Origin of the sequence: Microbispora sp. H10885, from assembly GCF_014161415.1 — a bacterium.
Taxonomy (GTDB): Bacteria; Actinomycetota; Actinomycetes; order Streptosporangiales; family Streptosporangiaceae; genus Microbispora; species Microbispora triticiradicis.
Window position 1 is genome coordinate 1 of record NZ_JABBWY010000018.1, and the last position, 54,319, is coordinate 54,319.

The following is a 54,319-nucleotide window of genomic DNA, read 5'->3' on the forward strand; positions in this document are numbered from 1 at the left end:
TCCTACCGCACCCGCCAACGCCGCGAGCTGCTGGCCAAGGAGAACCGCGCCAACCGCGACTGAGCCAACCCCGGGGGGTTAAAGTTCCCGGAACCGCTGGGGGTCACTATCGGGAGTCCGTTGACACCTGGAGCGGCACGAGCATGATCACTTTCCGGTCCCGAAGTCGGCGGGCGGTACGAGAGTTGTAGCGACATGCCTCGACTGCCACGACTATAAGGATCGCATCCCCGTCTACAAGTGGGACCTGGCCGCTTTGTGGGTCGCGCACATGGAGCTGTTCAAGGGGTTGGACCCGTCTCGATACAAGGGCCTGTACGGGGATGATCTGATAGATGCCTTGTGGGAAGACTCGTTACTGAGCGAGACGGAAGTCATGGCCCGGTGGAAGTCGCTCACTCCCATGGCCAGGGTTCTCTATGCGAGAATCCGGGCGCTGCGTGAGATAGACATGCGATAAGATCGCTGTGCGTTCCGGAGTTTCGGGAACGCCGGAACGTCGCGCAGTTTGGCAGCGCACTTGACTGGGGGTCAAGGGGTCGTGTGTGCCACTATGCCCTGCGCCATCCGTTGCGCGATCCCGCACGCTCGCCTTGTCCTGATCTCTCGTCTGCCGTCGACCCATCGCGAAGCGACAGCGGGCCGGGGACGGAAGGTCAAGCCCTGCCTCGCGTGTACCTGCTCCCGGTGACCTTCCTCGCGCGCTGGTTGTCCTGCCGGCGCGGCTGGGCTTGACCTGGAGGAGCCGGGCTGCTGGGCTTGCCTGGATCGATGGCAGACGAGAGATCAGGACTTCCAGTCCAGCCAGCTACGGCGCCAGCTCGCGGCCCCCTCTCGGAGTCGGAGGCCCCGGGGTTTGGGGCAGCGCCCCAAGGTCCTGTCTCTCGCACCTTCCGCCCCGTCCCCTCTCCGCTCCTTCTTCTCTCCCCTCGTCTGCCAGCGTCGCCCCTCTTGGTCTCCGGGTTCTTCGGCTCTGGTGGTGCCGCTCGTGGCCAACGGCCCGTTCACCACTTGGGGAGAGAGATCACTTCTCGCACATTGCCGCTTGCCGCCACCGGTTGAACACCCGCGCCGCTTGTCGGCGCGGGGTGCGCGCCGCCTGCCGGCGGGACCGGCCGGAGAGCCGCAGCCCGCCGGCAGGGCGGGCGCGCGGCCCAGCGGTAGACACAACCTGTGTCCGCGTGCCTTCCCCTCTGGGAGTGCGGGCCGTGATGGCTTCTGGCCGCGCTGTGCCTCCCACCGGCGTTCGACCCCCTCACGGTGTCACTGGAAGACAGCTCAGGAAACAGCCCCCTCCTCTGCCGATCCCTTCCCCGGCGGGTCCTCCTCCTTGGTGGCCCGCCTTCTGTCTCGGATCGTCGAGCCTGCCACCCCCTCGCGCATCCTCCCCGCGGCGCCTTCGCTCCCCCTCCCACCGCGCCCCCGCCGAAGGCGGCTTGATAGCGAGAAGAAAAGTAGCTTCCTGCAGCGAGACCGATCAGCGAAACGGTTGGGCGACGGCCCAGATACGTTCGAGGCTGGTGTGGTAGACGGCTGTGCTGTCTTCGTCCTTGGCGGCTGTCAGGTACAGCACTGGGGCCTGAGCTGCCGGGGTGCCGTAGGCGTGGACATTCACGAGTAGTTCGGCATCGGCCCTGTAGATAGAGTTGTAGAGGGTCGTGTGGTGGAGGCGGATCTCCACACCGTCGACCTCCTGGAGCGGCCGGTACAGCATGAGAGCGTTGCGTACTCGGGCGGCAATGACGTCGGCTCCGATGCCTTCTTCGACGCCCCGGGTGGCTACCTGCGGGCTGTCGGGATCGCCAAGGAGGATGCGGATTTTGACGCCTGTGCGGGCTCGGCTGGCTAGGAGGCTGATCATGCCGGTGTCCTCGGCGAGGAAGAGGCTGCTGTAGGTCAGGATGTCGATCTCGCTGCTCGCACCTTGGAACAACCGGCGCCAGATGTTCTGCGGTACGGCCCAGCGGTGAGGGTACGCGGCTCGCTCGACACGTCACCGGCTTAAAGGTCCGGGACGGTGGTCCTAACTCTCGGATCGCTGAGACAAGGTCGCTTCGACCCGTGCCAGGCGTTCGGCCAGGTCCTGTACGGCGGTGCGTAGCGCGATGACCTCGCTCGCCAAGTCGCCCGCCGGCCCCGGGTCGGTGTCCGGGACGTCTTCCCGGACGAACACGCCCTTGCCCTGCTGGCCGATGACCAGGCCCTCGGTCCGCAAGATCCCGACCGCGAGTTTCACGACGCTGAGTGAGGCGTCGTACTGCTCGGCGAGCTGGGTGGTCGACGGCAACGGGGAGCCGGGCGGCAGAGATCCGCCGCGGATCTGCTCGCGCAGATCGTCGGCGATCTGGAGGTAACCGGGCCGTCCCGTCTTCTTGACCATCCCTCTCCTGTCCTGAGGACCCAGGTGTCATCTCAGCACAGGAACACGACCAAGCCAACCGAGAGAACATTGACAACCAGGCCAACCTAGTTAACTATGTTGGCTGCGAGCTTAAGGAGGTCCACCCATGCGCACCATTCCGATCCCGGTCGACGTGACCAAACTGCAGTTCGTCTGCGTCCGCGCACCCCGCCCGCGCGTCCTCAACCAGGACACCGGCGAAATCAAGACCGACAAGAACGGCAACACCGTCTACGAGATCGTCCTGTCCGTGGAGGACGAGTTCGGCCGGATCGAACTCGTCAAGGTCGGCACCTCCGGCGAGCCCCAGGTCACCGCCGGACAGGACGTCACCCCCATCGGCCTGGTCGGCTACGTCTGGGAAATGTCCCGGGGCGGCGAGGCCCGCTGGGGCATCAGCTACCGGGCCAGCTCGATCGTCCCCGCCGAGGTGAGCGCCCGTGCGTGACGCCCTCCCACTGCTGCTCGCGGGCCTGGCCGCTGCGGCGGCCGGCCTGTGGGCCTGGCACCGCTACCACTTCCGCTCCTTCTGGCTGATCATCGGCTTCCCCCTCGTCGCCCTCACCGTCCGGACAACCTGGCGGAAGGTCGCCCTCGGCTGCGGGCTGACCAAGAAGCGCCAACGCTGGTGGTTCACCACCGTCCCCGGCGCGATCGCCTCCACAGGCATCGTCAAGGTACGGCGGCGCTTCCAGCGGGTCGCGGTCGACACCAAGCCCTTCATGTGGCTACCGCTGCCGACCCGGCACGGCTGGCGCGTCACCGTCCACACCCTCGAAGGGCAGATCCCCGCCGACTACTCCCAGGCCGCCGAACGGCTCGCGCACTCCTGGGGCGTCCACGCCGTACGGGTCTCGTCCCCTCGGCCCGGCCGTGTGGTCCTGGCCGCCACCGTGCGGGACCCGCTCGTCCGGCTCGACCACCTCCCGGCCTCGGGCGACCTCCTCACCGTCCATGTCGGGCGGCTGGAGACCGGCGGGCTGTGGACGATCGACTTCCGCACGGTGCCGCACTGGATCAACGCCGGGGCCACCCAATCCGGTAAGTCCAACCTCGCCAACGCACTGCTCGTGGGGCTGGCCCCGCAACCGGTCGCCCTTGTCGGCATCGACCTCAAAGGCGGGGTCGAGTTCACCCCGTACGCGCCCCGGCTGTCGGCCCTGGCGACCACGCGGGCCGAGAGCGTGGGCCTGCTGGATGACCTGATGGCCGTGATGGTCGACCGGATGGGGCTGTGCCGTACGGCGGGGGCACGTAACATCTGGCAACTTCCGCCCGGCGTGCGGCCGCTCCCGGTCGTGGTGCTGGTCGACGAGCTGGCCGAGCTGTACCTGATGGCCGACAAGTCCGAGAAAGATGAGATCGCCCGCACGTCGACTGCGCTGCTGCGCATCGCACAACTCGGGCGGGCGTTCGGCATCTACCTGTTCTGCTCCGGCCAGCGGATCGGCTCTGACCTCGGCCCCGGCGTCACCGCCTTACGGGCCCAGTGCTCGGGGCGGATCTGCCACCGGGTAAACGACCCGGAGACCGCGACCATGACCCTCGGCGACCTCGACCCCGCCGCCCTGGTTTCCGCCCGCGCCATACCCGCCGAGACCCCCGGTGTCGCGATCGTCGCCCATCAGGACGGCCAGTGGTACCGCGCCCGCTCCTTCCACGTCTCCGAGCAGACCGCAGAACACACCGCCCGGCACTGGTCCCGGCTCACTCCCACGTGGGCCGAGATCGCTCAGCCCGGCCGCGTCACCGGCCTTGATGAGGCCGCGCTCTCCGAGTTGTTGTCCGCCTGATCACGAAAGGGGTAACGATGCGACGCCTTGCCTCATGGCTGCTCGACACCGGGCCGGTTCTCGTCCTGGCCGCCATCGCGGGTGCCGGATCGTTCACCCACATCCGCGACACCGCCACCGGCCACGGACAGACCGGCTGGATGTCGTGGGCTGTGGCCGTCTGCGTCGACCTCACCTGCGTCATGGCCGCCCGGGAACGGCAGCGCGACAAGAAGACCGGACGCCAACGGACCGGCCTCGTGTCCTGGCCGACGCTGGTTCTGGCCGGTGGAATCGTGTTGTCCCTGGCCGCCAATCTGCATCAGGCCGAACCGACCGTGTGGGGCTGGTTGACGGCGGCCACCCCCGCCGGGGCGTTCCTTATCGCCGTCTCGATGCTCGAACGCCGCGCCGCCGCCCCTCGTCCTGAACCGTCCGCACCCGTCCTGACCGTCGATACCGTCCCGTCCTCACCGTCCCCGGCCCCGGCGCTCGTCCCCGTAGTACAGGACGGGCAGGACAGCGAGGCAGGACCGTCCCCGGCCCTGGTCGATTACGCCCGCCGCGTCGCCGACGAGCACCAGGCCAAGCACGGCAGACCGATCACCCGCGATTTGCTGCGCGCCCGCCTCGGTGTGTCCAACCAGCTCGCCTCGGACCTGCTGCGCACCCTGCGCACCGCACCCGAACCCATCGCATGAGAGGAGATCACCACATGAACGACGACTACCGTTCCGCCCTCATCTCCGGGCTCCGCGCCCTGGCCGACTTCCTGGACGCCAACCCGGCCGTCCCCGTCCCGTACTCGGTCAACGTGCTGCACTTCCCGCACCGCGCCACGGACGCCGAGATGTGCGCCGAGGTCGACCACATCGCCGAAATGCTCGGCACGTCGATCGACCCGCGCGAGCGCGAGTCCGGCCACTACGCCGCCTCGATCCGCTTCGGACCGGTGGAGTACCGGGCCGTGGCCATCCTGGCCGCCCGCCGTGCCCAGTACGAGGCCGACCGCAGCTACGAGGGCTGCATCCAGCCCGACCCCATCCCGGACCAGAACGCGGCGCAGGCCGCCTGATCACGAAAGGAGGTGACGCCCATGCCCGACACCGAGCAGGCCCCGCCCGCGACTCCCGTGCCGATCACGCCTCAGCGGTGGCAGTGCTGCCACTGCGGCGGAGGCGGCCTGGACTCCTACGGCGAGACCTGCCGCCACTGTGACGGGCTCGGCTTCTGCTGAACCCCGTCAGCGCCCCCGGCCTGGCCGTACATCCGCCAAGACGCCTGCCAGGTCGGGGGCCATCCCTCCACCCCATCGAGTGAAAGGAGGTCTCCATCTTGCCCGTAACATCCGCCAACGCGCACGCCATCCGCGGCGCCATCGCCCGACTCAACGACCCCAACTGCGCCCGCTTCGCCTCCCAAATCCGCCACACGGGCGGCTGCCGACAGCCGATCCACCTGCGCGGCAAGGTCGAACACTGGGACAAAGCCACCGGCACCCTGCTACACCGCTACAGCACCCGCCTCGAACCCGACGGCGTCCTGCGCGTCCCGTGCAAGACCCGCCGCGCCTCCCGCTGCCCAGCCTGCGCCGAGACCTACCGGGCCGACACCTACCACCTCATCCGCGCCGGCCTCGTCGGCGGCAAAGGCGTCCCCGCGTCTGTGACCGCGCACCCGTGCCTGTTCGTCACGCTCACCGCGCCATCATTCGGCCCGGTCCACACCCGCAGGCAGCACAACGGGAGCGTCCTGCCCTGCCACCCCCGACGCGACGCGAAGCCCTGTCCGCACGGGCGCGTTCTGTCCTGCACCGCGCGACACGGCGCAGAGGATGACTGCCTCGGCGAGCCGCTGTGCCCTGACTGCTACGACTACACCGGCTCGGTGCTGTTCAACGCGGTCGCGCCGCTGCTGTGGAAACGCTTCGCCGACGCCCTTCGCCGGCACCTGGCCAAGCTCGGCGGCCTGACCCTGCGCGACATGCGTGACCAGCTCGTCGTCTCCTTCGCCAAGGTGGCTGAGTACCAGCGGCGCGGCGTCGTCCACCTGCACGCCGTGATCTGCCTCGACGGATCGGCCGGACCCATCTCCCCGCCCCCGGCCTGGGCCACCCTCGACCTCCTCAGCCAAGCCGTAGAGCACGGAGCCTCCGTGGTCACGGCCAAAGTCCCCGCCTACGACGACCAACCGGAATGGGTCCTGCGCTGGGGCACCCAACTCGACGCCCGCCCGATCACCCTGAACGGCGAGCTGACCGACCAGGCCGTAGCCGGGTACGTGGCCAAGTACGCCACCAAGGCCGCCGAATGCGTCGGCACCATCGACCGGCGCATCGTCCCCGGCGAGGACCTGACCGCCCTGCCCGTCCGCGACCACGCCCGGCGGCTCATCGCCGAATGCCTCCGCCTCGGCACCTTCGAGGAGCTGGCCGAACTTCGGCTGATCCAGTGGGCGCACATGCTCGGCTTCCGCGGCCACTTCTCCACCCGATCCCGCCGCTACTCCACCACCCTTGGCGACATCCGCGCCGACCGTCAAAACCACGCCCGCGACGAGGACATCACCACCGGCCGCCTGCCCCTCCTCGACGAGGACACCGTCCTCGTGATCAGCGAATGGGAGTACGCCGGAAAGGGCTACTCCCCGGGTGACTCGCTCGTCGCTGCGCTGGACTGTGCTCAGCTCCACGGCTCTGGGGGTCCTCATGACCTCTGAGCTGCTGACCGTGCCTGAGGCGATGTCCCTGCTCAAGGTCAGCCGGTGGACGCTCTACTGCCTCATCCGCTCGGGTGAGTTGCCTTCGGTGGTCGTGAACGTCCGCTGTCGGCGCATCCCGGCCGCCGCGCTCGACTCCTACGTGTCCCGTCTCTGCGAGGAGGCCGCCTGATGGGCAAGCGCGCCAACGGCGAGGGCTCCGTCTTCCCCTACAAGGACGGATGGGCGGGTTACGTCTGGGTCACCACGCCGGAAGGCAAGAGGACCCGCAAGTGGGCGTACGGCAAGACACGTGAGGAGACCCACGAGAAGTGGCTCAAGCTCCACGAGCTGGCGAGCAAGGGGCCGGTGCCGACGAAGCACCCCACCCTGGCCGCGTACCTGACCCAGTGGCTCGCCGAGGTCGTGAAGCCCAACCGCGAGCCAACGACCTACGTCGCCTATGAGCCGCTCGTCCGGCTCTACATCATCCCCGGCCTCGGGAAGAAGCGGCTCGACAAGCTCACCGTCCGCGACGTACAGACGTGGCTCAACAGCCTGACGGCGCTCTGTACCTGCTGCGATCAGAAGAAGGATCACCAGCGACCGGAGTCCAAGCGGCGGTGCTGTTCCAAGGGGCAGTGCTGCGAGAGCTACCCGTCCCGAAGCACGATCATCGGAATTCGCAGCGTTCTGCGCGCCGCACTCGGCAACGCCATACGCGAAGAATTGATCTCGAAGAACGTCGCAGCGCTGGCCACTCTCCCGACGAAAGCCAAGAGCAAGCGGAAGAAGCGCCAAACGCTGTGGAGCGTCGACGAGGCCCGACGGTTCCTGGAGTACGTGAAGGGCAAGGACGATCCGCTTTACGCCGCGTACGTGCTCATCCTCGGCCTCGGCCTTCGACGTGGCGAGGTGCTGGGGCTGGTCTGGGACAGCGTCGATTTCGAGAACTCCGAGCTGTGGATCAATCATCAGCTCACTCGGGTCAGCGGTCAACTGCTGCACCGCGACACCACAAAGACGGAGGACTCCGAGAACTCCCTTCCCCTCATCGGCCTCTGCGTCTCCGCGCTGAAGCACCGGCAACGGGTACAGGAGGACGCGCGGAAAGAGGCCGGCAAGAAGTGGAAGGACTCGCACCTCGTCTTCACCACGAGATTCGGCACGCCCATCGAACCGCAGAACTTCAACCGCTCGTTCGACCTCCACTGCGCGGGTGCCGACGTGCCTCGAATCCGCGTCCACGACACCCGGCACACCTGCGCCTCGCTCCTGGCCGCGCTCGACGTTCACCCTCGCGTTGCGATGCGCATCCTGCGCCACTCGCAGATCTCGCTGACCATGAACGTCTACACACAGATCCCGTCGCCTGCCACGCGGAATGCGCTTGACCGCCTGAGCCAAAGCCTCGACGGCGGCGGCTGAGAACGATGTAGCACCCTCGTCTCGTTCTCGCCTTCGATAGAGGCGATCAGACCGGGCACGACGTAGAAGGACGTCCGGGCCCCCGACGTCTTCGTCGGGGGCATACTTGCCATTTTTGGTCCGCAGCTGGAGCGACGACGCGCAGGTGTCCACGAGATCTACGCCGGACAAAGGTGGTACCGCCCGACGACAACTACCGGCTTGCAGACTGGCGAGTCCTGCTCCGCCGCAGCTTTTGGGCACCACTCATGTTGAGGCGGTACTGGAGCATCTCGGGGCTAATGCCATACCTGCGCTGAGCGGCGTCCGCTGGGACGTTCCGCATGACGAGACCTCGTGCGGCTTGGTCTGTAAGCAGTAGCTTTCCACCCAGGCAGTCCGCCTCGTCCTCCATTTCCTGGTTCCAGTGGCGGCAACCGCTGGCGTTGAATGCAACGACGGGGGTGTGCAGAAGCAGGCCATGCGCGAGCTCATGGCAGATGCTGGAACACTGCCGAGGAAGCCCGTGCGCGTCGTTCACCACGATGCGCCGCTCTGAGCCGTTGAACACAGTCGCGGCACTGAGCGCCTTGTCGTCCTCCTCCAGCAGGCACAAGACCGCTGGCTCTACTCGGGCGATGTCGCTGAGCTTCTGGATCTCAATCTCCAGGAACGCAGCCAGCTTCCAAGGATCCAGCGGGTCGAAGTTTCCGAGCTGAAGCTCGGCTCGGACGGATGTGACGATAGCGTTTGCCTCGCTGTGGAATCCTGTACGCAGTTTTCCCACAGTCGGCTCAGCCTTCCGTCATCTGGCGATACATGACCTCGATGACCTTCTCGATCGCCTCAGCCTTGCGATCGTCGAGGTCCTTGTCGGCGCGCAAGTAAGTCGAGACGCCAGCGAGTGTGCTTTGTGCTTCCTGCCTCGGCTGCGTCCGACGAACGAAGTCGTCGGCACTCAGCCCGGCCCAGTCCACCAGCGCGGCCAGACTGTCGACATCGGGTCGACGGCCTTGGGCCAGCCGGGTCAGCGTCGAGGGACTCACCTTGGCCTCATCCCCTACCTGCTTCCAGCGCAGCCCACGTTCCGCTCGGGTCCGGTCCAACGCCGCATAGAACGCTGCGGCATCAAAGCGGCCCTTCTCCGGCTCATCGCTCATCTCGTCTCCCTCCGCTCGTCGAGCCACCCCATCATTGCATGAGTGAAACGACTTGCACTACCGGCATCTCTATGGCAAGGTCAATTTCTAGATCGGCACTCGTTGCGATGTAGAAACTGCAGCACGCCGAGGGGTTCCCAGGCGAAGTCCGCCCACCCTCCGGCGCCAAGATTTCCCTCTACGAAAGAGAGCAGCTATGCCCAACAAGCCCCACCACCTCGAAGTCAAGGTCACGTTCGCGACCGCCGACGAGCCGTACCGCGGCGAGTACACCGGCTCGGCCACTATCGGCACTGTGCTTGGAGACTCTCTGGCGGCCTTTGGGGTTGCCGCTGACGGCACCACCCGGTACTACCTCAAGCACGACGGTGACGAAGTCCCCGTCGACAAGACCGTCGGGGAGATCGCGGGCAACGCCCACGCTCTACACCTCAAGCTGCGCACCGAGACGATCCAGGGCGCGAGCTGAGCCGGTAATGGATACCGAGAGCGCGATCACTCTCGCGCGGGACGTCCCGCAGGTGGAGGAGTTTCTGTCCTCCACCGGCGGGCGGCTGGTGCACCGAGAAGAAGACCCTGCAGGTCTTTACTGGGCGGTCGTTCAACCCACCGCTCTCGTCAACACCCCGTTCGTCGCACGGATTTCCTGGACGGTCTATCCTCACCGTCCACCATCGTTGCTGTTCGCTCCTGCGATCGGCCTGCCGACCAGCGATCCGCGCGCCTGGCCTGCGGCGAGTGGATACCGCGCTCCGAACGACATCTGCAAGCCTTTTACCGCCGAGGGGCAGGCCCTCCACCCGGAATGGGCAACCGGCCCGCATGCCTGGCGCAACACAGGCAATCCGTTCCTATTCGTCGTCGAAAACCTCGTCGAGGACATTGACCGGGTCGGGGGCGCACGAGCCGCATGAGCCAGCCCAACCTCGTCGTACCGGCTCCAGCCGCCATCCGCCTCTGCACCGACATCCGCCGATATGGCCAAGCTGGCGTCGAGACCGGCGGCCTTTTCCTCACAAAACTCGGCGACTCAACGGTGAGTGTCGTCGCGGTCGCCGGCACAACCGGAATCGTTCGCAAGTACGGGTTGTTCATCATCACCAAGCCCGCGTTCGACGCAATCTTCACCTGGGCCGAAGACAACGAGTTGCAGGTCCGCGCGATGGTGCACTCGCACGCCACAGCAGCGTTCCTGTCTCGAACCGACCGGGAGGGTGGCCTGCGGGTGAAGGGCTTCCGCAGCGCGGTTGTCCCCACGTTCGACAACCCGCCCGAGGATCCCGCCTTGTGGCGTTGGTGGACCTTCATATCGGACTGGACACCCTCTGAAGCGCCACCATGTGACCCAACGGTTGCCTCGACTGACAGTGTTGTCTTCGACGGAGATGGTGTACGTGCCGACTGACTACAGCCGCAGCATCCTGCTCGCCAAGACCGCCGGGGGCGATGAACCGGACAGCCTTCGCGCTCGAATCGAAGCGTCCCAGGTCCATATTTCCGTAGACACCACTGTGCCCGGCAGCAGCACGTGCCTTCGTGTCCTAATCGCAGACCTGAGGCGCTTACCCATCCAGCTCAGTCTTGACCCCGGTCGCGGATCTAGGCGCCTGAATGACGACCTCGTAAACCAGGTCGTACACATCGCCGCCAGTATTGACCCGGAGCGCCCGATCACAGTTGGTGCTGCACCACCGGACGCGCTTCATGTACAGGTCGGTGTCGACCATGCTGCCGCACACCTCAATGGCGCCCCCGACGGACACGGCATCCACCTCCGTCGGCCCGGACACCCGTTTCCGAAGTTGCGGTACGCGGGCAGTGGTCTCGGCGCCGTCCTCACCGCTGCCATGCTCACCGGCGAGATCTTCAAGACGGTCACCGCTCTCCGACCAGGATCATATCGACAGATCGATTCGCTCGACTTCTGCCCAGTCTCACTCTTCTCACCGCATGAGCAGGCGCCCCAGCACCTCCATGTCGTGCGGCTCGCGCTTATCGGCGCAGGTGCGATCGGCACCGCCATCGCGCTCATCCTCGATGCGCTCGAAGCAACTGGAGAAATGACCGTCGTCGACCGCCAGATCTTCGAACCGCCCAACGTGATCACCTATAGCCTCGGAACCTATCAAGACGCTGCCGCCCGACTCCCCAAGGTCGACATCGTCGAAGCAGCACTTCAACTTATGGACATTCGCCGTGTTCACGGAACGGTTGACGACTTCATCGCCCAGATCGACGGGGGCACCACGCCAATGCCGCAGACGGTGCTCGGCGCCGTCGACAACATCGCGGCACGCCACGACCTCCAACGCGTCTACGCCGACCTTGTCCTTGACGGCGGTACGGGCGGACGCGCCGGCACCACGGTCAGCCTGCACGAAGGTCTTCCCACAGGCCCATGTATGCGCTGTTATTTCCCCACCAGCATCACGACGTTGACCGCCGAGCAGCGCCTCCACCAAGCTACAGGCCTACCGCTGGCGCGCATCGCCCGAGGTGAGGAGGTCCTCACTGAGAAGGACCTGTGCGGCCTACCCCTCCAGGGTCGTCGGTTGCTCGAACAACACCTCGGAAAACCCGTGTGCGGTCTCGGCCGTGTCATGGAGCTGACCACTGTCAACGGCGACAACAGCTATCAGCCGTCAGCAGCGTTCGTCGCACAACAAGCCGCGAGCCTCATGGTCGGCGCACTAATCGCCCGCACCCGCCCCGGAGGCGGCCGTATCCCGACCCGCCAAATCGAGTACGACACGTTGTACGGCCCTCGGCCCGACATGATCGACGATCGTCGACCACGCTCAGACTGTTACTGCCAGACCAACGCGGACATCGTCCGAGTGGTGCGCGATCAACGGCGGTAATCGAGGACGTTGCTGTACATCGCTGCTGTATGGAGATCCAAAGGCCCCTCGCGGAGATCGCAAGGGGCCTCTGAGCTGGAGCCGCCTTGGGGAATCGAACCCCAGACCTTCTGTTTACAAGACAGATGCTCTGCCGATTGAGCTAAGGCGGCCTGCTACCAGACGAGTTTAGTGGGCCGGGGGCCGTACCGTCACGGCGGAATCACCGGCGGCGGTGGCGGGCGACCTCGTAGAGGGCGATCCCGGCGGCCACGCCCGCGTTCAGCGACTCGGCGGCGGCGTTCATGGGGATGCGGGCGATCTGGTCGCACGACTCCCTGACCAGGCGCGACAGGCCCTTCCCCTCCGACCCGACGACCACGACGAGCGGTTCGGAGGCCAGCTCGACGTCGGCGATGTCCACCGTGGCGGTGCCGTCGAGGCCGACCACGAAAAGGCCCTCCTCCCGGTACGTCTGGAGCGTCTGGGTGAGGTTCGAGGCACGGGCGACGGGTAGGGTGGCGAGGGTCCCCGCCGAGGTCTTCCAGGCGCCCGCGCTGACGCCCGCGGAGCGGCGTGACGGGACGAGCAGCCCGTGCGCGCCGAAGGCGGTCGCGGAGCGGGCGATGGCGCCGAGGTTGCGGGGGTCGGTCACGCCGTCCAGCGCGACGATCAGCGGCACCTCCGCCGCGTCCCTGGCCAGCTCCACGAGCTGCTCGGGATGCGCGTACTCGTACGGCGGGATCTGCAGCCCGACACCCTGGTGGACGGTGCTCTCGGTCAGCCGGTCGAGCCTGTCGCGGCCGACTTCCAGCAGCGCGATCCCGCGGTCGGCCGCGATCTTGATGGCCTCGCGGACCCGGTCGTCGCTGTCGATCCGCTGCGCCACGTACAGCGCGCTCGCGGGGACGCCGGCCCGCAGCGCCTCGACCACCGGGTTACGCCCGCCGATGACCTCGGGCGCGTCGTCCCTGCGCGTACGGCTCGGCGTGCGCGAGGACGAGGCGCCGCCCCGGGACTCCCGCTCGATCCGCTCGGCGCGCGCCTTGTCCTTGTACCAGTGCCGCATCTCCGCCGGCGGCGTCGCTCCCCTGCCTTCCAGGGAGCGACGAACCTTGCCACCCGAGCCCTTCGCAGGCCCCTGCTTCTTCGACGGCTTCCCTGAAGCCCTACCCGCCATGGTCTCTAGCGTAGGGCCACGTTCAGCGTGCCAATTCCCACCGCGGGCCCTGCGGGGTGTCCTCGACCACGATGCCCGCGGCGGCGAGCTGGTCGCGGATCGCGTCGGCCGCCGCGTAGTCCTTGCGGGCACGGGCCGCCTGCCGCTGCTCCAGCGCCACCGCCACGAGCGCGTCCACGACCTCCCGCAGCCCGGAGTCGCCGGTCGTACGCCACTGCTCCGACCTCGGGTCGAGGCCGATCACGTCGAGCATGTTCTGCGTCTCGGCGAGCAGCCGGGCGACCTGCTCCTTGTTGCCCTGGGCCAGGGCGACGTTGCCCTCGCGGACGACCTCGTGGACCACGGCGAGCGCCTGGGAGACGTTCAGGTCGTCGTCCAGTGCGTCCACGAAGGCCTGCGGCAGCGGCGCGGCGGCGTCCACGTCGTGGATCACCTCGGCCGCCCGGGTGACGAACCCCTCGATCCGGCGGTAACCGGCCGCCGCCTCCTGGAGCGCCTCGTCGGAGTAGTCGATGGCGGAGCGGTAGTGGGCCGCGACCAGGTAGTAGCGGAGCTCCACGGCGCGCACCTTGCGCAGCATGTCCGGGATCAGCAGCGAGTTGCCGAGCGACTTGCTCATCTTCTCGCCGCCGAGCTTGAGCATGCCGTTGTGCAGCCAGTAGCGCGCGAAGCCGTCGCCCGCCGCCTGCGACTGGGCGATCTCGTTCTCGTGGTGCGGGAAGATCAGGTCGACGCCGCCGCCGTGGATGTCGAACGTGCCGCCGAGATACTTGGTCGCCATGGCCGAGCACTCCAGGTGCCACCCCGGGCGGCCCCGGCCCCACGGCGTCGGCCACGTCGGCTCGCCGGGCTTGGCGCCCTTCCACAGCGCGAAGTCGCGCGGGTCGCGCTTGAGCGAGTCGGTGTCGGTGTCGCCCGCCGCCCGCATGTTCTCCAGCTTCTGGTTGGAGAGCTTGCCGTAGCGGTCGGCGTAGGAGACCACGTCGAAGTAGACGTCGCCGCCCGACGCGTACGCGTGCCCCTTGTCCATCAGGCGCCGCATCAGCTCGACCATCTCGGGCACGTGGCCCATCGCGCGCGGCTCGACGGTCGGCGGCAGGCAGCCGAGCTGGTCGTACGCCCAGGTGAAGGCGCGCTGGTTGCGTTCGGAGACGACGAACCAGGGCACGCCCTCCGAGGCGGCCACCCTGATGATCTTGTCGTCGAGGTCGGTCACGTTGCGGCAGAAGATCACGTCGTAGCCCTGCCGCAGCAGCCATCGCCGCAGGACGTCGAAGTTCACGCCGGACCTGATGTGACCGATGTGCGGCGGAGCCTGAACGGTCGCACCACACAGATACATCGAGACCCGGCCGGGCTCGACCGGTACGAATTCACGGACCGTACGCGTGCTGGTGTCGTAGAGGTGCAGGCTCACGAAGGCTAGGCTAACGCCTGACGCCACAGCACAGGGCTACTTGGGCGTCCGTGAATGCCTCGGCCTGGCGGAGCAGTGAAACATACGTCACATAAGTCCCGATTTAAGCCGCAGCAAAACCGGTATTGATCTCGCGGCCCCGCCGAATCTCTCACGGTCTGTCCCGGACACGCGCCGCGGGACACGCGGGCGAAGCCAGGACGATCTCCGCCGCGACACGCCGCTCACGACACGAAGCGGGCCGTCACCCCGGTGCGATCAACCCGCCGGTCCGATTCTGTAGGCTCGAAACGCCATGGACGTCACTCCCCCCGGCGCGGCAGGCAGGGCCTCCCGCCCGTCCCGAAACACTTATTCCGGTATCCCGCTGGTGCTGCGCCGCCTTGCCGTCGGCCTCGCGGGCGCCGCCCTCGCGATGCTCGCCGGAGCTGCCTGCGCGCTCTCCTTCGAGGATCTGCGGACGCTGGCCGTCTCCGGACGCGCCGAGCCCCGCCTCGCCTACCTCTATCCCGCCGCGTTCGACATCCTGCTGGTCGTCGCCCTGGTCAGCGTGCCCCTGCTGCGGGGCGCGCGTCTCCTGGTCCGGGTGCAGGCGGGCTTCGTCCTGCTGGTCCTCCTCGCGTCCGCCGCCGCCGCGAACGCCTCGACCGCCATGGGCGTCTCCTTCGATCCCGAGGCCGCGGCGCTCGTCGTCGCGCTGCTGCCCTGGGTGATGCTCACCGCCGGCCTGTGGCTGCTGCTGATCCTGCTGAAGCACGTGCGGACCAACCGGGCCGACCTGGACCTGGACGGCGACTCCGACGAGGGCCTCCTGCCGTTCGACGGCGAGCCCATGAGCCGGCGCACCCCCCTGCCGGCCGCCACCGCCCCCTATCCCGTCGTCCGCGAGGAACGGCGCACTCCCCCGCCGCCTCCCGCCGAGGAGCACGCCGCTCCGCTGAATCCCGTGCCCGAGGCCGTGGCGCCACCCGGCTACGTCCCCCCGCTGCCGGTCAGCCCGGTCTCCGAGACGGTCGCACCACCCGAGTACGCCCCGCCCCTGCCGGCCACCGCTCCAGCCGACGGTGAAGCGACCGGCGTCGTCACCCCTGACACCGACGAGGACGGCGTACGGCTGCCCGCCGACGCGGTCCCCGGCACTGTCACCGAGACGGGATCCGAAACGGCGTACGAGACCGACGAGGAGCGGGACGACCCCGAGGCCCTGGCCGTTGTGCCCCCGACGGCGGCGCCCCCGACGCCCCCCGTGACGGAGCTTCCCGTGGAGGAGCCCGCCGAGGCGGCTTCGCCCACGCCGGAGCCCCCGGCCGACGACACGCCTGGGAACCCCGGCCCGGCCGGCACCGGCTCCGCCGAGATCCCCACGAGCACCGAGACCCCCGCGAGCACCGCCGGCCCTTCGATCGCCGTGAGCCCCGAGGCCCCTGTGGCCCCTGTGGATCCCGAGGACTCGGGGAGCCCGGACCCGGGCGTCGTCACTGACGCCCCCGCGAGCACCGAGAGCCCCCGCCCGGCCGAGCAGGCGGCCCCGCCACGGCGGAACCGGCCGGTGCGCTGGGGCGATCTCGTCCGGCCCCACACCGGCGACGTCCTCGTGCATCCCCGGCCGAAGCCGGCCGAGGAGACTCCCGGGACGGACGACATCGTGGACGGCTCACAGGGGGAAGACCCGCAGGACGAGGCGGGCATCGACACCCAGCCGCTCCGCACCATCCGCGACGTCCCCGACCCCGCTCACGCGGCGGACTGCGCCGAGCCGGACGAGCAGGCGAGACGGCACGACCCGTACGTCGCCGAGGGCGGCGAGCGGTCCTCGCAGGAGACAGCACAGGACGTGGAGACCTCACACGACACCGGGCAGGAGGACGGCGAGGAGTCCGTGCCCACTGCACCGCCGTCGGGCCGGATGCGCAGCACCCCTCGCCCGCCTGCCTGACCGGCAGACGCGCGGCGGCCCGAACGCGGTGCAGGCCCGCCCGGCTGGGGAGCCGGACGGGCCTGCGCCGTTGATTGGGGCGGGAGCCGCCCTACCAGGCGAGTGCCTTACACTCGCGACCCTCGCTTCAGGCCGGCGACGATGCCGACACCGACGACGGCCAGTACGACCTGCATGACCAGTTCGATCCAGTCGATGCCATCAGTCGTGGCGACACCCATGACCTGCGCGATCGCGGTACCGATGAGGGCCGCGACGATGCCGACGACGATCGTCAGCAGCCAGCCGATCGGCTGCCGCCCGGGCAGGATCAGACGGCCCACGGCGCCGACGATCGCGCCGATGATGATAGCGCCGAGAATGGACTCGATTGTCATATCGACCTCCCGTTGAGGGTGACCCTTTCATCCTCGAACTGTGGGCTACCCCATGGGACGGGAATATGCATCCCACGAAAGAAAAAAGAGGGCGGCGGCTCGATTCCGCGCCTGGTTCGTGCCGCCGCCCACGTGTTAGTGAGACGCGCCGGGCCTCAATCAGGTTGGCATGTCCGATTGGAACGGGACATTCACGCCGGCACGATCAGGGCGGTCGCGATGGCCGCGATCCCTTCACCCCGGCCCGTGAGCCCGAGACCGTCGGTCGTGGTGGCGCTGACGCTCACCGGCGCCCCCGCGGCGGCCCCGAGGGCCTTCTCCGCCTCCGCGCGGCGGGGTGCCACCTTCGGGCGGTTCCCGATGATCTGAACCGCCAGGTTGCCGATCTCGAAGCCGGCCGCCCGCACCTGACGGGCCGCCTCCTCCAGGAGTGTGACACCCGCGGCACCGGCCCAGCGGGGGTCGGCGGTACCGAAGAGCGCGCCGACGTCTCCGAGCCCGGCCGCCGACAGCAGCGCGTCGCAGCACGCGTGGGCCGCCGCGTCACCGTCCGAGTGGCCGGCCAGCCCGGTCTCACCCGGCCAGAGCAGCCCGGCGAGATGAAGATCTCTCCCAGATGCGAAAGGGTGGACGTCGACTCCGACGCCCACCCTTGGCAATGTCGTGTTCAGGAGTTGAGCACCTCGTCGAGCAGGGCCTCGGCCTTGTCCTCGTTGGTCTTCTCGGCCAGCGCGAGCTCGCTGACGAGGATCTGGCGCGCCTTGGCGAGCATGCGCTTCTCACCCGCGGACAGGCCGCGCTCCTTGTCGCGCCGCCACAGGTCGCGCACCACCTCGGCCACCTTGTTGACGTCTCCCGACGCCAGCTTCTCAAGGTTGGCCTTGTAGCGGCGGGACCAGTTGGTGGGCTCCTCCGTGTGCGGCATGCGCAGCACGTCGAAGACCCGCTCGAGTCCTTCTTGGCCGACGACGTCGCGCACACCGACGAGCTCGGCATTCTCTGCTGGTACCTGTACGGTCAGGTCGCCCTTGTCGACCTTGAGCACCAGGTAGGTCTTTTCCTCACCCTTGATGGTTCGGGTCGTGATGGCCTCGATCCGAGCAGCCCCATGGTGGGGGTAGACGACAGTGTCGCCGACCTGGAAAGTCATGTGACGAGTACCCCTTCCGCTGTACTCCAGAGTACCACGCGGTTCCCGCCTCCCGGAACAGTGAAAGAAACATAACTGCAGGTCAAAGCCCCGTTTTGGGGCTTGACAAGCAATCCACTCTGTGAATGGGCCGGTGCGACACAAGGGGTGACCTGCGGTGCTACGGGCCACGGGCGGGAGCCGACGCCGGACCGGGGACCGGCGCGGATAAGGTGATTGCTGCCCATACACGTGCGTACCAAGGAGACCTCGAACCGTGACCAGCAGCAGCCGTCGCAGGGCGATCGCCGTTGCCGCGCTCCTCGCCGCCGCCATCCCTGCGCTGGCCGCGTGTGGCGCCGGTTTCGACGCCAACACCAACGTGCCTTACGCCCCCGGCGAGGCCGGGGTCCTCATCTCCGATGACGGTTCCGGCCAGACCTACGGCATGAACGGCGTCAAGATCCCGCAGGCGTTCATCCTCGGGCCGGACTCCGGCGAGCAGATCGCCGCCGGCGGGTCGGCGCCGATCCACCTCACCCTCCTGAACGGCACGGGGGCCGCGGACCAGCTCGTCGGCATCGTGCCGGAGGAGCAGAAGGCCACCTCGGTGAAGGTGCCGAGCCCCATCACGCTGGAGCCCGGCACGCTCGCCAAGACCCCCGGCGTCACGATCGAGGGGCTGAAGACGGCCCTGCGCGGCGGCGAGACCGTCCAGCTCACGCTGCGGTTCCAGAAGGCCGGCGACATCCCGGTCATCGCGCCCGTCGTCACCCGCAGCCGGGAGTACGCCACGCTGCCCCCGGCCGCCCAGGCGACGCCCACACCGGCGGCCTCGGCCCCGGCCGGCGCGAGCCCGGCGCCGACGGACACCGCGCTGCCCGGGGCCGGCCAGGCCGCGCCCTCCGGCTCCCCGAGCGCCCCTGCCGGGTGAGCCGGCGCGAGAGAGCGCAGGCCACCCAGCAGGCCACCCGGAGGAACACGAGAGCCCCTGTCCGCGACCGGACAGGGGCTCATGCCGTACGGGTCACTCCTCGGCGGGGTCGAACTTGTAGCCCAGGCCGCGTACGGTCAGGATGCAGCGCGGGTTGGACGGGTCGGCCTCGACCTTCGCGCGCAGCCGCTTGACGTGCACGTCGAGTGTCTTGGTATCGCCCACGTAGTCGGCGCCCCAGACCCGGTCGATGAGCTGGCCGCGGGTGAGCACCCGCCCGGCGTTGCGCAGCAGCACCTCCAGCAGCTCGAACTCCTTGAGCGGAAGCTGCACCTGGCGGCCGCGCACCGCCACGATGTGCCGGTCGACGTCCATGCGGACCGGCCCGCCGGTCAGCACCGCCGACTCCATCTCCTCGACGTCGCCCTGGCGGCGCAGCACCGCGCGGATGCGCGCCACCAGTTCGCGGGACGAGAACGGCTTGGTCACGTAGTCGTCGGCGCCCAGCTCCAGGCCCACGACCTTGTCGATCTCACTGTCCTTGGCGGTCAGCATGATGACGGGCACCTTGGACCGCTGCCGGAGCGACCGGCAGACCTCGGTTCCGGGCAGTCCAGGGAGCATCAGGTCGAGCAGGACGAGATCGGCTCCGTTGCGGTCGAAGGTCTCCAGGGCCTCGGGGCCGGTGGCCGCCACGGCGACCTCGAACCCTTCCTTCCTGAGCATGTACGACAGGGCGTCCGAGAACGACTCCTCGTCCTCGACGACGAGTACCCGAGTCACTTAGCGGCCTCCTGGGGGATGATCGTGCTTGGTACGGGGACCGCCTGACCGCCGAACGCGGGAAGGCGAAGCGTGAAGGTGGATCCGGAGCCTTCCTTGCTCCACACGGTGACCTCGCCCCCGTGGGCGCCGGCCACGTGTTTGACTATCGCGAGCCCCAGCCCGGTGCCGCCGGTGGCCCGCGACCTCGCCGCGTCGACGCGGAAGAACCGCTCGAAGATGCGTTCCTGGGCGCTCTCGGGGATGCCGATGCCCTGGTCGCTGACGCTCACCTCGACGGCGTTCCCGGCCGGTCGGGCGCTGATGACGACCCGGGTGTGGTCCGGGCTGTAGGCGACGGCGTTGTCGATGAGGTTGCGCAGGGCGGTGACGAGAAGCTCCTCGTCGCCCCAGACCTTGAGCCCCTCGGTGCCGCCCGCCACCAGCGTGATGTCCTTCGCCGCCGCCTTGGTGTTGCACCGGTCGATGGCCTCGTGGACGGTCTCGTCCACCGGCACCTGCCCCGGCGCGGGGATGGGCTCGCCGCCCTGGATCCGCGACAGCGTGATCAGGTCCTGCACCAGGTACGTCAGCCGGGCGGCCTCGTGCTGCATCCGTCCGGAGAACCTCTTGACGGCCTCGGGGTCGTCGGCGGCGTCCTCGATGGTCTCGGCGAGCAGGCTCAGCGCGCCGACCGGCGTCTTCAGCTCGTGGCTGACGTTGGCGACGAAGTCCCGGCGTACGGCCTCGACCCGCTGGCGCTCGGTCTGGTCCTCGGCGAGCACGAGCACCTGCCCGTGGGAGCCCAGCGGGGCCACCCGGACCGCGAACGACGTGGACTCCTGCCCGAACTTGCGCCCGGCGGTCTCTATCTCGCTCTCGCGGATCTCGCCGTCCCGGCGGACCTTTCGGGCCAGCGCGAGCAGTTCGGCGGCCATCAGCGACTCTCCGCGTACGAGGCCGAAGGCACGCGCCGCCGAACTCGCGCGCAGCACCCGGTCCTCGCGGTCGAGCACGACCGCCGAGGACGGGAGCACGGCCAGCACCGACGCCACGCCCGGAGGCAGGGTGTCGTCCACCGGATCGGGCTCTGGGGGCTTGTACGTCTGCCGTCGGATCGCGAGCATGACGAAGGAGCCGAGGACGAATCCGCCCATCGCCGCCAGGCTCGCCAGCAACTCGTTCACATTCAGCAGCCTAGGCGGCATTTCGGGTTCCTCCACCTGTCCGACCAGGCACGACCCTCCTCTTTCCGGAAAAGTTCATCCGTCGGTCGGAATTCGTTCATCGGCGCGCGCGTAGCGTGGCGGCCATGCGCGACGCCTATCACGAAGAGCTGGCCGGTCTGACCGACCGCCTGGTGGAGATGACACGCCTGGTGCGGTCGGCCATGTCGAGGGGGACGACCGCCCTGCTCGACGCCGACCTGCAGCTGGCGGAGAGCGTCATCGCCCAGGACGCCGAGGTCGACCGGCTGCACATGGAGCTGGAAACCTCGATCTACGAACTCATGGCCACCCAGCAGCCGGTGGCGGTCGACCTGCGCACCGTCATCACGGCGCTGCGGATGGCCGCCGACCTGGAGCGGATGGGCGACCTCGCCGAGCACATCGCCAAGCTGGCGCGGATGCGCCACCCCGAGTCGGCCATCCCGGCCGAGCTGCGCGAGACGTTCGTGGAGATGGGAGCCATCGCCGAGAACCTGATCACCAAGGCGGGCAGCTGCATCGCCTCCCGGGACATCGACCTCGCCAAGGAGCTGGAGGAGGACGACGACGCCATGGACCGTCGTCACCGCCGCCTGTTCCGCGTCCTGCTCTCCAAGGACTGGGAGCACGGCATCGAGGCCGCGATCGACATCACGCTGGCCGGCCGCTACTACGAGCGGTACGCCGACCACGCCGTACGGGTCGCCCGTGACGTGGTGTACCTCGTCACCGGCACCCGCGACGCGGACGCCCTCACCGGCTGACGCGCCACGGCGTACGGGAGACCGCGTACGGGGGACGGCGAACGAAAGCCGCGAAAGCCCCGGTCCTCGGGGGGCCGGGGCTCTCGCATCGGTTCTGTCGCACGGGTCGCGTAGTCTGCGCCCCGTGCCGAGACGATCATGGGTGCTCTGGGCGGCGGCGGCGCTGACCTCCGCGGCGGCGTCGGCCTCTCCCGGCAGGGTCAGCACCGATTCGGAACTCGACTGCGCCGGGTTCGGTGACGGCACCGTGAAAGGGCTGACCACGGCGAAACGGCACTTCCCTCGTCGAGGTCTTCCCCGGCAGGGCGAAGAAGACCGTCGTCTACAAGTAGGCCGCGCGCTGTGCGGGGCGACCCGCACATGGACACGGCCGCGCCCCTCGGGAGGGGCGCGGCCGTCATGACGGAAGCGGGAGTTACTTCTTGCCCTGGTTGGCGACGGCCTCGATGGCGGCCGCGGCGGCGGCGGGGTCGAGGTACTCGCCCTTGCCGACGGGACGGAAGTCGTCGTCGAGCTCGTAACGCAGCGGGATGCCGGTGGGGATGTTCAGGCCCGCGATGTCCTCGTCGCTGATGCCCTCCAGGTGCTTGACCAGCGCGCGCAGGGAGTTGCCGTGCGCGACGACCAGCACCGTGCGGCCGCCGGTCAGGTCGGGGACGATCTCGTCGTACCAGTACGGCAGCATCCGGCCGACGACGTCCTTGAGGCACTCGGTGCGCGGCACCAGCTCCGACGGCAGCAGCGAGTAGCGGCCGTCGCCGAGCTGGGAGTACTCGTCGTCGTCGGCGATCGGCGGCGGCGGCACGTCGTACGACCGGCGCCACAGCATGAACTGCTCGTCGCCGAACTCGGCGCGGGTCTGCGCCTTGTCCTTGCCCTGGAGCGCCCCGTAGTGACGCTCGTTCAGCCGCCAGGAGCGCTTCACCGGGAGCCACAGCAGGTCGGCCGCCTCAAGGGCGATGTTGGCGGTCCTGATGGCCCGGGTGAGCACCGAGGTGTGCACCACGTCGGGCCGGATGCCGGCCTCAAGAAGCAGCTGCCCGCCCCGCCGCGCCTCCTCCTCGCCGGTCGGCGAGAGGGTGACGTCCACCCAACCGGTGAACAGGCCCTTGACGTTCCATTCGCTCTCACCGTGCCGCAGCAGCACCAAAGTAGCCATGCGGCCAATCCTATCGGCGTACGGTTGACGGCCCGTTGGTCAGGAGTCGACCACGCGGGCGAACGCCTGGAGGTTCGCCAGCGACTCGCCGCGCTTGACCCGCCACTCCCATTCGCGCCTGATGGACGACGCGAAGCCCAGCTCAAGGGCCCGGTCGAACGACTCGTCCGAGTAGGTGAGCACGCAGCCGAGGATCCGGTCGATCTCCTCGCCGGTCACCGCGCCGAGCGGCAGCCGGCCGACCAGGTGCACGTCGCCCACGGCGTCCACGGCGAAGTGGACGCCGTACATCGAGCCGTTCTTGTGCAGCAGCCAGCGGTAGAACTCGGCGTGGTTCTCGTCGGGCTGCCGGCAGAAGAACGCCTCGACGGTCAGCGCCTGGTCGCCGACGACGAGCCAGGTCATGGTGGCGAGCTTGTGCCGGCCCGGCAGCTTCACCAGGAACGCGCCCGGTCTGGGCTGTTCGTAGGACAGCTCGGCGGACTCCAGCGCCGACTCGATCACGACTTCGAGCTCGGTTCTCATCTCGCCACCCTACGAGCTGACCGCGATGGGAGTGCGGTGGAGCTGGGCCTTGGCGCCGGCGTAGACCTCGGCGAGGCGGGCGGCGGTCGCCGACCAGCCGAAGGCGGTCGCGTGCTCCACCGCGTTGGCGGCGAGCGCGGCGAGCCGGTCGGGACGCCCGGTCAGCAGCCCCAGCTCCCGCGCCCAGTCGTGCGGGTCGTGCCCGTCGACCAGCACGCCGGACACGCCGTCCCGGACGGCGGTGCGCAGTCCGCCGACCGCGGCCGCGACGACGGGGGTGCCGCACGCCTGCGACTCCAGCGCCACCAGCCCGAACGACTCGTTGTGCGAGGGCACGACGGTCACGTCGGCGGCCCGGTACCAGTCGGCGAGCTCGTGCTGCGGTGCGGGCGGCGCGAGCCGTACGACGTCGGAGATGCCGAGCTCGGCGGCGAGGTCGCTGAGCAGCGCGGGACGGGCGAGGCCGTTGCCGCTGGGCCCGCCCACGCAGGCGACGACGAGCCGCGACCGCAGCGAGGGGTCCTCGACGAGCATCCGGGCGGCGGCCCTGAGCAGCACGTCGGGGGCCTTGAGCGGCTGGATGCGGCCCACGAACAGCAGCACGTGGGCGTCCTGCGGGAGGCCGAGGCGGCGCCGGGCGGCGCCCTTCGACGCGGGCTGGAAGACGGCGAGGTTCACGCCGGGGTTGACCACGGCCACGCGCTCACGCGGCGCCTTGTAGAGGTCGATCAGCTCCTCCGCCTCGGCGGTGGTGTTGGCGACCAGGCGGTCGGCGACCTCCACGACCTGCTCCTCGCCCAGCACCCGCATCGCCGGCTCGGGCTTGTCGCCCTCCGCGAGCAGGGCGTTCTTGACCTTGGCCATCGTGTGCATGGTGTGCACGAGCGGCACACCCCAGCGCTCCTTGGCCAGCCAGCCCACCTGGCCGGACAGCCAGTAGTGGGAGTGGATCACGTCGTAGCGGCCGGGGTCGTACATCGCCTCGGTGCGCAGGACGCCGGACAGGAAGCCGCACAACTGGCCCGGGAGGTCGGCGCGGCCGAGCTCCTCGTACGGCCCCGCCGTGACGTGGCGGACCAGCACGCCGGGGCTCAGCTCGGCCTCCGGTGGCAGGTCGCGTGCGGTGCGCCGCGTGAAGATCTCCACCTCGATGCCGAGCGCGGCGAGTCGCTTGGCGACCTCGAGAATGTAGACGTTCATGCCGCCCGCGTCGCCCGTACCCGGCTGGTCAAGCGGGGACGTGTGCACGCTTATGGTCGCGACGCGGTTGACCCGACGCCGAAAGACCGACACCCGAACCACCTCCGAAAGGCTTACAACCACCAAAATCATCACCGGATTCCCCGACACATGTGAGCGCCGGGGGTCCTGAGAGGATGGCGGCTGCCTCAGGGGGACTCCCCGGGGGCGCCCAGAGGAGCGGCGTAGAGGGAGGATGTCGGTGACGATGACCGATCCGACGGTGACCGATCCGGAGGTCAGGACCGCGGTGGTGACCGGCGCCAGCAGCGGCATCGGCGAGGCGACGGCCCGGCGGCTCGCCGCCGAGGGCTACCGCGTGGTGGCCGCGGCGCGGCGGCGGGACCGGCTCGACAAGCTGGCGGCCGACGTGCCGGGCGTCCGCCCGGTGACGCTCGACGTGACCGACCAGGCGTCGGTGGACGCGCTGGCCGGCTCGCTCGACCGCTGCGACGTCCTGGTGAACAACGCCGGCGGCGCGTTCGGGCTGGAGCCGGTGGCGGGAGCCCAGGTGGACGACTGGCAGCGGATGTACGACGTGAACGTGCTCGGCGCCCTGCGGGTGACCCGGGCCCTGCTGCCGAAGCTCGTCGCGTCGGGTGACGGCGTGCTGGTGATGCTCACCTCGACGGCGGCCTTCGTGTCGTACGAGGGGGGCGGCGGCTACTGCGCGGCCAAGCACGCGCAGACCGCGATGACCGAGACCCTGCGCCTGGAGCTGTGCGGCGAGCCGGTGCGGGTGGTCGAGGTCGCCCCGGGCATGGTGAAGACCGACGAGTTCGCGCTGACCCGCTTCGGGGGCGACGCCGAGCGGGCGGCCAAGCTGTACGAGGGCGTCCCCGGCCCGCTGACCGCCGACGACATCGCCGACGTGATCGCCTTCGCGGTGACCCGCCCGGCCCACGTCAACATCGACCGGCTGGTCGTGCGGCCCCGGGCCCAGGCCGCCCAGCACAAGGTGCACCGGGTCGCGTCCGGGTCATGAGGCCGGTCCGGCCCGGCCGGCCCGTCGGGGCGGTCACCCGCGGCACGACCGGGCACAACCGGCTGCGCCGGTGCGACCGCTGGATCGCCGCCGTGTACGGCCCGCTGCTGCGCTCGGGCCGCGCGGGGACGGCGCCGCCGCTGGTGGTCGACCTCGGCTACGGCGCGTCCCACGTCACGACGACCGAGCTGTTCACCAGGCTGCGCCGGGTCTGCCCGGTCGTCGAGGTGGTGGGCGTCGAGATCGACCCCGGCCGGGTCGCGGCGGCCAGGCCGTACGAGCGGGAGGGGCTGTCGTTCGTCAGGGGCGGCTTCGAGCTGCCGGTCCCCCGCCCGCCGCTGATCGTCCGCGCGTTCAACGTGCTGCGGCAGTACGGCGAGGACGAGGCGTGGGCGCACTGGGACCTGCTCCGCGCGGGCCTGCACCCGTCGGGAGTGGTCGTCGAGGGCACCTGCTCGGAGGTCGGCCATCGGGCGACCTGGGTGGCGCTCGGCGCCGAGGGGCCGCGGACGCTGACCTTCGCGGCCCGCTTCACCGGCTTCGGGCGGCCGTCCGACCTGGCCGAGCGGCTGCCCAAGACGCTGATCCACCGCAACGTCCCCGGGCAGCCGGTCCACGCGTTCCTGGCGGACTGGGACCGCGCCTGGGCGACCTGTGCCCCCTTCGGCGCGTACGGCGCCCGGCAGCGCTGGATCAGGGCGGCCGAGCTGGTGGCGCGGGACTGGCCGGTGGAGACCCTGCCGCCGGCCGGGGGCCCGGGACGGTGGCGGCTCGGCGAGCTGACCCTGCCGTGGAGCGGTATCGCCCCGAGCGCCTCTCCCGGTGCTTGGTAACGTCCGGGCCATGCGTTTCGTCCTCGACCCGGAGATGACCCCCGAGCTTTTCGACCAGCTCCTGCTCTGCTGGACGGAGGTGACCAACGCGGACGGCGCCGTCGGCTTCGTGCCTCCCGTGACGCCGGACGTCATCAGGCCGACGGCGGAGAAGGCGTTCGCCCGGACCCGCTCCGCCGGTGGGCCGGGAGCCCCGGACAGCCTTCTCGCCGGGTTCGGCGACGACGGCGAGGTCGCCGCCTGGCTCATCCTGGCCGACAACGACTCGCGCCTGCGGGCGCACTGGCGGTGGGTGCTGCGGGTCATGGTCCACCCCAAGCACCAGGGCAAGGGGTACGGCCGGGCCCTGCTGAGCGCGGCCGACGACGCCGCGCGGTCCCTCGGCCTGGAGGCGCTGCAGCTCACCTGCCGCGGCGGCACCGGGGTGGACGCCTTCTACGCGAGCGCGGGCTACCGGGAGGTCGGCCGGGTGCCCCGCTCGATCCGGCTGGCGCCCGGCGACGAGCGGGACGAGATCTACATGCTCCGGTGGCTCTGAATCCTTGGCCCAATGCTTAGGCCGGCTCCGCGAGAGCGGTCTCGAACGCGGCATAGGCTGCGTTACTGAACAGTACGAACCGCACCTCGCGGACGGCGGACCCGGCCTGCCGCAGGGTGGTCATTCGTACGGTGGTCAGCGCGACGCGGGCGGCGTCCTCCATCGGCCACCGGTAGACCCCGGTGGAGATGGCGGGGAAGGCCACCGTGGCGGCGCCCAACCGGCCGGCGACGGCCAGCGACTCCCGATAGCAGGAGGCGAGCAGATGGGATCGGTCCTCATCCGGCGAGTACACGGGCCCGACCGTGTGGATCACCCATCGGGCGGGCAGCCGTCCGGCGGTGGTCTCGACGGCCTGCCCGGCCGGCAGTCCCCGTCCGTACCGGGAGGCACGCAGCGCCCGGCACTCCTCCAGGATCGCCGGACCGCCGCGCCGGTGGACGGCCCCGTCCACGCCTCCGCCCCCCAGCAGGGACGAGTTGGCCGCGTTGACGATCGCGTCGACCCGCTGCTCGGTGATGTCTCCCTCGACCAGAACGATGTTCATGTGCGTCACCTCTCTACAGGACGTAGTACTACCCCAGGTAGCCTTGGAGGTGTGAAGGGACTGGGAGAGCTCGAACGCAGCATCATGGACATTCTCTGGGCGGAGAACGCGCCGCTCACGGCCCGCGAGGTCGGGCGTCTCATCGAGGACCGCGATCTCGCGCCGACGACCGTGATGACCGTGCTCGACCGGCTCTCCCGCAAGGGGTTCCTCACCCGCACCCGGGACGGGCGGGCCTGGCGCTACCAGCCCGCCGCGAGCCGCGACGCGTACGTCGCCGAGCTGATGCTCGAAGCGCTCGACATGACCGGCGACCGGGACGCGGCGCTGACCCGCTTCGCCCGGGCCGTCTCCGGCACGGAGGCCGAGATCCTCCGGAAAGCGCTCACGGAGCTGGGGGAAGAGTGATCGCGGCGGCGGTCTTAGCCGCGCTCGCGACGACCTGCGCGCTGGCCGCGTGGCGGCTGACCTTCGCGCGCTGGACCTGGCGCGCCCCGCGCACGGCGATCCTGCTCTGGCAGTCGCTCGGGGTGACCTGGGGCCTCGCCTCCACCGGCGCCCTGCTCGCCTTCGCCCTCGGCCCGTACGGCAAGGGGGTCGTGCACGGCCTGGCCGAGTTCCTGGCGGGATTCCTGGCGAGCGTGGGGTCCAGCGTGCGCGACCCCTACGACATGGTCCGGCTGGCCGCGCTGATCGCGGGCCTGTCGCTGCTCGCGGTGCTGGTGGCCCTGCCGCTCGCGGCGGGGGCGCAGACGCTGCGGGCCCGCCGCAGGCACCGGCTGCTGCTCGCGCTGGTGGCCAGGGACGAACCGGCCGTGCCCGGCGTGCGGGTGGTCGACTTCCCCGGCGCCGCCGCGTACTGCCTGCCCGGGCTGAAGTCGCAGGTGGTGATCAGTGACGGCACCCTGCACCTGCTGTCGTCCGCCGAGTTGGAGGCCGTGCTCGCGCACGAGGCCGCGCACGTGCGCGAACGCCACGACCTGGTGCTGCTGCCGTTCGCCGCACTGCGCCGCGCCCTGCCGTGGTCGAAGCTGGTGCGCGACGCGCAGGCGTCGGTCGAGCTGCTGATCGAGATGGCCGCCGACGACCGCGCCCGCCGGCGTTGCTGCCCCCGCAGGCTGGCCACGGCCCTGCTGCGGTTCGGCACCTCGGCCGCGCTGCCCACGCCGCAGGGCGCGCTGGGGGCGTCCGCGTCGTCCAGCGTGATGGCCAGGGTCGACCGGCTCGTGCGTCCCGAGGTGTCGCTTCCCGCCGCGCAGCGCTTCCTGATCCTGATCGGGTCGGTGGTGCTCGCGACCAGCGCGCCGCTGCTCTGGCTGCTCCCCGGCTGAGACCGCCTTCCGGCCCGACCGTTCTCTGACCAACGCTTGGGTGTTAGCTGAAGTTAGTCACTCAGTTTGCAATTGCAAGCAGTGCGATGCAGACTGGGGACATGGAACTGCCCAAGGTCGGCTCGCTCGGTGAGTACATCCGCCAGCAGCGGCAGCAGGCGAAGATCTCACTCCGCCAGCTCGCCGCGCAGGCCGGCGTGTCGAACCCTTACCTGAGCCAGGTCGAACGGGGCTTGCGCAAGCCGAGCGCGGAGATACTGAACCAGATCGCCAAGGGTCTGCACATCTCCGCCCAGGCGCTGTACGTCCAGGCCGGCCTCATCGAGGACCGCGAGCCGCACAGCGACGTGCTGGCCGCGATCCGGGCCGACGTGGCACTCACCTCGCGGCAACGCCAGGTGCTCGTCGATATCTACGAGTCGTTCCGCAAGGAGAACCGGGCCGGGGCCGCGCAGCCGCCGCAATCGGCCGCGCATCTCGGGGACGACCCGGTTCCCTCGCGTGACGGCTTGACGCCGGATTCGCAGGAAGGATAACCCATGACCACCATCGTCACCCAGGCCAAGAAGATCACCGAGAGCAAGCCGTTCTACGCCCTCACCGGGGCCGGCGACTTCGCCGTGGAAAAGGCCCGCGCCTACGCCTCCACGGTGCAGGACAGGGCCGAGACCGTCGCGCGCGAGCTGCCGGAGAAGGCCCGGGGCTACGCCGACGCCGCCGCCACGCAGATCAACCGCCTGTACGACGACCTCGCCACCCGTGGCCGCAAGGTCGTCAGCCGGGTGAGCGGCGAGGCCGCGCTGGAGCTCACCGAGGTCTCGGAGACCGCCGAGCCGGCGATCGCCGCCGAGGTCACGAGCGGGGCCACCACCGGGAAGCGGACCACGGGCGGCCGCACCCGCGCCACCACCGCGAACCGCGGCTGACCTTCCGCCCACGCCGGCGACACCACGGCCCGCCTTCCCCTGGGGGAGGCGGGCCGCCGTCGTCCACGCCACCTGTCGGCGGCGCCCATTAGTCTTGGGGTCGTCGGCCACCTTGACCATGCGGAGAACCAATGTTCGGGCTCCACGGAATCCTCTCCATCATCTTCTGGCTGCTCTCCCTGGCGGCCTTCCTGCTGTGCGTCGTGGCGCTGGTCCACGCCGTGCGCATCCCGGCCCGGGCCTTCCCCGCGGCGGGCAAGCAGACCAAGCAGCTCTGGCTGATCATCCTCGGCTTCGCGACGTTGTTCACCTTCGCCGCGGCGGTCCAGTACCTGGGCGCGCTGAGCATCTTCACGATCGCGGCGGTCATCGCGGCGGGCATCTACCTCGCCGACGTGAAGCCCGCGGTCAACGAGCACAAGGGCGGCGGCGGCAACCAGGGGCCGTACGGACCCTGGTGACGGGGGCGGCGCCTCAGAGCCAGTCGCGCGCCCGGAACACCCGGTAGAGCGTGGCGGAGGCGACGACGATCAGCACGCTGGACGTCCAGAAGCCCCAGTGATGCCCGAAGCCGGGGAACGGGATGTTCTGGCCGTAGAATCCCGTGATCAAGGTCGGCACCGCGATGATCGCGGCCCAGCTGGTCACCCGCTTCATGATCAGGTTCATCCTGTTGCCCTGCATGGTCAGCTGCGTCTCGCGGATGTTGCCCACCAGGTCGCGCAGCGACTCGGTCCACTCGGTGGCGCGCAGCACCTGGTCGTACACGTCCTGGAAGTACGGCGCCATCTCCCCGTCGCCGACCATGCCGTTGCGGCGCAGAAGCGTGTTCACCGCCTCCCGCATGGGCATCACGACCCGGCGGAGCGTGACCAGGCTCTTGCGCAGCTCGAACGTGCGCCGCTGCTCCTCCCGGCTCACCGGCCGCTCGCCGAAGACCGTGTCCTCCAGGTCCTCCACCTGCTCGTCCATCGCCTCGACGGTCGCGAAGTGGCTGTCCACCACGTAGTCGAGCAGGCCGTGCAGGAGGAACGCGACGCCGTGCCGGGCCAGGTCCGCCCCCTCGTCCCAGCGCCGCATCACCTCCTCGACGGAGAACTCGTCCGACTGCCGCACGGTGACCAGCGCGTTCGCGGTGATGAAGGCGGCGGCGTCGGCGACCCGCACCTCGCCGGTCCCGGAGTCGAAAGCGGACGCGTAGACGCTCAGGAACATGTGGCCGTCGTAGACGTCCAGCTTGGGCCGCTGCCGGCGCTGCAGCGCGTCCTCCACCGCCAGGGCGTGCAGCCCGAGCTCCTCGCTGATCGCGTGGAGGTCCTCCTCGGTGGGGTCGCACATGTCGAACCACACCACGGCCGCCGGATCCCTGACGTGCTCGGAGACGTCGGCGACCGGAAAGCCCTCGGCCTCCAGGACGCCGTTCCGGTACAACCGGGTGTGTCCCATGGACGGTAACCCTACCGACCCCGCGAAACGTGTCGGATGGGACCGATAAGGTTTCGGCTCATGCTGGATCTCGCGCGCCGGCTCGGACCGGCGGCACTGCTCGCCGCCCTCGCCGTCCTCGCCGTCTCCCCCGCGCACGCCTCGCCCGCACCCGCTCAGCCCGCACGCGCCGCGGCACCGGCCGACAAGGACGAGGTGACCCTGGAGCTCCGCCGGGACGGCGTGCTCCACGTGAAGGAGACGGTCACCCCCGCCGGCGGGACCGTGCGGCGCACACCGATCACCCGCACCCGCTTCGACGACGGCCACGACCGCGTCTACCGCCTCTCCAACGTCAAGGGCGGCTCGTACGACGGGGAGACCCTGACGTTCGGCGGCACGGTCGAGTACGACGTGACCGGCGCCGTCTCGCCCGTCGCCGACGGGGGCGAGGAGCTGCGCTGGTTCGCGGTGTCCGGCCCGGTGCGGGACGCGGTGGTGACCGTGACCGGCCCGGGCAGGGTGCAGAACCTGTCCTGCTTCGCGGGCGAGCCCGGCGCGGCCACGGCCTGCACCGGCGCGTCGGTCGACGAGACCGGCGCCACCGCCACCTTCGAGCAGCAGGACCTCCGGCAGGGCCAGACGCTCACCGTCGTCGTCGGCTATCCGAAGGGTGCGACGGGCGCGGCCCCGATCCTGGAGCGCAGGTTCGAGCTGTCCAACGCGTTCGCGCTGAACGCGGTGACCGGCGGGTCGCTCGCGGCGCTGCTGGTCCTGCTGCTGGGCGGCGTGGGGCTGCTGTACTGGACGCGCGGGCGCGACGCCCGGGTGATCGGCAGTGAGACGGCCGGCACCGGGACGGCAGGCGGCGGGACGACAGGCGATTGGCTGAACCAGGTCAGCGGCCACGGCGGCGGGCGCTTCACCCCGCCGGACGGGGTGCGGCCCGGGCAGATCGGCACGCTGGTCGACGAGCAGGCCGACGTGGTCGACGTGACCGCGACCCTCGTGGACCTCGCCGTGCGCGGCTTCCTGCGGATCGACGAGCAGCCTCGGCAGACGTACGAGTCCCCGGACTGGTGCCTGGTCAAGCTGCCCGGGGCCCCGATCGGCGACCTGCTCCCCTACGAGCGCGCGCTCTGGGACGCGGTCTTCGACGGCCGCGACAGGGTGCTGCTGTCGCAGCTGCACGGGTCCTTCGCCACCCGCCTCACGGCGGTGCGCGACGCGCTCTACCAGGACGTGGTGGACCAGGGCTGGTTCGCCCGGCGGCCCGACTCGGTGCGGTCGCGCTGGACCACCCTCGGGGTGGTCGTGCTCGCGCTCGGGGTGGTCGCCACGGTCCTGCTCGCCTGGTTCACGTCGTACGGCCTGCTGGGACCGGCTCTGATCATCGCGGGGGCGGCCCTGGCCTTCGGCGGCCAGTACATGCCGGCCAAGACCGCCAAGGGCGCCGAGGCGCTGGCGCACACCCTCGGCTTCCGGGAGTACCTCGCCCGCGCCAGCGCCGACGACGTGCCCCCGGACCGCCGGGTGGAGCTGTTCTCCCGCTACCTGCCGTACGCGGTGATCTTCGACAACGTGGACCGGTGGGCGGGGATCGTCGGCACGTTCACGGGCGACGGCCGGCAGGCCGACCACCTGTACTGGTACCAGGGACCGGCGGAGTGGGACCTGTCCAGGTTCGCCGACTCGATGCGGACGTTCACGCTGACCACCTCCGGCGCGATCTCGTCCTCCCGCCAGTTCCGCTCCCTCTGATCCCCCGCCCCCGGATCAGAGGGCTGGGGGCACTCGGGCGGAGGGCAGGGGGGTGGGAGGCGCAGCGGGCAGCGGCTCGGGCGGATCAGGCGGCTCTCCCGCCCCGCGGTGTCAGGCGGCGTGGACGCGGACCTCCCCGACCGGGACGCCGCCGCCGAACAGCGGCGTGGTCGCGAGCCCGGCGAACTCGGGGGCGTCGATCCCGGCCGCGCGCAGGGCGGCGACGGTGACCGGCACGCGGGCCCGCCCGCCGCCGTCCACGATCTTCACGGCGCCGGCCCGGCCCTCGGCGTCGGCGAAGGCGTCGAACGCCTCCGCGCCCGACTTCACCAGCAGCCCGGGAACGGCCCGCATCAGCAGGGCCTCGGCCCGGGTCGTGCCGCTCGTCCACTCGGGGTGCGCGCGCATCGCGTCGGCGACGCGCCGCTCCGGGGTGCCGTCCGGGGCGAGCGTGAGGCGGCGGAAGGCGCGGGCGACCGCCGCCATCGAGACGAAGAACAGCGGCGCGCCGCAGCCGTCCACGCCGGTCGCCGCGACCCGTTCGCCGGTGAGTTCCTCCACCGTGGCGCGGATCGCGCGCTGCAACGGGTGCCCGGGATGCAGGTAGCCGTCCACCGGCCAGCCGTTGACCACGCAGGTGGCGAGCATCGCCGCGTGCTTGCCCGAGCAGTTCATGAAGACGCGGCGGGCCTCGCCGTACTGCCGCAGGACCTGACGGCTCGCCTCCTCGTCCAGCGGCAGGTCCTCGGGACAGCGCAGGAAGGACTCGTCCAGTCCCGCACCCGCGAGGATCTTCCGGGCGCCGTCGACGTGGAAGGGCTCCCCGCTGTGGCTGGCGGCGGCCAGCGCGAGCAGTTCCCCCTCCAGCGGCAGGCCGGCCCGGACCATCGCGAGCGCCTGCAGCGGCTTCATCGCGGAGCGGGGCGAGGCGAGACTCGCCGTGTCCCCGCGCACGAGGGCCGGGGAACCGTCCGCCCCGATCACGTGCACGCGTGCGCGGTGCACGGACTCGACGAACCCCGAACGGACGACCTCTACCACCATCTCCGACATGGGGCGCAGTCTACGAAGCCCCGGGACATGGCAGAATCCGGGGGCATGCGTGCCGTCGTACAGCGGGTCAGTTCCGCGTCGGTTGTGGTGGAGGGGCGTGTCGTCGGAGCGATCGACGAGCCCGGCCTGCTGGTGCTCGTGGGCGTCACCCACACCGACGGGCGGGCCGAGGCGGCGAGGCTCGCCGCCAAACTGTGGGGGCTGCGGATCCTGCACGGCGAGAAGTCGTGTTCCGACGTCGGCGCCCCGCTGCTCGTCATCAGCCAGTTCACCCTGTACGGCGACGCCCGCAGGGGCCGCAGGCCCACCTGGCAGTCGGCCGCCCCCGGCCCGGTGGCCGAGCCGCTGGTGGAGGCGGTGGTGGCCGAACTGCGGACGCTCGGCGCGCGGGTCGAGACCGGCCTCTTCGGCGCCGACATGAAGGTGACCCTCACCAACGACGGCCCGATCACCCTCGTCCTGGACGTCTGAGCCGCCGCAGCACGGGCGCAGCACGGATACGGCACGGGCGCGGCCCGGATCCCGCACGAGGCTCAGAATGCGCCCGAGGCGTGATCAGCACCGGCCGAGGGACCTTCCCAGCCGGCGGACGCGGGTGATCGGCAGGGCGCCGTCAGCGGACGCGGCGGCGCAGGGCGGGGTCGATGTGCACGTTGCGGCCCGCGTCCGGCGGCACGACGATCTCCTGGCTCGCCGCGACGCCACCGGCCAGCAGGTCGATGTCCACCGGCACCGTCCGCTTGACGACCGCGAGGGCGATCGGGCCCAGCTCGTAGTGGCGGGCCGATGAGCCGACGAACCCGAGCTGGCCTGGCTCGGCCGCGCCCTCCACGGCCGCCTCCGGCTCCGCCTCGACCGGGGTGCTCACGCCGAGCGTCACCGGGGCGCCGTGGGGAGGCAGGCTGTCGACGCTGCCGTCGAGGTGCAGGAAGACCAGGCGGCGGGGCGGGTGGCCGAGGTTGTGCACCCGGGCGACCGTCTCCTGCCCCCGGTAGCAGCCCTTGCTCAGGTGGACCGCCACGCCGATCCAGCCGACCTCGTGGGGGATCGTCTTGTGGTCGGTCTCGAACCCGAGCCGGGGCACGTGGGCCGCGATGCGCAGCGCCTCGTAGGCCCACAGACCGGCGGGGCGCAGGCCCAGCTCCTCCGGGAGACCGGCCAGCCGCCCGCGCGGCACGAGCAGGTCACCGCTGCCCATCACGACGGTCCCCTCGGGGAGCGCCCGGCCCTCCGCCCGGCTCTCCGCCCAGGTCTCCTCCTGGGCCGCCGGCTCACCCGCGGGGGCGGGCGGCGCGACGGAGACCACCGCGTAGTCCGAGGTGAGCTCGGCGACCTCGACCCGCAGCATGAACCGCATCTTCTCCAGGAAGGCGACCAGCTCGGCCGCCGTGCCCGGCTCCACGTGCGCCCACACCGCCTCGCCGTCGTCCACCAGGGTCAGGTGGTGCTCGACGCGGCCCTGGGCGTCCAGCAGCAGCGCCTGGGCGGGCGTGCCCGGCTGGAGCGTGTCGAGTTTCTGCGAGCTGAGGCTGTTGAGCCAGCTCAGCCGGTCGGGTCCGGCGATGCGCACGACCTCGCGGTCGCTCCGGTCGACCAGCGCCCGCCCCTCGGCGAGCGCGCGCTGCTCGGCGTAGGGGTCGCCGTAGTGGGCCGCCACCGTCTCGTCCGGCGCCTGCGCGGCCACCGCGCCGGATGTGTCAAGCAAAGGGCTCCGCATGCCCCAAGGCTATTCGGTCCCCCGCGACCGTCGCGGCCCCGGCTCGCCTCCTGTGGACAACTCGCGGCGGAAGGCGACCAGCGCCACGTCGTCCTCGCGGGCCCCGAACGTGGCGATGAGCCGGTCGCAGAAGCTCTCCAGGTCGTCGCCCACGTGTTCGGCCTGCTGGCGGGCGATCTCCAGGCTCTCGTCGAGCAGTTTGTCGCGGTCCTCGATCAGCCCGTCGGTGAACAGCACCATCGTGGCGCCCTCGGCCAGGTGGAGCCGGTCCACCCGGTACCGCTCCTCGGCCACGCCCAGCAGCAGGTTCCCGAACCTGTGGTAGGCCGCGTCCCGGCCCGCCATCAGCGGCGGGATGTGCCCGGCGTTCACGAGCTCCAGCTCACCGGTCTCCGGGTCGAGCAGGAGCAGGCAGACGGTCGCCGTCATCCGGGGGTGATAACGCCGCAGGACCGCGTTGAGCAGGCTCATCGACCGGGCCGGATCGACCGCCTCGATCACCGACGCCCGCAGCGCGTACCGGAGCTCCGCCATCACGGTGGCGGCGTGCAGCGAGTGGCCCTGCACGTCGCCGAGCGCGATCAGCACCCGGTCGCCCAGAGGCAGGACCTCGTAGAAGTCCCCGCCCACCTCCACGTTGTCCACCGCGGGCTGGTACCGCACGGCGATCCGCAGGCCCGGCACGATGGGGATCCTCTCGGGCAGCAGGCTGCGCTGCAGCGTCAGCGCGATCGTGTGCTCCTCGGCGTACGCGCGGGCCGCGTCGACGGCCAGGGCGACCGCCTGTCCGAACTGCCGCAGCAGGCTCACCTCGTCGCCGTCGAGCGGCGGGTCCGTCTCCACGCCCAGGAAGACCGGCGCCCTGCCCGACTTCGTCCGGCACAGCACGCCCGACACGCTCCCGACCACGTCGCTGTCGGGGACGACGGCGGCCCATCTCTCGCTGTCCAGGTCGAGCTCCCATACTCCGGTGGAGTCCCCGACGGCGATGGCGCTGAGCCGGTCGAGGGTGTCGGGCCGCACCGGCCGGGCCGCGGCGGCCTCGCCGGGCCGGGCGGAGAACCTGCGCAGCTTCCCGTCCGGCGACACCGCCAGCACCCGCGCGGACCGCTCCACCAGCCGGGAGCAGCCCTCGGCGGCCACCGACAGCAGCCGCTCGAAGCCCTCCGCCTCGTTCAGCAGCAGCGTGCTCTCGGCGAGCATGCTCAGCCGGGCCGCCATCCGCTCGGCCCGCTGCCGCGCCCGGTAGTACCGGAGCATCGCCCGGACCGTCGCCGCGAACTCGTCCGGCTGGATCGGCTCGGAGAGGTACGCGTCGGCCCCGCGCTCCAGCCCCTCGGCGCGGTCGGCCGGGGTGATCGCGTTGCCGGACACCTGGATCACCGGGATCGAGGTGGTCTCGGGGTTGGCCTTGATCTTCTCGCAGACCTCCATGCCCCCGAGGTCGGGCATCCGCACGTCGAGGACGACCAGGTCCGGCCTGAGCGTGGCGACGAGGGCCAGCGCCTCCTCGCCGCCGCCGGCCTCCACGACGCGGTGCCCCGCCCGCCGCAGCCAGCTGGAAAGTATGTAGCGCTTGGTCGGGATGTCGTCGACCACGAGCACGGTCGCCGGGGTGTCAATCATCGGCCCCACCTCCGCGCCGCGCGGCGACCGCCTCCCTGACCGTCTCCAGCAGCCGGTCCCGGCGCAGCCCGTGCTTGCTCAGCGACAGGTGCCCGCTCTCCTGCTCGTCCAGCGCTCCCGACACCGTGACCACGGGCACCTCCCGGAGGCTCTCGTCCTCGGCCATCCGCTGCCGCAGTGCGGCGCCGTCCAGCCGGGGCATGAAGAGATCGACCAGGGCGACGTCCGGGACGTGCTCACGCATCCGTTCAAGGGCCTCGTACCCATCGGCGGCCTCGTCCACGATGGCGGCGAAGCCGAACAGCAGGCGCCGGGCCAGCGCGCGGAACCCCGCGTCGTCGTCGGCCACCAGCACGTGACCGATCTCGGGGCTCGCCATCCGGTGCGGCACCCGCAGCGTGACCGTCGTCCCCTTCCCCTGCGTGCTCGACAGCTCCAGGTCGCCGCCGAGCGCCTCGGCGAGCCTGCGGGCGTACGGCAGGCCGAGGCCGGTCCCCTTCGCCTTGAGCTGGAGCGGGCCGGGCACCTGGAAGAACTCCTCGAAGACGCGCTCCAGGAGCTCCTCGGGGATGCCGACGCCGGTGTCGGAGATGGTGAAGACGACCTCGGCCATCGCCGGATCGACCTCGGCGCTGAGCCGCACCTCACCCTCCTGGGTGAACTTCAGCGCGTTGCTGAGCAGGTTGCGCAGGATCCGGGTGAGCATGACCTCGTCGACGAGCATCTCGCCGACCTCGGGCGACACGTCGATCACCAGGCCGACCCCCTCGGCCCGTACGGCGGTGTGGAGTGTCCCGCGCAGCGCCTCGGCCACCGCGACCACGTCCACCAGCGACGGCTCCGGGTCGAGCCGGCCCGACTCCGCCTTGGCCAGGTCGAGCAGCTCCCCCACCAGGACGAGCAGCGTCTCCGCGCTGCCGCCGATGAGGTTCACCTGGTGCTCCTGCTCCTCGGTCAGCGGCTCGCCCCCCGCGCCGACCATCAGCCGGACCAGCCCGATGATCGAGGTCAGCGGCACTCGCAGCTCGTGGCTCACGTTGGCCCAGAACCGCTGCCTGGCCTCGGCGGCGCTGCGCAGCTGGGACGACTTCTCGTCCAGCTCGGCGTACAGCGCCACGACGCCGCGGTTGGTCTCCTCCAGCTCCGCCGACAACTGGTTGTACAGCGCCATGACGCCCTGGTTGGTCTCCGCGAGCTCGGCGTTGAGCCGCAGCACCTCCTCCAGCGTCCGGGCCAGCTCCTTGTTCTGCTCGCGCAGCTCGTCCAGGGCGGTGGCGGGCGCCAGCGGGGCCAGACCGGCCCGTACGTCGGCGACCGTCAGGCTGCGCCGGTGCCCGGGCACCCGCTTCACGAGCGTGACGCGTCCCTCCTCCGCGGCCAGGGTGACCTCGTCGACGAGGCGGCCCGCGAGCGTCAGGCCCTCGCTGGGCCGCAGGCTCTGCCCCTCGCCGTACTCGACGGTGACGACCAGCCGGTCCTCCGCCAGGCTGAAGGTCACGTGGCCCTCGGCGCCCGAGGCCAGCACCTCGCGGCCGATCTCGCTGAGCGCGGTCGCCATGCGGATCTGGTCCTGCGACTCCATGCCCACGAGCTCGGCGATCCGCCTGCCGAGCCGCCGGACCGCGAAGACGTCCTGGTCTCCGCTGACGTCCGCGCGGGTGAGCACCTCGCCGGTCACGGCCCCTGCCTCAACGTCACCACGCAGGCGTCGTCCCTGCGGCTGCCGGCGTCCCGCAGCAGGGTGGCGCCGATCACGGCCGGGGAGCGGGCGAACAGGCCGGGGAAGGACGCCGGGTCCCAGCGGTCGGTGAGGCCGTCGGAGTGCAGCACCACCGTGGCGTGCGGCGGCAGCGCGTACTCGTACTGCTGCGGGCGCCTGCTCTTGTGCCCGGCGATGCCCGGCAGGGAGATCATGCCCTGGCGGCCCTCGGCGTGCGCGATCCAGCCCGAGATGTTGCCCAGCCCGGCGTACGACACGGTCTCCCGCTCGACCCTGACGACGGCCACGGCACCCCCTCTGGTGTGGCTCAGCCCGCGGTGCACGCGTTCCAGCGCGGCGACGGGCGGGGCGAGGGGGTCGTCCAGGAACACCCGTACGGCCTCGCGGGAGGCGTGCGCGGCGGCGGCGCCGTGGCCGAGCCCGTCGCAGAGCACGGCCGTGATCACGCCGCCGGTGTCGACCACGGCGTAGGAGTCGCCGCAGATCGTCTCCTCGCCGATCGGGCGGCGGATCCCGCTCACGCGCGGCGGCGGCCCGGGCGAGCCGTCCGCGGTGAAGTGCGTCACCAGGACGGTGCCCCGGCCCGGCATGCTGTGCACGTCCCAGGCCGAGGCCATCCGGGCGATGGCGCCGAGCCCGATGCCCAGGGTCCCCGAGGTGGAGAAGCCGTCCCGCAGGGCGCGGGCGAGGTCGGCGATGCCCGGTCCGCGGTCGACGGTCACCAGTTCCACCACGCCCGCCCGCTCGCCGTGCGGGCGCACCAGGACGACGCCGTCCTCGGCGTGCTTGACCAGGTTCGAGACCGCCTCGGTGACCGCCACGGCCACCTGGCCGGTGCGGTTCTGGTCGAACCCGGCGGCCGTCGCCAGCGCGACCGCCGACCTGCGGACAGCGCCGATCACGCTGGGGTCCGTCGCGCGAACCCAGATGTCCTCGTGACGGCCGGTCACGCGGCTCTCACCGGGCGGCTCGGCAGGGCCGCTCAACGGGACCACTTGGTCACCGTGATGCGGGTGCCCTCACCTGGGGCGGAGACCAGGTCGAACTCGTCGACGAGCCGCCGCGACCCGCTCAGGCCGAGCCCGAGACCGCCCCCGGTGGTGAATCCGTCGGTCATCGCCTGCGCGATGTCGGAAATGCCGGGGCCCTCGTCGGAGAAGACCAGCCGCAGGCCGGGCCGCAGCCCGGTGGAGACCTTCTCGACCTCCACCCGCCCGCCGCCGGCGTGCACCAGGACGTTCCTGGCCAGCTCGCTGGCGGCGGTCACAATCTTGGTTTGGTCGACCAGGGAGAGCCCGATCTCGGCCGCCACGCTCCTGACCTTCTGGCGTACCAGTACGACGTCACCGTTGGTGGCGATGGGCATCTCCTGCGGCCCGCTCACCCCTCGGCGCTCCTCGCGTGCTCCAGCATCACGACTCCCTTTTCGAGGTTGAGGGCCGTGCGCACGCCGCCGAGCGACAGTCCCAGTTCCACCAGCGTGATCGCCACGGCGGGCCGCATCCCGACCACCACGGTCTCCGCGTCGAGCATGCGCGTCATCGCGGCGATGGTGGACAGCATCCGGCCGATGAACGAGTCGACGATCTCCACGGCGGTGATGTCGATGATCACCCCGCGTGCTCCGGTGGACACCACCGTCTCGGCCAGGTCCTCCTGGAGGGAGAGCACGCTCTGGTCGTCCAGGTCGATCTGGATGGAGACGATCAGGATGTCGCCGAGCTTGAGGATCGGCACACGCTCCATCAGTCGCGCTCCGCCCTGACCGCGACCCGGGTGGTCGCGGCGCCCTTGACCTGCACACCGCTGCGCGTCAGCGTGTACGCCAGCGCGTCGGCGAGCGACGCCTTCGTCACGATGTCGCCGAACTCGATGCCCAGCGTGACGATGGTGTGCGCGATCTGCGGGCGGATGCCGGAGATCACGCACTCCGCGCCCATCAGCCGGGCCGCGACGACGGTCTTGAGCAGGTGCTGCGCGACCTCGGTGTCCACCGCGGGCACGCCGGTGATGTCGATCACCGCGTGCTCCGAGCCGGTGTCCACCAGCGTCTGCAGCAGCTTCTCCATCACCACCTGCGTACGGGCGGAGTCGAGCGTGCCGACCAGCGGCACCGCGACGATCCCCTCCCACAGCTTCACGACAGGGGTCGAGAGTTCGAGAAGCTGCTCGGCCTGGTCGATGATGATCTTCTCGCGGGCGGCGGAGTAGGTCTCGAAGGTGAACAGCCCCAGGTCGTCGATCAGCCGCGACAGCCAGGCGAAGCCGCGCAGCGCCTCGGTCTGCCCGTCGGCCTCGACCTGTTCGTACACCGCCTCCTTGAGCGAGAACACGACCCGGGCGGTGTCGGAGGGGGTGTAGCCCTGCCGGGCGCGGGAGCGGGAGAGCTCGCCGAGCAGGCCGCGTACGTCGGCGAGGTCGCCGTCGCCGGTGAGGGCCGTGCGCAACGCCTGGTGCAGATCCCGGAGTTCGTCGATCGGCGCGCCGGAGATCTGGCTCCACCGCCGCAGCAGCGGCTCCTCCTGGGAAGTGAATATCTCAACGATGCGCCGCCGGGCGGCGTCCGCAGGAACGGTCACGTGTACTCCTGACGACGGCAAGGTGTCTCACCGCAACGCTACCGTCAGAAGGACATACCACCGCCCACAACTGGGACATTACCGGCATACCGGAAGGTCAGCGGCACTTGCGGCAGGTGCCGAAGACGGTGAGGTGGCGCACGTCGGTCGCGAAGCCCAGCTCCGCGTCGAGGGCCGAGACGAGGCCGTCCACGAGCGGGGGGGCCACCTCGGTGACCTCGCCGCAGCCCCGGCAGACGAGGTGGACGTGATCGGCCTCCGAGGCGAGGTGATAGGTCGGAGCGCCGTGCCCCAGGTGGGTGTGGGTGACGAGCCCGAGCTCCTCCAGCAGTTCGAGGGTCCGGTAGACGGTCGAGATGTTGACCCCTCTGGCCGTCCGCTGCACCCGGGCGCAGATGTCCTCCGGCGTGGCGTGCCCCAGCTCGGTGACCGCTTCCAGCACGAGCTGGCGCTGGGGGGTGATCCGGTAGCCGCGGGCCCGCAGCTCCTCGTGCCAAGTCTCGGCCATGACCAGAAGTTTAGGTCGTGGCGCGGAAACCGGCCTCCGCCACGCCCCGGGGGGCGGCCGATAATCCGCTTGCCCCTTCGCGGATCGCTCGCATAACTTGAAGGCACGCAGAAGGGAGGTGGTCCAAACAATGGTTGATCATTATTGGGCTAGCGAGGTGGCTGTCCGCTAGGACTCGTCCATCTGGACCCTCCGTCTGGATGTCGTACGACGTCCCGGCGAATCCTCGACAGACACCGGAACCCCGGGCAGCCGGCGGCCGCGGACGAACGTCCTCGGTCATGGTCCAGCCGGCCCGCCTCCCCAGGACGCGGAGCGCGCCCGGGGTTCTTTCTTTTCCCCCGCTCCCGCTCTCGTCAGCCCTGCTCGTCGAAGTCGCCGGTCCTCCTGAGCTCCGCGGAGGCGTGCGACTGCAGGGGGTGCCCCACGGCCGCCATGTCGTAGGCGTACATGAGGTTGCCGTTCACCAGGCCGTACAGCCGGTGGCCCGCGTTGTACTCCTTGGCCGTCGTGGTGCGCGCGACCACGTCCGTACGCAGCTCGATCTTGTGGAAGACGACCTCCCCCACGTAGATCTCGACGATGCCGGTGGGATGCGCGAGGCACACCTCGATCTGGCGTCCGGGCTGGATGCGCCAGAAGCCCGCCTCGGTGGACAGCGGTCTGACCTTGTTGCCCTCGGCGTCGAGCAGCCAGCTACGGCTCCGGTAGCTCAGGAACGGCTTCCCGTTGTGCCCGAACACGACTTCCTGGCCGAAGTTGGCGCTCTCCATGGTGGGATAGCCGATCACGCCGGCCCCCTCCCAGCGGCCCAGGAGGAAGGCGATCGGCTCAAGGTCGGGGTGTACGTCCATGGAGACGAGCTTAGAGGCGGTGGACGGCCCTCCCGACAGAACCGCACAGCCCGGCCGCGGGGCCTCAGCGGCCGAGGCCGGCGTCCCGCCCCCGGATGATCGCCTCCGCCCGGTCGGCCGCCTGGATCTTGCCGAGCACCGCGTGCACGTGGTTGCGCACGGTCTTCTGGGACAGGAACAGCCGCGCGGCGATCTCGCCGTTCGACAGCCCGGCGGCCACCAGGTCGAGCACCTCGTGTTCACGGGCGGTCAGGCCGGGGAACGCCGTGGCGGCGCCGCTCTGCGGCCTGGGGGCCAGGAAGTCGGTGATCCGCCCGGCGAGGACCGCCCCGAACACCACGCCGCCGCCGGCCACGGTGGTGATCGCGCGCACCACCTCCTCGGGTTCCGCGCCCTTGAGCAGGTAGCCGCGCGCTCCGGCGCGGAGCGCCTCGAAGATCGTGCCGTCCTCCTCGGACATGGTCAGCACCACGACACCGGTCTCCGGCCGCTCCCGCAGGATGTGGCGGGTGGCCTCGATCCCGTCCATGCCGGGCATCGAGACGTCCATGACCACGACGTCGGGCTCGTGCCGGGCCGCCTGCTCGACGGCCTCGGCGCCGGTCGCGGCGGTCCCGACGACCTCGACCTCGTCGATGCTGCCCAGCAGGGCCGCGAAGCCCTCGCGGAACACCGGGTGGTCGTCCACCACGAGCACCGTCACCGGGCGCTGTCCCGTCATATCCCCACCTCTTCCGTCGTCACCGCTCGCGTCACGGCCTCGCGCCTCGTGGCGGGCGGTCCGATGGGCAGCCGCGCCCACACCCGCGTGCCGCCGAACCCGGCGGAGGTCACGCTGCACGACCCGCCGAGTTCGGCGGCCCGTTCGCGCAGGGAGACGAGGCCCACGCCGCTCACCACTCCGTCGCCGAGGCCGACGCCGTCGTCGGTCGTCACGACGTCGAGGCACCCCGCCTCGCCGTCGCGGGTGAGCGTGATCACGCACTCGCCGGCCCCCGCGTGCCGGACCACGTTGGTGAGGGCCTCGGACGCGATCCGGTACGCCGCCACCTCGACCGCCGCCGGGAGGTCGGACAGGTCGCCGTGCTCCTCGACCCGGACGGCGAGCCCCGGGGCCCGCAGCCGCTCCGCCTGCTGCCGGATCGCCCCGACCAGCCCGACGTCGTCGAGCGCGGGCGGCCGCAGGCCGTGCACCAGGCGCCGCACCTCGGTGAGCATCCCGGTGAGCTCCTGCCGGGCCAGGCCGAGGATCCGGTCCGCCTCCTCGGGCGAGCGGCGGGCGGTGATCCGCGCGGTGTCGACGCGGGAGGCGACCGCGGCCAGGGCCGGCCCGAGACCGTCGTGCAACTCGCGGCGCAGGCGGCGGCGTTCGTCCTCCACCGCCGCGACCAGGCGCTCGCGGCCGCCCTGCAACTCCTCGGCGAGGCGTACGGCGCGGGCGGCCGCGGCGGCCTGCCGGATCAGGTCGGCCAGCAGGCGCTCGTCGTCCGACGAGAGCCGGGTGCGGGAGGGCGCCTGGCGGGGCAGCAGCAACCGGCCGATCTCCTCGCCGCGGTAGGTGATGGGCAGGGCGCGCGTCCCGGCGGGACGCTCGCCGTCCTCGACCAGCAGCCGTTCACCGCTGACCTGCGTGATCTCCACGCCGACGTACGGCGACCGGAAGGCCCGCGCCACCGTCCGCGCCAGCGTGAGAAGCTGCGTCCCCGAGTCGTCGGCCCGCTCCAGCCGCTCGGCGAGCCCGGACATCACGCGGTAGGGATCGTCCCGTTCGCCCACGACCCAGCGCCGCACCAGCCGCCACAGCCGGTGCCGTAGCTGCGCGTACAGGATGGCGACCGCGAAGACGGCGATGACCAGGCGTTCCCCCTCGTTCAGGCGCGGCCCGAGCAGGCGGCCAGCGCCGCCGAGGACCAGCAGGTCGAGCAGGACGGTCAGGGCGAGCAGGGCGCCATAGACCACGGTCCCGCCGAGCAGCCGGTCGATGTCGACGAGGTCCGGCCGGACGATCCCGACCGCGACCGATCCGGCCGTGAGGACCAGGGCGATGTCGAGACCGGCGGTGCCGAAGTCGTTCGGCAGCAGCCGGATGGTCAGCATGACCAGCAGGTCGGCCACGGCCGCCCACAGCAGCCAGCGCATGCGCGCCCGGCCGACGCCGGCCGACCTCCGGTAGCGCCGCACCACCACGACGAACGGCGCGAGGAGGCTGAGCGGGATGCACAGCTGGGCCACCAGGAGCACGCCGCTCCAGACGGCGTCCGGCAGCGGGACGTACAGCGGATCGAGGTCGAGGGCGGTCAGCGGCGCGGGGATCGGCCGGGAGTCCGTGATCGCCTGCGCGATGGCGGACGGCACCGCGACCAGGACCAGCGGGAGCAGGCTCGTCAGCGCCAGGCTGACCAGCGTGACCCCGCGCCACCAGCCCGTGGGCATCTTCCCGTCGGGGTAGAGCAGCAGCACCAGCGGCAGCAGCAGCAACAGTCCCGCGCCGAGCCGCTGGTAGACGAAGAAGGCCGCCGACCCGCCCGGCAGTGCGGGGTGGTGCAGAGTTGCGTAGGCGAGCCACGAGGCGGCCGCGTCGTCCACCGCCCACCAGGCGCCGAAGACCGCCATGAGCCGGCCCAGGGGATGGCGCGCGTGCCGGGTGAGCACCGCCGCGCCGGCGGTGGCCAGCGCGACGCCCGCCATCGCGTCGGGACCCGCCGGAGGCAGGTCGAGCAGGACCCGATGGGCCTGCGGCACCCGCAGGCCGATCAGCGCCGCCGCCACCGCCGCGGCCATCGCGACCACGAGGAACGCGAGCCCGGCGACGTTCAGGCGCACAGGCCGACGAACCATCACAAACCGCACCAGAGCAGTGTGCCGCAGGCGGAACGGGATGTCCCTAGGACGCGCGTCCCGTCCGTCCTGGGACACGAGACGGGCCCGGAATCGGGACGCCGCACCCTGACGGCCCGGGGCGGTGGTTCAGCAGGATCGTCCCCGTCGCCGCGGTGATCCTCACCGCGGCTCCACCCCCGAATCGAAGGAAGCCCGATGACCAGCACCTCCCACGTCCCGGCGCACACGGACCCCGCCGCCCCCACCGCCACTCCCACCGGAGGGCTCGCCGACTCGACGGTGCGCCGGCTGGCCCTGGGCCTCTCCACCGGCGCGCTGACCTGGTCGGCCGTCAGCTTCGTCTACGGCTTCGACGTCGCGGGCGACCCGGGCCTCATGATCACCGACCTGGCCGGCCTGGCGTTCCAGATCGGCGCCCAGTGCCTTCTCACGATCATGCTCCGCACCGGTGCGACCGGCGTGAGCCGCGTGGCGCGCGGCATGGTGCATGCTGAGCGGGTGCTGCTGGGCCTGGCCATGGTGTGGAGCCTCGTCCACGGGCTCTTCCCGGCCGCGCGTGACACGGTCTGGCTCGGGATCCTCGACGCGTTCTGGCCGCTGTCGATGCTGGGCATGTTCGTGCTCGGTGTCAAGATCGCCATCACCGGCCGGTGGCGCGGGGCGGCCCGCCTGTGGCCGCTCGTCGCCGAGAGCTGGGTGGTCGTGACCCTCCCGACCCTGGCGATCTTCGGCACCTCGGTGTCCAACGTCGTCGGCGCGGCCCACCTGCTGGTGGGGTACACCACTCTCGGGCTCGTCCTCGCGTTCCGTCCCGACCTGGTGCGCGGCGAGAAGTGAGTGGCGGAGAACGCACGGGGGCCCGGCGGACTAGGCTTCCGTTATGGCACGATCTTTGGTGATCAAGGTGACGGCCGGGGCGGACGCCCCGGAGCGCTGCAACCAGGCCTTCACGGTCGCGGCGGCGGCGCTGGCGAGCGGTGTCCCGGTCTCGCTGTGGCTGACCGGCGAATCCTCCTGGTTCGCCCTGCCGGGGCGGGCCAAGGAGTTCACCCTGGCCGAGGCCGCGCCGCTGGAGGACCTGCTCGCGGCCGTCCTCGCCGCGGGCAGGGTCACGCTGTGCACGCAGTGCGCCGCCCGCAGGGGCATCACGGTGGACGACGTCATCGACGGGGTCCGCATCGCGGGAGCCCCCACGTTCGTCGAGGAGGTCCTGGGCGAGGGCGTGCAGGCGATCGTCTACTGATCCCGCTCCGGGCCCGCCCGGCGATCGGCCGCCGGCCCCCGATTTCTCGGGGACCGGAGGCGCGGGCGGGTCAGGCGGGCAGCACCGCGCGCAGGCGCTCGTCGCGCAGCGCCTGGTACCAGCCGTCGTCGATCGCGGGCAGCGGCCCGGTCACCCAGCTCAGCAGCAGGTCGGCCAGCGCGGGGTTGCGGGCGAGCGCCGGGCCGTGCAGGTAGGTGCCGATGATCCGGCCCGCGTAGCAGCCCTCCGTGCCGTCACCGTTGCCGGTGCCGACGACCGTCCTGGACAGCGGGCGCACCCCCGGGCCCAGCCTGGTCACGCCCATGTGGTTCTCGAACCCGGTCAGCGTGGGCAGCCCCAGCGCGGGGTCGACCTCGGCGGCCAGTTCGCCGACCGCGCGCCGCTCGCCGCGCCCCGAGCTGATGTCGAGCAGGCCGACGCCGGACACCGGCTGGCCCTCCTCGCCGCCGAACACCGTGCCCATGATCTGGTAGCCGGCGCAGACCGCCAGCAGGGCCGCACCCCGCTGGATCGCGGCGTGCAGGCCGCCGTCGCGGCGCAGCCGCTCGGCGCCGAGGATCTGCGGCCGGTCCTCGCCGCCGCCGATCAGGTAGACGTCGCCCTGCTGCGGCACGGGGTCCGAGGAGCGCACGTGGATGGTCCGGGTGGGGATCCCCCTGGCCCGGGCCCGCTGCTCCAGCACCAGGACATTCCCCTGGTCCCCGTACGTGCTGAGCAGGTCGGGATAGATCCAGACGATGGACAATTCAGACGGCACGGCCGAACTCCGCTCGGATCTGCTGGAACGCGGTGTAGTTGGCGATCACGTCGATCTTGCCGGGGGCGAGGACGGCCACCGCCTGCTCGAACGACTCGCAGAGCTGGAAGGGCACCTCCGCGACGGCCAGCCGCAGCGCGAGGTCGAGGCGGCGTTCGCCGGTGACCAGCACGGGCCGGCCCCGCAGGATGCGGTAGTCGACGTCCCACAGCCAGGAGGTGTCGCGGCCGTCCGGCCCCTGCGCGTTCACCGACAGGATGATCGGCAGCGCCGGGTCGGCGACGTCGAACGCCTCCAGCCAGCCGGCCGGGTTCTTGGCCAGCAGCAGGCGCAGCGATCTGCCCTCCCGCTCGACGGTGGTGTAGCGGCCCGCGACCGAGGTGACCGTACGCAGCCGGGGCAGCGCCCGGCCGGGGTCGAGGCCCAGCGTCTCGGCGACCGCCAGCGCGACGGCGGCGTTCGCCCGGTTCGCCTGGCCGGGAAGCTGGAGGTCCAGCCGCCAGCGCTGCCCGCGGGGGTCGATCACGTCCTCACCGTCGAGCACCCAGTTGGGCTCGGGACGGTGGAAGGTGCACTCGCGGCACGCCCAGCTGGTGTCGGCGAGCTGGGCGGCGGTCAGGTTCTGCCCGCCGTTGCCGAAACCGGCCCGGTCGAGCGGGCCGCCGCACTCGGGGCAGCACCAGGAGTCCTCCCGCCAGCGCTGCCCGGCCGCCACCCACGTCACCCGGGCGGCGGTGGACGCGCCCCAGGTGACCAGCGGGTCGTCGCAGTTGGCGATCACATGGGCGGGCCGGCCCGCGAGCGCGCGGCGCCACTTCTGGGCCAGCAGCCAGATCTCGGCCGCCCGGTCCATCTGGTCACGGCTCAGGTTCATGAGGCAGACGATCCCGGCCTCGGTGGTGTCCAGCACCTCGGGGAGGTACTTCTCGTCCACCTCCAGCACGCCGTACGGCGCGCCCTTGCTGGAGGCGAGCGCCGACACGTGCCCGGCGGGCATGTTGGCGCCGAACGCGTTCGTCGCCACGTCGCCGAACTCCTGCAGCGCCGAGGTGATGAGACGGGTCGTCGTGGTCTTGCCGTTCGTCGCGCTGACCAGGACGAGCTTGCGGTCGGCCGCGAGCTTGCGCAGCAGGTCGGGCTCCAGCATCAGGCCCACCCTGCCGCCGATCACCGAGCCGTCGCCGCGCCCGGTGGCCCTGGACAGCGTCGCGGCCGTACGGCCCAGAGCACTGGCGAGCTGGGCCCGCAACGGAAGCTGACTCATGCCCAGATCCTAGTGCCCCCGCCCGAAATCACGATCCGAAGGACAGCTCGGCGGGGGTGTCGCCGTCGAAGGGCAGCACGAACCGGCGCGGCCAGGACAGCACGGTCTCCAGCCAGCCCGCGCTCATCGTCTGGGCGATGTATCTGATCCGCTCCCGCGGCTCGACGCCGATGGCGACCGTCGTCACGTCCCGCTGGATGCCCTCGTGCTCGTCGTCGCCGAGGATGACCCGCCAGGCCAGCGCGCGGTTGCGGTCCACCTCCATCGACAGCGGGTGGTGGCGCAGCGCCTTGGCCCGGTGGCCCAGCAGCTCCGTGCGCACGCCGACCGCCACCGCGCCCTCGGCGGGCTCGGCGCCGTTGACCCCCTGGTGGGGGTACGGCCGGCCGGCGGGGTCGGTGCCGAACAGCGGATACTCCATCGCCGGGGCGGGGCTGCGCAGGTTGGGCGCGGGATGCCCGAAGGGGAACAGCCGGTCCACCTCGTGCAGCCAGCGGACCTGCGGGATGACCCAGGCCGCGCCCGGCCGCTCGCCGGCGCGCATCGGCGGCTCGCCCTCCGCGCCGTCCGCCTGACCGGCCGCGAGCAGCCCGGCCGCGACCTCGGCGGCCTTCTCGGTGAGCAGCGCGGGGTCGAACCACGTGCGCAGCGACCAGGCGCGGCGCGACACCGACCGCTCGACCAGCGTGGCCAGCAGGCACTCGCGCCGCTTGACCGGCAGCTCCGCCCAGATGTCGGCGAGCACGCGCGGCACGCCCGGCAGCGACCGGTTCGTCACGAACGCCAGGACCGCCGTGTCGGTCCAGATCCGCAGCCAGGCCCACTCGGGGGCCACCGCGAGCAGGTCGGCCTCGCGCAACTCCACCAGCGTGCAGGCCTTGCCCGTACGGCACTCGCGCCCGCAGGCGGCCGAACGGCGGCCGCAGATCGGCGGGACCGGGCCGAGCGTCTCACGCTCGCGGTCCTCGCCCAGCGGCACCTGGACGCGCAGCGGGCGGTCCATGCCGTCGGCGAACACCGCGGCGAAGCCCGGCTGGAGCGACACGACCTGACGCGACTGGTCCTCGCTGAGGTTCATCGCCGCGCCGACCAGCGCGCGGTCGTCCTCGGCCGGGAGCCGGTGCACGACCTTGAGCGCGGTGTTCTTCACCACGTCGGAGACGAGCTTGGTCGGGATCTGCTCGGCCACGACGATGCCCTCGCCGTACGCCCTGATCTCGGCGAGCATCCCGGCCAGCAGTTCGACGGCGTGGGTGGAGGCCCGCTGGGAGCCCCGGTCGCGCAGCAGCCGGTGGGCCTCCTCGATCACGATGACGTGCCGCAGGCCGCCGACGCCGTCCTCGGCCCGCGGCTCGGAACGGGCCCGCATCCGCAGATGCTCGACGATCCGGATGATCAGCGTGCCCATGAGGAACGCCTTGTCCTCGTCGTTGGCGACGTCCTCGATCGCGAGCACCACGTTGCGCTGGAGCAGGCCGCCGATGTCGGCCGGGTGGCCGCCCTCGAAGAACCGGCCCGCGCTGCCGACGCGCAGGCTGCGCAGGCGCAGGCTGATGAAGCCCTCGACGTCGGCCTGGACCTCGTTGCCGTACCCGATCTCCTGGATGACCTCCAGCGCGTGCTGCTGGAGCTGCTCCAGCGTCGGCACCGCCGGCTGCACGGCGGCCCCCGGGATGCCGCCGCCGGTCACCACGTCCCAGCCGTTGGCCTCGTAGACGCGCTGCAACGCCAGCGACATGATCTGCGGGAACGGCTCCTCGGCGTCGAAGGCCGCCAGGAACAGCGCCCTGACCATGTCGATGTGCGCCTGCACGGGATAGCCGGGCTCCGGCGCGAGCGGGTTGACGCTGATCGGCACGTTGTCCGGCGCCGAGGGGTTGATGACGGTCAGCGGGCCGAGGTGCTCGACGCGGCCGGCCATCGCGGCGTACTCCGACTTGGCCGGTTCGATGGCCAGCCACGGGATGCCCGCGATCGTGAGCTGCTCCAGCAGGTGCCGTACGGTCTGGGACTTGCCGGAGCCGGTGGCGCCGGTGACGAAGGCGTGCCGGTTCAGCGTCGCGAGCGGCACCCGGAACGCGCCGACGGCGCGGTCCTGCCCGTCGACGATCGCGCCGAGGTCGATCGACTCCGAGCCCTCCACGTCGGCCTCGCTCGTCACGTCGAAGAAGCCGGCGTCCAGCACCCGGACCCCCGGCACCTCCCGGCGCGGCAGCCCGGCGAGCGCGGCGAGGGCCCCCGCCGTCGCCGCGAACGGCGCCGCCGCGCCGTCGGCCGAGTCCTGCAGGTCGACGGCCAGCGCCTCGGCGAAGCCGTACACCGACTCGCTCGCGCCGTCCCCCGACAGGGCGGGCAGCGTCATCGCGCTGCGCAGCCGGTAGGGGTGGTGGCTCATCTCCACCGAGCCGACCAGCACCGGCGCGATCTGGCGCAGTTCGTCGGGGCCCGCCGCGCCGGCGAGCACCCGGACGTTCCACAGACCTGCCTCGCGGAACGCGTCCAGCTCCTGCATCCTGCGCTCGGCCCGCTCGGCGTCGAACCGCGACCGCTCGGAGGCGTCGCCGTACTGGCGCAGCACGTTGAGCTGGGTGCGCAGGTGGGCGACCTCCGCGTCGAGCAGGTCGGTCGGCTCGGCGACGACCACCCAGGCGAACGGCCGGGACATGAGCGTGACCAGCGTCGACTCGAAGAGCGTGGGCCGCTTGGGCTCGTCCGGCTCCGGCTCGCGCCTGCCGTAGAGCGGCGGGGCCTGACGGCCGGGGCACGGCGTCCAGACGAGGTCGGCGAGGTCGGCCAGCCACTCGTCGCCGATCTCCACGCCCCGCGCGCCACCGGGGAACAGCAGCGGCTGCGGGCCGGTGACCGGCGGCTCCGGGGCCGAGGCCGCCCGGCGCGGCGGCTTGGGCGGCGTGAGCGGCCCCGCGTTGGTGATCAGCTCAAGCGGGGCACCCGACCCACGCGACAGCCAGCCGATGACGAACGGCCGGTTGCGCTGCGCGGCGGACAGGACCGCGGGGAGCACCGTGACGAAGTCCCACTCCGCGGACGAAGTGCGCGAGGGAGCGGTGATCGCCTGGATCCGGTACCACGGCCCGCTCAGAGGGAACGGATGCAATGAGACCCCTCAGTCGACGACGAACAGGGAAGAGACTCCTTCAACGATCACGCCCGCACACCTCGGTTGACGATGCCCTTACCGACCGCGGACCGTGTCATGGCCGCTTGCGCCAGTCGAGGCGGGGCGGCGGCGGACCGAGGTTCGGGGGGACCTCGGGCAGCGTGGACTCGGCCGGCTCCGGCTCGGGATCGGGTTCCCGCGGCGTCAGGGCGGCGCGGCGGATCTCCTCGAACTCCCCCAGCGTCGTCTTCGGGAAGGTGAGTATCGCCGGGTTCGCGTCCGCCAGGCGCACCTGGCGTCCCTCCGCCGTCGAGTAGGTGACGATCACGGAGGTCGTGGGAAGCTGCTGGAGCTGGTGCGGCTCGACCAGGAACTCCCGCGACCGCTGCAGGACCCCGTCGGCCACCGTGGGCGCGCGCCGGCCCCACTCGGTCGACTCCGTGATGTCCTCGCGCAGGTCGCCCTCCCGCATGTCCTCCCCCTCCGTACGGCCCTCGCCGACGGTGGAGGTGTAGAACCCGCTCGGGGAGGGGACCGCCGTGCTGAACGTCTCGGTGAGCTGGGCGAGTTCGAGGCGGTGCTCGGTGCCGACGTGCTCGCTGGCCACCCGGGCGTCCTCGGCGTTGCCCAGCCGCATGAACGCGACGGCGGCGTGCCCGCGGCCGAGCCGTTCCCGTACGGTCGGGGTGAGGCTTCGGTAGGTCAGCACGAGCCCGGTGCGTGAGGTTTCGCACGCGTCCATGAGCCGGTCGAGCACGTCGCCGCGGAGCTTGTCCGCGCCCGCGACGATGATCGTGTGGTACCAGGGCCGCTCGCTGGCCGGCGACTGCCGAAGGATGTGCGTGAGCGCGGTCGCGACGTACGTGCCGAGCACCCGGTTGCCGAACACGCCCGCCTGCCGGTCCATGCTGACCACCCGCAGCCGCGCGGGCGGCAGCCGTACGGCCTCCGAGCCCAGCGTCTCCAGCTTGCGTAGCTGGGACTCCAGCGCCCAGGCCCGCTCGATGACGACCCGGTCGGCCACGCCCCGGCCGAACAGCGTGCCGATGCGTTCGAGCTGCGAGGCGGTCAGCAGGCCGTACTTCATGTCGTCGCGCGGGTCGCCCACCTGCGCGAGCGCCCGCAGCGCGGCGGTGACCTGGCTGATCGTGGCGTTCTCGCCGAGGACCTCCAGCACGCGCTCCAGGATCGCGTTGTCGAAGCCGATGTCCCGGCTGGTCTCCTCGCTGACGCTCACCACGTGGGCCAGCACGTCGGCGAACGCCTCGGGCTTGAGCGTCGCCCCCAGGTCGAGCCGGGGCAGGTCGACCGGGAGCACCCAGACCAGCGGGTCGTCCCCGCCCCGGCGGGCGAGCTCGATGAGGTCCTTGGCGATCGCGCCCTCCGACAGGTCGAGCACGGTGAGGTGGCCGCCGCTGTAGAGGCGGGTCGCGCCGATCAGCGTGACCAGCGCCGACCAGCCGGTCAGCGTGCCGCCCGCCACGTCGACCCGGTCGATCTCGTCGGGCACCGCCACGGCGTACCAGGTGATCTGCTTGTCGAAGCGGTTCTTCTTCTCGGCCCAGTCGCGGTACTTCGCGGCGTGCTCCTCCTGGGCGGTGATGATCTCCCGCTGCCGCCGCTCCTGCTCCCGCAGCGCCTTGCGGCGGCGCTCGTCGAGCCGCTCGTTGACCGTACGGTCGCCCTGCCGGATGGCGTAGGTGCAGATGGCCGCCACACCGCCCGCGGCGACCAGCCCGAGCAGCACGAATGACCAGGTGAGCAG

At 71.1% G+C, this 54,319-nt stretch carries 59 protein-coding genes and 1 tRNA gene (1 of these 60 cut by a window edge); 27 read left to right on the forward strand and 33 right to left on the reverse strand.

Annotation, left to right across the window (positions count from 1 at the left end; genetic code table 11):
- Positions 1–1,477 precede the first annotated feature (1,477 nt).
- Positions 1,478–1,933, reverse strand: a complete 456-nt coding sequence (locus HHX37_RS33915; protein WP_182888016.1) for a hypothetical protein — start codon at positions 1,931–1,933, stop codon at positions 1,478–1,480.
- 90 nt (positions 1,934–2,023) lie between these two features.
- A complete protein-coding gene (locus HHX37_RS33920; protein WP_182888017.1) occupies positions 2,024–2,380 on the reverse strand; it encodes a GntR family transcriptional regulator in 357 nt (118 codons plus the stop codon).
- A 127-nt stretch (positions 2,381–2,507) separates the two neighbouring features.
- Between HHX37_RS33920 and HHX37_RS33925 the strand changes: the two genes are divergently transcribed.
- The 8 genes from HHX37_RS33925 (at position 2,508) to xerC (ending at position 8,298) form a co-directional block, all read left to right on the forward strand.
- Positions 2,508–2,849 (forward strand): hypothetical protein, encoded by a 342-nt coding sequence (locus HHX37_RS33925; RefSeq protein ID WP_182888018.1) that lies wholly within the window; start codon positions 2,508–2,510, stop codon positions 2,847–2,849.
- Positions 2,842–4,194 (forward strand): FtsK/SpoIIIE domain-containing protein, encoded by a 1,353-nt coding sequence (locus HHX37_RS33930; protein WP_182888019.1) that lies wholly within the window; start codon positions 2,842–2,844, stop codon positions 4,192–4,194. Before HHX37_RS33925 ends, HHX37_RS33930 begins: the two co-directional genes overlap by 8 nt.
- 17 nt (positions 4,195–4,211) lie before the next feature.
- Positions 4,212–4,874, forward strand: a complete 663-nt coding sequence (locus HHX37_RS33935) for a DUF2637 domain-containing protein (protein WP_182888020.1) — start codon at positions 4,212–4,214, stop codon at positions 4,872–4,874.
- Positions 4,875–4,888: 14 nt separating this feature from the next.
- Entirely contained in the window at positions 4,889–5,248 is a 360-nt protein-coding gene (locus HHX37_RS33940; protein ID WP_182888021.1) for a hypothetical protein, read from the forward strand.
- A 21-nt stretch (positions 5,249–5,269) separates the two neighbouring features.
- The gene (locus HHX37_RS33945; protein ID WP_161628157.1) at positions 5,270–5,410 is read left to right on the forward strand and encodes a hypothetical protein; all 141 of its coding nucleotides are present in this window, start codon (positions 5,270–5,272) and stop codon (positions 5,408–5,410) included.
- Positions 5,411–5,508: 98 nt separating this feature from the next.
- Positions 5,509–6,891 (forward strand): replication initiator, encoded by a 1,383-nt coding sequence (locus tag HHX37_RS33950; RefSeq protein ID WP_182888022.1) that lies wholly within the window; start codon positions 5,509–5,511, stop codon positions 6,889–6,891.
- Positions 6,881–7,063, forward strand: a complete 183-nt coding sequence (locus tag HHX37_RS33955; protein ID WP_182888023.1) for a helix-turn-helix domain-containing protein — start codon at positions 6,881–6,883, stop codon at positions 7,061–7,063. The genes HHX37_RS33950 and HHX37_RS33955 overlap by 11 nt, the downstream gene beginning before the upstream one ends.
- On the forward strand, positions 7,063–8,298 hold the full coding sequence (gene xerC, locus HHX37_RS33960; RefSeq protein ID WP_220503378.1) for a site-specific integrase: 1,236 nt from the start codon (positions 7,063–7,065) through the stop codon (positions 8,296–8,298). Before HHX37_RS33955 ends, xerC begins: the two co-directional genes overlap by 1 nt.
- Before the next feature lie 193 nt (positions 8,299–8,491).
- Here the strand turns inward: xerC and HHX37_RS33965 are convergent, their stop codons facing one another.
- Together HHX37_RS33965 and HHX37_RS33970 are read right to left on the reverse strand one after the other, a co-directional pair.
- The gene (locus HHX37_RS33965; protein WP_182888024.1) at positions 8,492–9,064 is read right to left on the reverse strand and encodes an ImmA/IrrE family metallo-endopeptidase; all 573 of its coding nucleotides are present in this window, start codon (positions 9,062–9,064) and stop codon (positions 8,492–8,494) included.
- A 7-nt stretch (positions 9,065–9,071) separates the two neighbouring features.
- Positions 9,072–9,437 (reverse strand): helix-turn-helix domain-containing protein, encoded by a 366-nt coding sequence (locus HHX37_RS33970; RefSeq protein WP_182888025.1) that lies wholly within the window; start codon positions 9,435–9,437, stop codon positions 9,072–9,074.
- A gap of 196 nt (positions 9,438–9,633) precedes the next feature.
- On the opposite strand from HHX37_RS33970, the gene HHX37_RS33975 reads away from it, so the two are divergent.
- From HHX37_RS33975 to HHX37_RS33990, 4 genes are read left to right on the forward strand one after another with little or no spacing between them, the layout of a single operon-like run.
- On the forward strand, positions 9,634–9,906 hold the full coding sequence (locus HHX37_RS33975) for a hypothetical protein (RefSeq protein ID WP_182888026.1): 273 nt from the start codon (positions 9,634–9,636) through the stop codon (positions 9,904–9,906).
- Positions 9,907–9,913: 7 nt separating this feature from the next.
- Positions 9,914–10,351 (forward strand): hypothetical protein, encoded by a 438-nt coding sequence (locus tag HHX37_RS33980; protein ID WP_182888027.1) that lies wholly within the window; start codon positions 9,914–9,916, stop codon positions 10,349–10,351.
- On the forward strand, positions 10,348–10,842 hold the full coding sequence (locus HHX37_RS33985; protein ID WP_182888028.1) for a hypothetical protein: 495 nt from the start codon (positions 10,348–10,350) through the stop codon (positions 10,840–10,842). Before HHX37_RS33980 ends, HHX37_RS33985 begins: the two co-directional genes overlap by 4 nt.
- The gene (locus HHX37_RS33990; protein ID WP_182888029.1) at positions 10,832–12,298 is read left to right on the forward strand and encodes a HesA/MoeB/ThiF family protein; all 1,467 of its coding nucleotides are present in this window, start codon (positions 10,832–10,834) and stop codon (positions 12,296–12,298) included. The genes HHX37_RS33985 and HHX37_RS33990 overlap by 11 nt, the downstream gene beginning before the upstream one ends.
- 76 nt (positions 12,299–12,374) lie before the next feature.
- On the opposite strand, the gene HHX37_RS33995 is transcribed toward HHX37_RS33990, so the two are convergent.
- The 3 genes from HHX37_RS33995 to cysS form a co-directional block, all read right to left on the reverse strand.
- Positions 12,375–12,450 (reverse strand) — tRNA-Thr (locus HHX37_RS33995).
- Between the two features lie 50 nt (positions 12,451–12,500).
- Positions 12,501–13,457 (reverse strand): 23S rRNA (guanosine(2251)-2'-O)-methyltransferase RlmB, encoded by a 957-nt coding sequence (gene rlmB, locus HHX37_RS34000; RefSeq protein WP_182888030.1) that lies wholly within the window; start codon positions 13,455–13,457, stop codon positions 12,501–12,503.
- Positions 13,458–13,479: 22 nt separating this feature from the next.
- Complete coding sequence (gene cysS, locus HHX37_RS34005; protein WP_182874128.1) at positions 13,480–14,874, reverse strand: cysteine--tRNA ligase; 1,395 nt, start codon at positions 14,872–14,874, stop codon at positions 13,480–13,482.
- 295 nt (positions 14,875–15,169) lie between these two features.
- Between cysS and HHX37_RS34010 the strand changes: the two genes are divergently transcribed.
- Positions 15,170–16,810: a DUF2637 domain-containing protein gene (locus HHX37_RS34010; RefSeq protein ID WP_182888031.1), complete on the forward strand. Its 1,641-nt coding sequence runs from the start codon at positions 15,170–15,172 to the stop codon at positions 16,808–16,810.
- 107 nt (positions 16,811–16,917) lie between these two features.
- Here the strand turns inward: HHX37_RS34010 and HHX37_RS34015 are convergent, their stop codons facing one another.
- The 3 genes from HHX37_RS34015 to HHX37_RS34025 all read right to left on the reverse strand — a co-directional run bounded on the left by HHX37_RS34015 (position 16,918) and on the right by HHX37_RS34025 (position 18,337).
- Positions 16,918–17,187: a GlsB/YeaQ/YmgE family stress response membrane protein gene (locus HHX37_RS34015; RefSeq protein ID WP_182874130.1), complete on the reverse strand. Its 270-nt coding sequence runs from the start codon at positions 17,185–17,187 to the stop codon at positions 16,918–16,920.
- Between the two features lie 191 nt (positions 17,188–17,378).
- The gene (gene ispF, locus HHX37_RS34020; protein WP_138460542.1) at positions 17,379–17,837 is read right to left on the reverse strand and encodes a 2-C-methyl-D-erythritol 2,4-cyclodiphosphate synthase; all 459 of its coding nucleotides are present in this window, start codon (positions 17,835–17,837) and stop codon (positions 17,379–17,381) included.
- 17 nt (positions 17,838–17,854) lie between these two features.
- The gene (locus tag HHX37_RS34025; RefSeq protein WP_030510364.1) at positions 17,855–18,337 is read right to left on the reverse strand and encodes a CarD family transcriptional regulator; all 483 of its coding nucleotides are present in this window, start codon (positions 18,335–18,337) and stop codon (positions 17,855–17,857) included.
- A gap of 256 nt (positions 18,338–18,593) precedes the next feature.
- On the opposite strand from HHX37_RS34025, the gene HHX37_RS34030 reads away from it, so the two are divergent.
- Positions 18,594–19,250, forward strand: a complete 657-nt coding sequence (locus tag HHX37_RS34030; RefSeq protein WP_182874132.1) for a copper chaperone PCu(A)C — start codon at positions 18,594–18,596, stop codon at positions 19,248–19,250.
- A 93-nt stretch (positions 19,251–19,343) separates the two neighbouring features.
- Here the strand turns inward: HHX37_RS34030 and HHX37_RS34035 are convergent, their stop codons facing one another.
- Both HHX37_RS34035 and HHX37_RS34040 read right to left on the reverse strand, forming a co-directional pair.
- Complete coding sequence (locus tag HHX37_RS34035; RefSeq protein ID WP_111697679.1) at positions 19,344–20,033, reverse strand: response regulator transcription factor; 690 nt, start codon at positions 20,031–20,033, stop codon at positions 19,344–19,346.
- Positions 20,030–21,220 carry a sensor histidine kinase gene (locus HHX37_RS34040; protein WP_182874133.1) on the reverse strand — a complete coding sequence of 397 codons (1,191 nt, stop codon included), beginning with the start codon at positions 21,218–21,220 and terminating at the stop codon, positions 20,030–20,032. The genes HHX37_RS34035 and HHX37_RS34040 overlap by 4 nt, the downstream gene beginning before the upstream one ends.
- Positions 21,221–21,324: 104 nt before the next feature.
- On the opposite strand from HHX37_RS34040, the gene phoU reads away from it, so the two are divergent.
- A complete protein-coding gene (phoU, locus tag HHX37_RS34045; RefSeq protein ID WP_111697758.1) occupies positions 21,325–21,984 on the forward strand; it encodes a phosphate signaling complex protein PhoU in 660 nt (219 codons plus the stop codon).
- Positions 21,985–22,399: 415 nt separating this feature from the next.
- Here phoU and HHX37_RS34050 read toward each other — a convergent pair whose 3' ends face one another.
- From HHX37_RS34050 to mshA, 3 genes are read right to left on the reverse strand one after another with little or no spacing between them, the layout of a single operon-like run.
- The gene (locus HHX37_RS34050) at positions 22,400–23,143 is read right to left on the reverse strand and encodes a phosphoglyceromutase (protein ID WP_138460544.1); all 744 of its coding nucleotides are present in this window, start codon (positions 23,141–23,143) and stop codon (positions 22,400–22,402) included.
- Between the two features lie 39 nt (positions 23,144–23,182).
- Positions 23,183–23,668, reverse strand: coding sequence for a YbjN domain-containing protein (locus tag HHX37_RS34055; protein WP_111697683.1), 486 nt, complete (start codon positions 23,666–23,668; stop codon positions 23,183–23,185).
- A 9-nt stretch (positions 23,669–23,677) separates the two neighbouring features.
- Positions 23,678–25,000, reverse strand: a complete 1,323-nt coding sequence (gene mshA, locus HHX37_RS34060) for a D-inositol-3-phosphate glycosyltransferase (protein ID WP_182879580.1) — start codon at positions 24,998–25,000, stop codon at positions 23,678–23,680.
- Positions 25,001–25,115: 115 nt separating this feature from the next.
- On the opposite strand from mshA, the gene HHX37_RS34065 reads away from it, so the two are divergent.
- Genes HHX37_RS34065 through HHX37_RS34075 form a run of 3 tightly spaced genes read left to right on the forward strand, consistent with a single transcriptional unit; the run spans position 25,116 to position 27,263 of the window.
- Complete coding sequence (locus HHX37_RS34065; RefSeq protein WP_182888085.1) at positions 25,116–25,892, forward strand: SDR family NAD(P)-dependent oxidoreductase; 777 nt, start codon at positions 25,116–25,118, stop codon at positions 25,890–25,892.
- On the forward strand, positions 25,889–26,725 hold the full coding sequence (locus tag HHX37_RS34070) for a class I SAM-dependent methyltransferase (RefSeq protein ID WP_111697685.1): 837 nt from the start codon (positions 25,889–25,891) through the stop codon (positions 26,723–26,725). The genes HHX37_RS34065 and HHX37_RS34070 overlap by 4 nt, the downstream gene beginning before the upstream one ends.
- Before the next feature lie 10 nt (positions 26,726–26,735).
- Entirely contained in the window at positions 26,736–27,263 is a 528-nt protein-coding gene (locus HHX37_RS34075) for a GNAT family N-acetyltransferase (RefSeq protein WP_182879578.1), read from the forward strand.
- A 16-nt stretch (positions 27,264–27,279) separates the two neighbouring features.
- On the opposite strand, the gene HHX37_RS34080 is transcribed toward HHX37_RS34075, so the two are convergent.
- Positions 27,280–27,810, reverse strand: a complete 531-nt coding sequence (locus HHX37_RS34080) for an O-acetyl-ADP-ribose deacetylase (RefSeq protein ID WP_182888032.1) — start codon at positions 27,808–27,810, stop codon at positions 27,280–27,282.
- Between the two features lie 51 nt (positions 27,811–27,861).
- Between HHX37_RS34080 and HHX37_RS34085 the strand changes: the two genes are divergently transcribed.
- The 5 genes from HHX37_RS34085 (at position 27,862) to HHX37_RS34105 (ending at position 30,528) form a co-directional block, all read left to right on the forward strand.
- Positions 27,862–28,218, forward strand: coding sequence for a BlaI/MecI/CopY family transcriptional regulator (locus tag HHX37_RS34085; RefSeq protein WP_150931004.1), 357 nt, complete (start codon positions 27,862–27,864; stop codon positions 28,216–28,218).
- A complete protein-coding gene (locus tag HHX37_RS34090; RefSeq protein ID WP_182874139.1) occupies positions 28,215–29,141 on the forward strand; it encodes a M56 family metallopeptidase in 927 nt (308 codons plus the stop codon). Before HHX37_RS34085 ends, HHX37_RS34090 begins: the two co-directional genes overlap by 4 nt.
- Positions 29,142–29,242: 101 nt before the next feature.
- Positions 29,243–29,677, forward strand: a complete 435-nt coding sequence (locus tag HHX37_RS34095; protein ID WP_111697690.1) for a helix-turn-helix domain-containing protein — start codon at positions 29,243–29,245, stop codon at positions 29,675–29,677.
- Between the two features lie 3 nt (positions 29,678–29,680).
- Positions 29,681–30,067 (forward strand): hypothetical protein, encoded by a 387-nt coding sequence (locus tag HHX37_RS34100; RefSeq protein ID WP_182874141.1) that lies wholly within the window; start codon positions 29,681–29,683, stop codon positions 30,065–30,067.
- 131 nt (positions 30,068–30,198) lie between these two features.
- Positions 30,199–30,528, forward strand: coding sequence for a DUF2516 family protein (locus HHX37_RS34105; RefSeq protein WP_182874142.1), 330 nt, complete (start codon positions 30,199–30,201; stop codon positions 30,526–30,528).
- A gap of 13 nt (positions 30,529–30,541) precedes the next feature.
- On the opposite strand, the gene HHX37_RS34110 is transcribed toward HHX37_RS34105, so the two are convergent.
- Positions 30,542–31,513, reverse strand: a complete 972-nt coding sequence (locus tag HHX37_RS34110; protein WP_182888033.1) for a magnesium transporter CorA family protein — start codon at positions 31,511–31,513, stop codon at positions 30,542–30,544.
- Between the two features lie 60 nt (positions 31,514–31,573).
- Here HHX37_RS34110 and HHX37_RS34115 point away from each other — a divergent pair, with 60 nt between their 5' ends.
- Positions 31,574–33,253: a DUF2207 domain-containing protein gene (locus HHX37_RS34115; RefSeq protein ID WP_182888034.1), complete on the forward strand. Its 1,680-nt coding sequence runs from the start codon at positions 31,574–31,576 to the stop codon at positions 33,251–33,253.
- A gap of 111 nt (positions 33,254–33,364) precedes the next feature.
- Here the strand turns inward: HHX37_RS34115 and HHX37_RS34120 are convergent, their stop codons facing one another.
- Complete coding sequence (locus HHX37_RS34120; protein ID WP_182888035.1) at positions 33,365–34,306, reverse strand: asparaginase; 942 nt, start codon at positions 34,304–34,306, stop codon at positions 33,365–33,367.
- A gap of 45 nt (positions 34,307–34,351) precedes the next feature.
- Between HHX37_RS34120 and dtd the strand changes: the two genes are divergently transcribed.
- Complete coding sequence (gene dtd, locus HHX37_RS34125; RefSeq protein WP_111697694.1) at positions 34,352–34,777, forward strand: D-aminoacyl-tRNA deacylase; 426 nt, start codon at positions 34,352–34,354, stop codon at positions 34,775–34,777.
- 142 nt (positions 34,778–34,919) lie between these two features.
- On the opposite strand, the gene HHX37_RS34130 is transcribed toward dtd, so the two are convergent.
- From HHX37_RS34130 to HHX37_RS34180, 11 genes are all read right to left on the reverse strand, one after another.
- Positions 34,920–36,023 carry a YgfZ/GcvT domain-containing protein gene (locus HHX37_RS34130; protein ID WP_182888036.1) on the reverse strand — a complete coding sequence of 368 codons (1,104 nt, stop codon included), beginning with the start codon at positions 36,021–36,023 and terminating at the stop codon, positions 34,920–34,922.
- A 9-nt stretch (positions 36,024–36,032) separates the two neighbouring features.
- On the reverse strand, positions 36,033–37,649 hold the full coding sequence (locus HHX37_RS34135; RefSeq protein ID WP_182888037.1) for a fused response regulator/phosphatase: 1,617 nt from the start codon (positions 37,647–37,649) through the stop codon (positions 36,033–36,035).
- Positions 37,642–39,327 carry an ATP-binding protein gene (locus HHX37_RS34140; RefSeq protein ID WP_182888038.1) on the reverse strand — a complete coding sequence of 562 codons (1,686 nt, stop codon included), beginning with the start codon at positions 39,325–39,327 and terminating at the stop codon, positions 37,642–37,644. Before HHX37_RS34140 ends, HHX37_RS34135 begins: the two co-directional genes overlap by 8 nt.
- Positions 39,324–40,319, reverse strand: a complete 996-nt coding sequence (locus HHX37_RS34145) for an ATP-binding SpoIIE family protein phosphatase (protein ID WP_182874148.1) — start codon at positions 40,317–40,319, stop codon at positions 39,324–39,326. The genes HHX37_RS34140 and HHX37_RS34145 overlap by 4 nt, the downstream gene beginning before the upstream one ends.
- 32 nt (positions 40,320–40,351) lie before the next feature.
- Positions 40,352–40,735 (reverse strand): anti-sigma regulatory factor, encoded by a 384-nt coding sequence (locus tag HHX37_RS34150; RefSeq protein ID WP_150931307.1) that lies wholly within the window; start codon positions 40,733–40,735, stop codon positions 40,352–40,354.
- Positions 40,736–40,749: 14 nt separating this feature from the next.
- The gene (locus tag HHX37_RS34155; protein ID WP_182888039.1) at positions 40,750–41,115 is read right to left on the reverse strand and encodes an STAS domain-containing protein; all 366 of its coding nucleotides are present in this window, start codon (positions 41,113–41,115) and stop codon (positions 40,750–40,752) included.
- Positions 41,115–41,948: an STAS domain-containing protein gene (locus HHX37_RS34160; protein WP_182888040.1), complete on the reverse strand. Its 834-nt coding sequence runs from the start codon at positions 41,946–41,948 to the stop codon at positions 41,115–41,117. The genes HHX37_RS34155 and HHX37_RS34160 overlap by 1 nt, the downstream gene beginning before the upstream one ends.
- Positions 41,949–42,045: 97 nt before the next feature.
- A complete protein-coding gene (locus HHX37_RS34165) occupies positions 42,046–42,456 on the reverse strand; it encodes a Fur family transcriptional regulator (RefSeq protein WP_111697701.1) in 411 nt (136 codons plus the stop codon).
- Positions 42,457–42,812: 356 nt separating this feature from the next.
- On the reverse strand, positions 42,813–43,310 hold the full coding sequence (locus tag HHX37_RS34170; protein WP_182879566.1) for an FABP family protein: 498 nt from the start codon (positions 43,308–43,310) through the stop codon (positions 42,813–42,815).
- Positions 43,311–43,374: 64 nt separating this feature from the next.
- Positions 43,375–44,031, reverse strand: a complete 657-nt coding sequence (locus HHX37_RS34175) for a response regulator (protein WP_138460553.1) — start codon at positions 44,029–44,031, stop codon at positions 43,375–43,377.
- Positions 44,028–46,133 (reverse strand): histidine kinase, encoded by a 2,106-nt coding sequence (locus tag HHX37_RS34180; protein ID WP_182888041.1) that lies wholly within the window; start codon positions 46,131–46,133, stop codon positions 44,028–44,030. The genes HHX37_RS34175 and HHX37_RS34180 overlap by 4 nt, the downstream gene beginning before the upstream one ends.
- Before the next feature lie 213 nt (positions 46,134–46,346).
- Here HHX37_RS34180 and HHX37_RS34185 point away from each other — a divergent pair, with 213 nt between their 5' ends.
- Both HHX37_RS34185 and HHX37_RS34190 read left to right on the forward strand, forming a co-directional pair.
- Positions 46,347–46,988, forward strand: coding sequence for a hypothetical protein (locus HHX37_RS34185; RefSeq protein WP_182888042.1), 642 nt, complete (start codon positions 46,347–46,349; stop codon positions 46,986–46,988).
- A 43-nt stretch (positions 46,989–47,031) separates the two neighbouring features.
- Positions 47,032–47,394 carry a DsrE family protein gene (locus tag HHX37_RS34190; protein ID WP_182888043.1) on the forward strand — a complete coding sequence of 121 codons (363 nt, stop codon included), beginning with the start codon at positions 47,032–47,034 and terminating at the stop codon, positions 47,392–47,394.
- 70 nt (positions 47,395–47,464) lie between these two features.
- Here the strand turns inward: HHX37_RS34190 and HHX37_RS34195 are convergent, their stop codons facing one another.
- The 4 genes from HHX37_RS34195 to HHX37_RS34210 form a co-directional block, all read right to left on the reverse strand.
- Entirely contained in the window at positions 47,465–48,172 is a 708-nt protein-coding gene (locus HHX37_RS34195) for a type 1 glutamine amidotransferase (RefSeq protein ID WP_111697706.1), read from the reverse strand.
- A complete protein-coding gene (locus HHX37_RS34200) occupies positions 48,162–49,436 on the reverse strand; it encodes a MurT ligase domain-containing protein (protein ID WP_182888044.1) in 1,275 nt (424 codons plus the stop codon). The genes HHX37_RS34195 and HHX37_RS34200 overlap by 11 nt, the downstream gene beginning before the upstream one ends.
- A gap of 28 nt (positions 49,437–49,464) precedes the next feature.
- Positions 49,465–52,551: an ATP-binding protein gene (locus tag HHX37_RS34205; RefSeq protein WP_111697708.1), complete on the reverse strand. Its 3,087-nt coding sequence runs from the start codon at positions 52,549–52,551 to the stop codon at positions 49,465–49,467.
- A gap of 97 nt (positions 52,552–52,648) precedes the next feature.
- Positions 52,649–54,319: the 3' portion of a hypothetical protein gene (locus HHX37_RS34210; RefSeq protein ID WP_182888045.1), read on the reverse strand. Its footprint extends 261 nt past the window's final position; 1,671 of the gene's 1,932 nt are visible here — the last part of the coding sequence; its start codon lies off the right edge, out of view; it ends in the stop codon at positions 52,649–52,651.

What these genes read in the sequence shown, in the direction of transcription:
- HHX37_RS33920 (WP_182888017.1), bottom strand. Translation starts at nt 2,380, where the DNA reads ATGGTCAAGAAGACGGGACGGCCCGGTTACCTCCAGATCGCCGACGAT.
- HHX37_RS33925 (WP_182888018.1), top strand. Translation starts at nt 2,508, where the DNA reads ATGCGCACCATTCCGATCCCGGTCGACGTGACCAAACTGCAGTTCGTC.
- HHX37_RS33935 (WP_182888020.1), top strand. Translation starts at nt 4,212, where the DNA reads ATGCGACGCCTTGCCTCATGGCTGCTCGACACCGGGCCGGTTCTCGTC.
- HHX37_RS33940 (WP_182888021.1), top strand. Translation starts at nt 4,889, where the DNA reads ATGAACGACGACTACCGTTCCGCCCTCATCTCCGGGCTCCGCGCCCTG.
- HHX37_RS33945 (WP_161628157.1), top strand. Translation starts at nt 5,270, where the DNA reads ATGCCCGACACCGAGCAGGCCCCGCCCGCGACTCCCGTGCCGATCACG.
- HHX37_RS33955 (WP_182888023.1), top strand. Translation starts at nt 6,881, where the DNA reads ATGACCTCTGAGCTGCTGACCGTGCCTGAGGCGATGTCCCTGCTCAAG.
- xerC (WP_220503378.1), top strand. Translation starts at nt 7,063, where the DNA reads ATGGGCAAGCGCGCCAACGGCGAGGGCTCCGTCTTCCCCTACAAGGAC.
- HHX37_RS33970 (WP_182888025.1), bottom strand. Translation starts at nt 9,437, where the DNA reads ATGAGCGATGAGCCGGAGAAGGGCCGCTTTGATGCCGCAGCGTTCTAT.
- HHX37_RS33975 (WP_182888026.1), top strand. Translation starts at nt 9,634, where the DNA reads ATGCCCAACAAGCCCCACCACCTCGAAGTCAAGGTCACGTTCGCGACC.
- HHX37_RS33980 (WP_182888027.1), top strand. Translation starts at nt 9,914, where the DNA reads ATGGATACCGAGAGCGCGATCACTCTCGCGCGGGACGTCCCGCAGGTG.
- HHX37_RS33985 (WP_182888028.1), top strand. Translation starts at nt 10,348, where the DNA reads ATGAGCCAGCCCAACCTCGTCGTACCGGCTCCAGCCGCCATCCGCCTC.
- rlmB (WP_182888030.1), bottom strand. Translation starts at nt 13,457, where the DNA reads ATGGCGGGTAGGGCTTCAGGGAAGCCGTCGAAGAAGCAGGGGCCTGCG.
- HHX37_RS34010 (WP_182888031.1), top strand. Translation starts at nt 15,170, where the DNA reads ATGGACGTCACTCCCCCCGGCGCGGCAGGCAGGGCCTCCCGCCCGTCC.
- HHX37_RS34015 (WP_182874130.1), bottom strand. Translation starts at nt 17,187, where the DNA reads ATGACAATCGAGTCCATTCTCGGCGCTATCATCATCGGCGCGATCGTC.
- HHX37_RS34025 (WP_030510364.1), bottom strand. Translation starts at nt 18,337, where the DNA reads ATGACTTTCCAGGTCGGCGACACTGTCGTCTACCCCCACCATGGGGCT.
- HHX37_RS34040 (WP_182874133.1), bottom strand. Translation starts at nt 21,220, where the DNA reads ATGCCGCCTAGGCTGCTGAATGTGAACGAGTTGCTGGCGAGCCTGGCG.
- phoU (WP_111697758.1), top strand. Translation starts at nt 21,325, where the DNA reads ATGCGCGACGCCTATCACGAAGAGCTGGCCGGTCTGACCGACCGCCTG.
- HHX37_RS34050 (WP_138460544.1), bottom strand. Translation starts at nt 23,143, where the DNA reads ATGGCTACTTTGGTGCTGCTGCGGCACGGTGAGAGCGAATGGAACGTC.
- HHX37_RS34055 (WP_111697683.1), bottom strand. Translation starts at nt 23,668, where the DNA reads ATGAGAACCGAGCTCGAAGTCGTGATCGAGTCGGCGCTGGAGTCCGCC.
- mshA (WP_182879580.1), bottom strand. Translation starts at nt 25,000, where the DNA reads ATGATTTTGGTGGTTGTAAGCCTTTCGGAGGTGGTTCGGGTGTCGGTC.
- HHX37_RS34065 (WP_182888085.1), top strand. Translation starts at nt 25,116, where the DNA reads ATGACCGATCCGACGGTGACCGATCCGGAGGTCAGGACCGCGGTGGTG.
- HHX37_RS34070 (WP_111697685.1), top strand. Translation starts at nt 25,889, where the DNA reads ATGAGGCCGGTCCGGCCCGGCCGGCCCGTCGGGGCGGTCACCCGCGGC.
- HHX37_RS34075 (WP_182879578.1), top strand. Translation starts at nt 26,736, where the DNA reads ATGCGTTTCGTCCTCGACCCGGAGATGACCCCCGAGCTTTTCGACCAG.
- HHX37_RS34080 (WP_182888032.1), bottom strand. Translation starts at nt 27,810, where the DNA reads ATGAACATCGTTCTGGTCGAGGGAGACATCACCGAGCAGCGGGTCGAC.
- HHX37_RS34095 (WP_111697690.1), top strand. Translation starts at nt 29,243, where the DNA reads ATGGAACTGCCCAAGGTCGGCTCGCTCGGTGAGTACATCCGCCAGCAG.
- HHX37_RS34100 (WP_182874141.1), top strand. Translation starts at nt 29,681, where the DNA reads ATGACCACCATCGTCACCCAGGCCAAGAAGATCACCGAGAGCAAGCCG.
- HHX37_RS34105 (WP_182874142.1), top strand. Translation starts at nt 30,199, where the DNA reads ATGTTCGGGCTCCACGGAATCCTCTCCATCATCTTCTGGCTGCTCTCC.
- HHX37_RS34110 (WP_182888033.1), bottom strand. Translation starts at nt 31,513, where the DNA reads ATGGGACACACCCGGTTGTACCGGAACGGCGTCCTGGAGGCCGAGGGC.
- HHX37_RS34115 (WP_182888034.1), top strand. Translation starts at nt 31,574, where the DNA reads ATGCTGGATCTCGCGCGCCGGCTCGGACCGGCGGCACTGCTCGCCGCC.
- HHX37_RS34120 (WP_182888035.1), bottom strand. Translation starts at nt 34,306, where the DNA reads ATGTCGGAGATGGTGGTAGAGGTCGTCCGTTCGGGGTTCGTCGAGTCC.
- dtd (WP_111697694.1), top strand. Translation starts at nt 34,352, where the DNA reads ATGCGTGCCGTCGTACAGCGGGTCAGTTCCGCGTCGGTTGTGGTGGAG.
- HHX37_RS34130 (WP_182888036.1), bottom strand. Translation starts at nt 36,023, where the DNA reads ATGCGGAGCCCTTTGCTTGACACATCCGGCGCGGTGGCCGCGCAGGCG.
- HHX37_RS34135 (WP_182888037.1), bottom strand. Translation starts at nt 37,649, where the DNA reads ATGATTGACACCCCGGCGACCGTGCTCGTGGTCGACGACATCCCGACC.
- HHX37_RS34150 (WP_150931307.1), bottom strand. Translation starts at nt 40,735, where the DNA reads ATGCCCATCGCCACCAACGGTGACGTCGTACTGGTACGCCAGAAGGTC.
- HHX37_RS34155 (WP_182888039.1), bottom strand. Translation starts at nt 41,115, where the DNA reads ATGGAGCGTGTGCCGATCCTCAAGCTCGGCGACATCCTGATCGTCTCC.
- HHX37_RS34165 (WP_111697701.1), bottom strand. Translation starts at nt 42,456, where the DNA reads ATGGCCGAGACTTGGCACGAGGAGCTGCGGGCCCGCGGCTACCGGATC.
- HHX37_RS34170 (WP_182879566.1), bottom strand. Translation starts at nt 43,310, where the DNA reads ATGGACGTACACCCCGACCTTGAGCCGATCGCCTTCCTCCTGGGCCGC.
- HHX37_RS34175 (WP_138460553.1), bottom strand. Translation starts at nt 44,031, where the DNA reads ATGACGGGACAGCGCCCGGTGACGGTGCTCGTGGTGGACGACCACCCG.
- HHX37_RS34185 (WP_182888042.1), top strand. Translation starts at nt 46,347, where the DNA reads ATGACCAGCACCTCCCACGTCCCGGCGCACACGGACCCCGCCGCCCCC.
- HHX37_RS34190 (WP_182888043.1), top strand. Translation starts at nt 47,032, where the DNA reads ATGGCACGATCTTTGGTGATCAAGGTGACGGCCGGGGCGGACGCCCCG.
- HHX37_RS34200 (WP_182888044.1), bottom strand. Translation starts at nt 49,436, where the DNA reads ATGAGTCAGCTTCCGTTGCGGGCCCAGCTCGCCAGTGCTCTGGGCCGT.